This window comes from Gordonia sp. B8661-1 (assembly GCF_059427765.1).
This window is the reverse complement of record NZ_JCAHRL010000007.1, coordinates 115344-172243: the sequence shown is the minus strand read 5'-3', so window position 1 is coordinate 172243 and position 56900 is coordinate 115344. Positions and strand designations below refer to the sequence as shown.

56 protein-coding genes, 2 tRNA genes and 1 riboswitch (2 of these 59 cut by a window edge) are annotated in these 56900 nt (G+C 67.1%); of the genes, 40 read left to right on the top strand and 18 right to left on the bottom strand.

The features are described 5' to 3' along the window. From AC4JJG_RS15730 to AC4JJG_RS15685, 10 genes are all read left to right on the top strand, one after another. Positions 1-736, top strand: partial view of an alpha/beta fold hydrolase gene (locus AC4JJG_RS15730; RefSeq protein WP_495398514.1) — the 3' portion only. The gene continues 158 nt to the left of window position 1, outside the view; the window shows 736 of its 894 coding nt (coding positions 159-894); the start codon falls outside the window, past its left edge; the stop codon is at positions 734-736. Further along, complete coding sequence (locus AC4JJG_RS15725) at positions 733-2022, top strand: MFS transporter (protein ID WP_495398515.1); 1290 nt, start codon at positions 733-735, stop codon at positions 2020-2022. The genes AC4JJG_RS15730 and AC4JJG_RS15725 overlap by 4 nt, the downstream gene beginning before the upstream one ends. A gap of 16 nt (positions 2023-2038) precedes the next feature. After that, positions 2039-2230: a ferredoxin gene (locus tag AC4JJG_RS15720; protein ID WP_495398516.1), complete on the top strand. Its 192-nt coding sequence runs from the start codon at positions 2039-2041 to the stop codon at positions 2228-2230. 10 nt (positions 2231-2240) lie between these two features. After that, positions 2241-3521: an NAD(P)/FAD-dependent oxidoreductase gene (locus AC4JJG_RS15715; protein ID WP_495398517.1), complete on the top strand. Its 1281-nt coding sequence runs from the start codon at positions 2241-2243 to the stop codon at positions 3519-3521. Between the two features lie 2 nt (positions 3522-3523). Then, positions 3524-5476, top strand: coding sequence for a 2-oxoacid:acceptor oxidoreductase subunit alpha (locus AC4JJG_RS15710; protein ID WP_495399579.1), 1953 nt, complete (start codon positions 3524-3526; stop codon positions 5474-5476). Further along, positions 5476-6567 carry a 2-oxoacid:ferredoxin oxidoreductase subunit beta gene (locus AC4JJG_RS15705; protein ID WP_495398518.1) on the top strand — a complete coding sequence of 364 codons (1092 nt, stop codon included), beginning with the start codon at positions 5476-5478 and terminating at the stop codon, positions 6565-6567. The genes AC4JJG_RS15710 and AC4JJG_RS15705 overlap by 1 nt, the downstream gene beginning before the upstream one ends. Positions 6568-6623: 56 nt before the next feature. Continuing rightward, complete coding sequence (fdxA, locus tag AC4JJG_RS15700) at positions 6624-6938, top strand: ferredoxin (RefSeq protein WP_495398519.1); 315 nt, start codon at positions 6624-6626, stop codon at positions 6936-6938. Positions 6939-6973: 35 nt separating this feature from the next. Further along, a complete protein-coding gene (locus AC4JJG_RS15695) occupies positions 6974-8518 on the top strand; it encodes a long-chain-fatty-acid--CoA ligase (RefSeq protein ID WP_495398520.1) in 1545 nt (514 codons plus the stop codon). Positions 8519-8596: 78 nt separating this feature from the next. After that, the gene (locus AC4JJG_RS15690) at positions 8597-9436 is read left to right on the top strand and encodes an SDR family NAD(P)-dependent oxidoreductase (protein WP_495398521.1); all 840 of its coding nucleotides are present in this window, start codon (positions 8597-8599) and stop codon (positions 9434-9436) included. 147 nt (positions 9437-9583) lie between these two features. Further along, positions 9584-10189, top strand: a complete 606-nt coding sequence (locus AC4JJG_RS15685; RefSeq protein WP_495405788.1) for a hypothetical protein — start codon at positions 9584-9586, stop codon at positions 10187-10189. A 31-nt stretch (positions 10190-10220) separates the two neighbouring features. Here AC4JJG_RS15685 and AC4JJG_RS15680 read toward each other — a convergent pair whose 3' ends face one another. From AC4JJG_RS15680 to AC4JJG_RS15670, 3 genes are all read right to left on the bottom strand, one after another. Beyond that, positions 10221-11243 (bottom strand): Atu2307/SP_0267 family LLM class monooxygenase, encoded by a 1023-nt coding sequence (locus AC4JJG_RS15680; protein WP_495398523.1) that lies wholly within the window; start codon positions 11241-11243, stop codon positions 10221-10223. Positions 11244-11321: 78 nt separating this feature from the next. After that, a complete protein-coding gene (locus tag AC4JJG_RS15675) occupies positions 11322-13367 on the bottom strand; it encodes a CocE/NonD family hydrolase (RefSeq protein WP_495398524.1) in 2046 nt (681 codons plus the stop codon). A 114-nt stretch (positions 13368-13481) separates the two neighbouring features. Continuing rightward, positions 13482-14096, bottom strand: coding sequence for a TetR/AcrR family transcriptional regulator (locus AC4JJG_RS15670; RefSeq protein ID WP_495398525.1), 615 nt, complete (start codon positions 14094-14096; stop codon positions 13482-13484). A gap of 60 nt (positions 14097-14156) precedes the next feature. Here AC4JJG_RS15670 and AC4JJG_RS15665 point away from each other — a divergent pair, with 60 nt between their 5' ends. Then, the gene (locus AC4JJG_RS15665) at positions 14157-15104 is read left to right on the top strand and encodes an alpha/beta hydrolase (RefSeq protein ID WP_495398526.1); all 948 of its coding nucleotides are present in this window, start codon (positions 14157-14159) and stop codon (positions 15102-15104) included. A gap of 6 nt (positions 15105-15110) precedes the next feature. On the opposite strand, the gene AC4JJG_RS15660 is transcribed toward AC4JJG_RS15665, so the two are convergent. After that, positions 15111-16175 carry a magnesium transporter CorA family protein gene (locus AC4JJG_RS15660; RefSeq protein WP_495398527.1) on the bottom strand — a complete coding sequence of 355 codons (1065 nt, stop codon included), beginning with the start codon at positions 16173-16175 and terminating at the stop codon, positions 15111-15113. A gap of 41 nt (positions 16176-16216) precedes the next feature. Between AC4JJG_RS15660 and AC4JJG_RS15655 the strand changes: the two genes are divergently transcribed. Beyond that, complete coding sequence (locus tag AC4JJG_RS15655; RefSeq protein WP_495398528.1) at positions 16217-17335, top strand: acyltransferase family protein; 1119 nt, start codon at positions 16217-16219, stop codon at positions 17333-17335. A 40-nt stretch (positions 17336-17375) separates the two neighbouring features. Further along, positions 17376-18623: a hypothetical protein gene (locus AC4JJG_RS15650; protein ID WP_495398529.1), complete on the top strand. Its 1248-nt coding sequence runs from the start codon at positions 17376-17378 to the stop codon at positions 18621-18623. A 9-nt stretch (positions 18624-18632) separates the two neighbouring features. Here AC4JJG_RS15650 and AC4JJG_RS15645 read toward each other — a convergent pair whose 3' ends face one another. After that, positions 18633-19073 (bottom strand): acyl-CoA thioesterase, encoded by a 441-nt coding sequence (locus AC4JJG_RS15645; protein WP_495398530.1) that lies wholly within the window; start codon positions 19071-19073, stop codon positions 18633-18635. Positions 19074-19236: 163 nt separating this feature from the next. After that, on the bottom strand, positions 19237-19398 hold the full coding sequence (locus AC4JJG_RS15640) for a hypothetical protein (RefSeq protein ID WP_495405793.1): 162 nt from the start codon (positions 19396-19398) through the stop codon (positions 19237-19239). Here AC4JJG_RS15640 and AC4JJG_RS15635 point away from each other — a divergent pair. Further along, on the top strand, positions 19322-20218 hold the full coding sequence (locus tag AC4JJG_RS15635; protein WP_495405792.1) for an alpha/beta hydrolase: 897 nt from the start codon (positions 19322-19324) through the stop codon (positions 20216-20218). The two genes, AC4JJG_RS15640 and AC4JJG_RS15635, sit on opposite strands and share 77 nt — an antisense overlap. Here AC4JJG_RS15635 and hisC read toward each other — a convergent pair. After that, positions 20215-21279: a histidinol-phosphate transaminase gene (gene hisC / locus AC4JJG_RS15630; protein ID WP_495398532.1), complete on the bottom strand. Its 1065-nt coding sequence runs from the start codon at positions 21277-21279 to the stop codon at positions 20215-20217. The two genes, AC4JJG_RS15635 and hisC, sit on opposite strands and share 4 nt — an antisense overlap. 130 nt (positions 21280-21409) lie before the next feature. Between hisC and AC4JJG_RS15625 the strand changes: the two genes are divergently transcribed. Together AC4JJG_RS15625 and AC4JJG_RS15620 are read left to right on the top strand one after the other, a co-directional pair. Further along, positions 21410-21498 (top strand) — tRNA-Ser (locus tag AC4JJG_RS15625). Between the two features lie 44 nt (positions 21499-21542). Beyond that, positions 21543-21618 (top strand) — tRNA-Arg (locus AC4JJG_RS15620). Positions 21619-21776: 158 nt separating this feature from the next. On the opposite strand, the gene AC4JJG_RS15615 is transcribed toward AC4JJG_RS15620, so the two are convergent. From AC4JJG_RS15615 to AC4JJG_RS15605, 3 genes are read right to left on the bottom strand one after another with little or no spacing between them, the layout of a single operon-like run. After that, entirely contained in the window at positions 21777-24275 is a 2499-nt protein-coding gene (locus AC4JJG_RS15615; RefSeq protein ID WP_495399580.1) for a serine/threonine-protein kinase, read from the bottom strand. Beyond that, the gene (locus tag AC4JJG_RS15610) at positions 24275-25270 is read right to left on the bottom strand and encodes a glutamate ABC transporter substrate-binding protein (protein ID WP_495398533.1); all 996 of its coding nucleotides are present in this window, start codon (positions 25268-25270) and stop codon (positions 24275-24277) included. The genes AC4JJG_RS15615 and AC4JJG_RS15610 overlap by 1 nt, the downstream gene beginning before the upstream one ends. Beyond that, complete coding sequence (locus AC4JJG_RS15605) at positions 25267-26703, bottom strand: GlnX family signal transduction membrane protein (RefSeq protein ID WP_495398534.1); 1437 nt, start codon at positions 26701-26703, stop codon at positions 25267-25269. Before AC4JJG_RS15605 ends, AC4JJG_RS15610 begins: the two co-directional genes overlap by 4 nt. Before the next feature lie 284 nt (positions 26704-26987). Between AC4JJG_RS15605 and AC4JJG_RS15600 the strand changes: the two genes are divergently transcribed. Then, positions 26988-27467, top strand: a complete 480-nt coding sequence (locus AC4JJG_RS15600) for an NUDIX hydrolase (protein WP_495398535.1) — start codon at positions 26988-26990, stop codon at positions 27465-27467. A 9-nt stretch (positions 27468-27476) separates the two neighbouring features. Here the strand turns inward: AC4JJG_RS15600 and AC4JJG_RS15595 are convergent, their stop codons facing one another. Beyond that, entirely contained in the window at positions 27477-27842 is a 366-nt protein-coding gene (locus AC4JJG_RS15595; RefSeq protein ID WP_495398536.1) for a hypothetical protein, read from the bottom strand. A gap of 297 nt (positions 27843-28139) precedes the next feature. Here AC4JJG_RS15595 and AC4JJG_RS15590 point away from each other — a divergent pair, with 297 nt between their 5' ends. Beyond that, positions 28140-28823, top strand: coding sequence for a nitroreductase (locus AC4JJG_RS15590; protein ID WP_495398537.1), 684 nt, complete (start codon positions 28140-28142; stop codon positions 28821-28823). Here the strand turns inward: AC4JJG_RS15590 and thiE are convergent, their stop codons facing one another. Next, a complete protein-coding gene (gene thiE / locus AC4JJG_RS15585) occupies positions 28824-29498 on the bottom strand; it encodes a thiamine phosphate synthase (protein ID WP_495398538.1) in 675 nt (224 codons plus the stop codon). Positions 29499-29527: 29 nt separating this feature from the next. Next, positions 29528-29614: riboswitch (TPP riboswitch) on the top strand. 8 nt (positions 29615-29622) lie between these two features. On the opposite strand from thiE, the gene thiO reads away from it, so the two are divergent. The 6 genes from thiO to AC4JJG_RS15555 are packed head-to-tail and all read left to right on the top strand — an operon-like array spanning position 29623 to position 36001. Next, a complete protein-coding gene (gene thiO / locus AC4JJG_RS15580) occupies positions 29623-30687 on the top strand; it encodes a glycine oxidase ThiO (protein WP_495398539.1) in 1065 nt (354 codons plus the stop codon). Further along, positions 30684-30881: a sulfur carrier protein ThiS gene (gene thiS / locus AC4JJG_RS15575; RefSeq protein WP_495399581.1), complete on the top strand. Its 198-nt coding sequence runs from the start codon at positions 30684-30686 to the stop codon at positions 30879-30881. The genes thiO and thiS overlap by 4 nt, the downstream gene beginning before the upstream one ends. A 5-nt stretch (positions 30882-30886) precedes the next feature. Then, positions 30887-31648, top strand: a complete 762-nt coding sequence (locus AC4JJG_RS15570) for a thiazole synthase (protein WP_495398540.1) — start codon at positions 30887-30889, stop codon at positions 31646-31648. A gap of 32 nt (positions 31649-31680) precedes the next feature. Next, entirely contained in the window at positions 31681-32601 is a 921-nt protein-coding gene (locus AC4JJG_RS15565; protein WP_495398541.1) for an ABC transporter ATP-binding protein, read from the top strand. After that, complete coding sequence (locus tag AC4JJG_RS15560) at positions 32601-33362, top strand: ABC transporter permease (protein WP_495399582.1); 762 nt, start codon at positions 32601-32603, stop codon at positions 33360-33362. Before AC4JJG_RS15565 ends, AC4JJG_RS15560 begins: the two co-directional genes overlap by 1 nt. A gap of 29 nt (positions 33363-33391) precedes the next feature. After that, the gene (locus AC4JJG_RS15555) at positions 33392-36001 is read left to right on the top strand and encodes a helix-turn-helix transcriptional regulator (RefSeq protein WP_495398542.1); all 2610 of its coding nucleotides are present in this window, start codon (positions 33392-33394) and stop codon (positions 35999-36001) included. A gap of 4 nt (positions 36002-36005) precedes the next feature. Here AC4JJG_RS15555 and AC4JJG_RS15550 read toward each other — a convergent pair whose 3' ends face one another. Further along, positions 36006-37067: an EamA/RhaT family transporter gene (locus AC4JJG_RS15550; protein ID WP_495398543.1), complete on the bottom strand. Its 1062-nt coding sequence runs from the start codon at positions 37065-37067 to the stop codon at positions 36006-36008. Positions 37068-37259: 192 nt separating this feature from the next. Between AC4JJG_RS15550 and AC4JJG_RS15545 the strand changes: the two genes are divergently transcribed. Then, positions 37260-38435 (top strand): ATP-grasp domain-containing protein, encoded by a 1176-nt coding sequence (locus AC4JJG_RS15545; RefSeq protein WP_495398544.1) that lies wholly within the window; start codon positions 37260-37262, stop codon positions 38433-38435. 19 nt (positions 38436-38454) lie between these two features. Continuing rightward, the gene (locus AC4JJG_RS15540; RefSeq protein ID WP_495398545.1) at positions 38455-39357 is read left to right on the top strand and encodes a hypothetical protein; all 903 of its coding nucleotides are present in this window, start codon (positions 38455-38457) and stop codon (positions 39355-39357) included. 3 nt (positions 39358-39360) lie between these two features. On the opposite strand, the gene AC4JJG_RS15535 is transcribed toward AC4JJG_RS15540, so the two are convergent. Next, entirely contained in the window at positions 39361-40467 is a 1107-nt protein-coding gene (locus AC4JJG_RS15535) for a DNA adenine methylase (protein WP_495398546.1), read from the bottom strand. After that, on the bottom strand, positions 40451-41662 hold the full coding sequence (locus AC4JJG_RS15530; RefSeq protein ID WP_495398547.1) for a DUF418 domain-containing protein: 1212 nt from the start codon (positions 41660-41662) through the stop codon (positions 40451-40453). The genes AC4JJG_RS15535 and AC4JJG_RS15530 overlap by 17 nt, the downstream gene beginning before the upstream one ends. Positions 41663-41757: 95 nt before the next feature. Between AC4JJG_RS15530 and AC4JJG_RS15525 the strand changes: the two genes are divergently transcribed. The 5 genes from AC4JJG_RS15525 (at position 41758) to AC4JJG_RS15505 (ending at position 46786) form a co-directional block, all read left to right on the top strand. Beyond that, positions 41758-42339 (top strand): TetR/AcrR family transcriptional regulator, encoded by a 582-nt coding sequence (locus AC4JJG_RS15525; RefSeq protein ID WP_495398548.1) that lies wholly within the window; start codon positions 41758-41760, stop codon positions 42337-42339. A gap of 2 nt (positions 42340-42341) precedes the next feature. Continuing rightward, positions 42342-43232: a LysR family transcriptional regulator gene (locus tag AC4JJG_RS15520; RefSeq protein ID WP_495405791.1), complete on the top strand. Its 891-nt coding sequence runs from the start codon at positions 42342-42344 to the stop codon at positions 43230-43232. Next, a complete protein-coding gene (locus tag AC4JJG_RS15515; RefSeq protein ID WP_495399583.1) occupies positions 43189-44124 on the top strand; it encodes a serine hydrolase in 936 nt (311 codons plus the stop codon). Before AC4JJG_RS15520 ends, AC4JJG_RS15515 begins: the two co-directional genes overlap by 44 nt. Before the next feature lie 105 nt (positions 44125-44229). Beyond that, positions 44230-45966, top strand: coding sequence for a penicillin-binding transpeptidase domain-containing protein (locus AC4JJG_RS15510; protein WP_495398550.1), 1737 nt, complete (start codon positions 44230-44232; stop codon positions 45964-45966). A gap of 4 nt (positions 45967-45970) precedes the next feature. Beyond that, positions 45971-46786: an SDR family NAD(P)-dependent oxidoreductase gene (locus AC4JJG_RS15505; protein WP_495398551.1), complete on the top strand. Its 816-nt coding sequence runs from the start codon at positions 45971-45973 to the stop codon at positions 46784-46786. Here the strand turns inward: AC4JJG_RS15505 and AC4JJG_RS15500 are convergent, their stop codons facing one another. Genes AC4JJG_RS15500 through AC4JJG_RS15490 form a run of 3 tightly spaced genes read right to left on the bottom strand, consistent with a single transcriptional unit; the run spans position 46787 to position 48410 of the window. Beyond that, entirely contained in the window at positions 46787-47449 is a 663-nt protein-coding gene (locus AC4JJG_RS15500; protein WP_495398552.1) for a sterol desaturase family protein, read from the bottom strand. After that, positions 47446-48168: a FadR/GntR family transcriptional regulator gene (locus AC4JJG_RS15495; protein WP_495398553.1), complete on the bottom strand. Its 723-nt coding sequence runs from the start codon at positions 48166-48168 to the stop codon at positions 47446-47448. The genes AC4JJG_RS15500 and AC4JJG_RS15495 overlap by 4 nt, the downstream gene beginning before the upstream one ends. A 32-nt stretch (positions 48169-48200) precedes the next feature. Then, complete coding sequence (locus AC4JJG_RS15490; protein ID WP_495398554.1) at positions 48201-48410, bottom strand: hypothetical protein; 210 nt, start codon at positions 48408-48410, stop codon at positions 48201-48203. Positions 48411-48428: 18 nt separating this feature from the next. Between AC4JJG_RS15490 and AC4JJG_RS15485 the strand changes: the two genes are divergently transcribed. The 9 genes from AC4JJG_RS15485 to AC4JJG_RS15445 form a co-directional block, all read left to right on the top strand. After that, positions 48429-48869, top strand: a complete 441-nt coding sequence (locus AC4JJG_RS15485; RefSeq protein ID WP_495398555.1) for an RNA polymerase sigma factor — start codon at positions 48429-48431, stop codon at positions 48867-48869. Continuing rightward, complete coding sequence (locus AC4JJG_RS15480; protein ID WP_495398556.1) at positions 48866-50098, top strand: hypothetical protein; 1233 nt, start codon at positions 48866-48868, stop codon at positions 50096-50098. The genes AC4JJG_RS15485 and AC4JJG_RS15480 overlap by 4 nt, the downstream gene beginning before the upstream one ends. Before the next feature lie 85 nt (positions 50099-50183). Continuing rightward, entirely contained in the window at positions 50184-50534 is a 351-nt protein-coding gene (locus AC4JJG_RS15475) for a DUF4377 domain-containing protein (RefSeq protein ID WP_495398557.1), read from the top strand. A gap of 210 nt (positions 50535-50744) precedes the next feature. After that, entirely contained in the window at positions 50745-52004 is a 1260-nt protein-coding gene (locus AC4JJG_RS15470; RefSeq protein WP_495398558.1) for an ABC transporter substrate-binding protein, read from the top strand. Positions 52005-52125: 121 nt separating this feature from the next. After that, on the top strand, positions 52126-54093 hold the full coding sequence (locus AC4JJG_RS15465) for an ABC transporter permease (RefSeq protein WP_495398559.1): 1968 nt from the start codon (positions 52126-52128) through the stop codon (positions 54091-54093). Continuing rightward, complete coding sequence (locus AC4JJG_RS15460; RefSeq protein ID WP_495398560.1) at positions 54086-54859, top strand: ABC transporter ATP-binding protein; 774 nt, start codon at positions 54086-54088, stop codon at positions 54857-54859. Before AC4JJG_RS15465 ends, AC4JJG_RS15460 begins: the two co-directional genes overlap by 8 nt. Positions 54860-54876: 17 nt before the next feature. Continuing rightward, positions 54877-55602 carry an ABC transporter ATP-binding protein gene (locus tag AC4JJG_RS15455; RefSeq protein WP_495398561.1) on the top strand — a complete coding sequence of 242 codons (726 nt, stop codon included), beginning with the start codon at positions 54877-54879 and terminating at the stop codon, positions 55600-55602. 4 nt (positions 55603-55606) lie between these two features. Next, positions 55607-56269 (top strand): TetR/AcrR family transcriptional regulator, encoded by a 663-nt coding sequence (locus AC4JJG_RS15450; protein WP_495398562.1) that lies wholly within the window; start codon positions 55607-55609, stop codon positions 56267-56269. A 35-nt stretch (positions 56270-56304) separates the two neighbouring features. Beyond that, positions 56305-56900: the 5' portion of a DHA2 family efflux MFS transporter permease subunit gene (locus AC4JJG_RS15445; protein WP_495398563.1), read on the top strand. 856 nt of this gene lie beyond the right edge of the window; only the first 596 of its 1452 coding nucleotides appear in the window; its start codon is at positions 56305-56307; its stop codon lies beyond the right edge, outside the window.

Below are 56900 nucleotides of genomic sequence, written 5' to 3'. Positions count from 1 at the left end.
CCAGGTCATCCGCTTCGACAATCGCGACGCCGGACTCTCGACCCACCTGGACTTCACACCCAGCACCCTCCAGGTCTTCCGCGGCAATCATCCCGAGCAGTACGTGCTCTTCGACATGGCCCGGGACACCGTCGGACTCCTCGACGCGCTCGGTATCGAACGCGCACATCTCGTCGGTGTGTCGATGGGCGGCATGATCGCCCAGACGGTGGCGGCCCGCTTCGGCACGCGCGTGGCCTCGCTCACCTCGATCATGTCCACCACCGGGGCCGCGAAGATCGGCCGGCCAGCACCGTCCACGTGGTTGCACATGCTCACCGCACGACCTCCGCGTACTGCCGCCGAGGCCGCCGACGGAGCCGTGCGCGGACTGCGCCACATCGCGTCGGCCGGCTTTCCCTTCGACGAGGCCGCCGTCCGTGCGACCGCCCGACTGTCGTTCGAGCGCGATCCGGGCGCCGCCGCGGCGACGAACCGGCAGCTCGGCGCGATCCTGGCGTCCGGGGACCGCACCCGCGAACTGCGCCGGATCGCGGCGCCGACTCTGGTGATCCACGGCGACCGCGATCTCATGGTGGCGCCGTCGGGCGGGTACGCGACGGCTCGGGCGATTTCCACCGCGCGCCTGCGCATCATCCCCGGCCTGGGACACGATCTGCCGAGTGGTGTCTGGCCCGAACTGGCCACGATGATCGGCGATCATCTCGCGGCATCGAACGCCCCCGGTCGGCGATGAACGACATTCTGCAGACCGAATACCGGCCGCCCGAGGCGACCGGACGCGCCCGCGGGGCCGCTCTGGCGGTGCTGTGCGTACCGATGCTGATGATGGTGCTGGACGCCCAGATCGTGACCGTCGCGCTGCCCACCATCGCCGCCGATCTCGACGTCGATCAATCCGGCCTCGCCTGGGTACTGAATGGGTACCTCATCGCGCTGGGTGCCCTGCTTCTGCCCGCGGGACGCCTCGGCGACGTATTCGGCCGGCGGCGGATCTTCGTCACGGGACTGGTCGTATTCAGTGCGGCGACCCTCGTCTGCGGTCTGGCCACCGGGCCGGAACTGCTGGTCGGTGCGCGGATCGTGCAGGGCGCCGGTGCCGCATTCACCTCCGCGGTCATCCTCGGGCTGATCGCCGGTCTCTATCCGGAGCCCGGCGAGCGGGCCCGGGCGATCGCGCTGTACACCTGCACCTCCGCGGTCGGAGGCACGGTGGGTCTGCTGGTGGGCGGCTTGCTGGTACAGGTCTTCGGCTGGCAGGGGGTCTTCTGGGTGAATGTGCCGATCGGGATCGCCGCTGCCTTTGCCGCCTGCCGACTCGTGCCCCGTGATGGTCGAGAGTCCGACGCGACACGACCGAATGCCTTGTCGCTGGGTATCTTTCGGCAACAGCATGTTGTCACCGCCAATGTCGCACAGGCATTGACCTTCGCCGGAATGTTCGGCATCTCCTTCCTCGGCGTCCTGTACTTCCAGGACGTCCGCGGATTCGATCCGTTCCAGGTCGGTCTGGCCTATCTGCCGTCCCAGGCGCTCAACGCGCTGATCGCGTTCACGCTCGCGGGCCGTCTGGTATCCCGGCTCGGGGCGCACCGCACCCTCGCGCTCGGTTTGGTGGTGCTCGTCGCGGGGGAGGCGTTGTTCGCCCGCTCCGGAACGACCACCGACTACCTGCCCGCCATCGGAATTGCCATGTGCCTCATCGGGATCGGCATGGGGCTGGCGCTGCCCAGCCTGTCGGTCCTGGCGATGTCGGGAGCGCGGCCCGGCGACGCCGGGCTGGTCGGCGGGCTCGCGAACACGACCATGCAGGTCGGTGCGGCGGTCGGCGTCGCGGTTCTCGCCGCCGTGTCCACCGCCGGGAATCGCCGAGCGGCCGACGCCGGCTCGAGCGCACCAAACGCCCTCGTCGGCGGATTTCACGACGCCTTCGCGGTCGGCATCGCGCTGATCGTCCTTGCCCTCGCCGTCACCGTCCTCGCGGCGCGCCGACCGTCCACCGCGCTACTCCCCCAGCCCTGATCCGGAAGGAAAACCCATGAAAATCAACGTGAATCGTCCCCTGTGCGCAGGACTCGGCGTCTGCGAGTCGATGGCACCCGACTGGTTCGAGGTCGGGGCGGACGGCCTGGTCGTCGCTCCGGAGGGCGAGATCCCGGAGGACGCGCGGGCCGAGGTCGGCGAGGCCGCCGCGTCCTGCCCCAACCTCGTACTCAACACCATCGCCTGAAATGCCGTTCATGACAACACATTCGCACCCGCCCGAACACCTCGTCGTGGTCGGTGCCTCCGTCGCCGGACTCAAAGCGGTCGAGGCCGCGCGGCGCCGCGGCCATACCGGTCGAATCACGCTGATCGGCGACGAACTGCACTGTCCGTACGAGCGGCCCCCGTTGTCCAAGGCGGCGCTGGCCGCCGGGGACACCGCGGAGAGATGGTTGCCGTCGACGTATCGCACCGAATCCGACCTGCGCGGCGAACTCGGCGTCGATCTGCGACTCGGCGCCCCGGCCACCGGACTCGACACCGACCGCAATGTCCTCCGGATCGACGACCAGGAAGTGCGCTACGACGCGCTCGTGATCGCCACCGGCGCCGAGGCTTTGCCGCTGCCCGCCGGACTCCCCGGCGCCGCACTGCCCGGCGTCCATCGGCTGCGGACCGTCGAGGACGCGGTCGCCCTCCGCGCGGACCTCGCGACCGCGCGCAACCTGGTCGTCATCGGTGGCGGATTCATCGGCTCCGAGGTCGCCGCGACCGCCGCGGCTCGTGGCATCGACGTGACGATCGTGGAGGCGGACACCATCCCACTTCGCCGTGCCCTCGGCCCACTCGGGCTCGTCGTGGGCCTGTTGCTGGAGCAGCGCGGCATACGCGTGCTGCGCGGTGTGGGCGTGTCCCGCATCGAAAGCAACGAGTCCGGCGGATCGGTACGGGTCGGTGGGGTGGTGCTGGACGACGGCCGTTGGCTCTACGCCGATGTCGTGGTGGCCGGTATCGGCGCCCGCCCACGCACCGGCTGGTTGCAGGGATCGGGTCTCGACGTGTCCGACGGCGTCCTCTGTGACGAATTCCTGTGTGCCGGACCATCGAATGTGTTCGCGGCGGGCGATGTGGCCCGCTGGCCCAACGCGGCGACCGGTGGTCTGCCCATGCGGACGCAGAACTGGACCGCGGCCGCGGAGCAGGGGGCGGCGGCCGCGGCCAACGCGTTGCTCGGACCTGATCGTCGGCCCTTCGCGACGGTGCCCTACTTCTGGTCGGATCTGTCGGACATCACGCTGCAGTTGGTCGGTGCCGCCGGCCCCGACCACGTCGTCGTTGAGGGCGGTCTGGCGGATCCGCCTGCCGCAGCACTGTTTTTCGACGGCGATCACCTGTCCGGCGCGCTGCTGCTCAATCTGCCCGCCGACACGATGAAGTACCGCACCATGATCGCCCGGCGCACCTCCCGGGCGGACGCACTGGTCTTCGCCGCCGAACGCGGCGCGGCCCGGGCCGCCACCCTCAGCCGCGCGTGAACGTGCCCGCGCCCCCTCCCTACACCGCAGAAAGGCACATCGTGGCCAAACAGGTTCACCAACTCGACCGCGTCGTGATCCGCTTCGCCGGCGACTCCGGCGACGGCATGCAACTGACCGGCGACCGGTTCACCCAGGAGTCGGCCGCCTTCGGCAACGATCTCGCGACGTTCCCGAATTTCCCGGCCGAGATCCGCGCACCGCAGGGCACCCTGCCGGGGGTCTCGTCGTTCCAGGTTCACTTCGCCGACCACGACATCCTCACCGCCGGTGACGCTCCCGACGTACTCGTCGCGATGAATCCGGCCGCCCTGAAGGCGAACCTGGCCGATATGCGCCCGGGCACGACGGTCATCGTCGACGGCCACGACTTCACCCAGCGCAATCTGGACAAGGCGGGCTATGACACGAATCCGCTGACCGACGACGGCCCCGGTGCCCTCGCCGACACGCACCGGTTGACGGTGGTCGATCTGACCGCATTGACCGTCGGTGCGGTGAGCGAATTCGGATTGTCCCGCAAAGACTCCGCGCGCACGAAGAACATGTTCGCCCTGGGCTTGCTGTCGTGGATGTACGGCCGCCCCACTGAGCCGACCGTCACGTTCCTCACGAAGAAATTCGCCAACCGCACCGACATTCGCGACGCCAATATCGCGGCGTTCCGGGCGGGATGGAATTACGGCGAGACCACCGAGGCCTTCGCGGTGTCCTACGAGATCAAACCCGCCGTCATGCCGACCGGTACCTACCGAAACATCTCGGGCAACCTCGCGCTCGCCTACGGCCTGGTGACCGGCGCGGTTCAGTCCGGTCTGCCGATGTTCCTCGGCTCGTACCCGATCACCCCGGCCTCCGACATTCTCCACGAGTTGAGCAAGCAGAAGGCCTTCGGTGTCACCACTTTTCAGGCCGAGGACGAGATCGCCGGTATCGGCGCCGCGATCGGTGCGTCCTATGCCGGACATCTCGGCGTGACGACCACATCCGGACCGGGTATCGCCCTCAAAGGTGAGGCGATCGGCCTGGCGGTGATGACCGAACTCCCGCTCGTCGTCGTCAACGTCCAGCGGGGTGGCCCGTCGACGGGGCTCCCCACGAAGACCGAGCAGTCCGATCTGCTCCAGGCGATGTTCGGCCGGAACGGGGAGGCCCCCGTGCCGATCGTCGCGCCCCGCTCACCCGGCGACTGCTTCGCCGCGGCGGTGGAGGCGTGCCGGATCGCGGTCGAGTACCGCACACCGGTGATGCTGCTGTCCGACGGGTCCGTCGCCAATGGTTCGGAGCCGTGGCGGATTCCGGAGCCCGACACACTTCCGGTGATCGATCCGGGCTTCGCGCAGCCGGTCGACGGTGTGGGCTTCCTGCCGTACGCCCGTGACCCCGAGACGCTCGCCCGCCCGTGGGCGCCGCCGGGTGTCGCAGGGCTCGAACATCGCATAGGCGGTCTGGAGAAGGCCGACGGAACCGGCGCCATCTCCTACGACCCGGCCAACCATGACCACATGGTTCGTACCCGGGCGGCGAAGATCGCGGCCATTGCCCGGTCCCTCCCACCGCTCGAAGTCGATGATCCGTCGGCCGAGACAGGCCGGGGCGCAAAGGTTCTGGTCATCGGCTGGGGCTCGACGTACGGTCCCATCGGCGCCGCCTGCCGCCGTGTCCGTCGCGCCGGACTGGACGTCGCGCATGTCCACCTCCGTCACCTCAATCCGTTCCCGAGCGACCTCGGCGACGTGCTGGCACGGTACGACAAGGTACTTGTCCCCGAGATGAACCTGGGACAGCTGGCGCTCCTGCTGCGTGCGGAGTTCCTCGTCGACGCGGTCGGCTACCACCAGGTCAACGGGTTGCCGCTGAAGGCTGCCGCGCTGGCCGAGGCGATCACCGATGTCATTGCCGGCGTGGATGATTCCGTGTCGCAGCCACTCGCACTCGCCGGAGGAGAACGCTGATGTCCGTCAACCTGCCCTTTCCCGAACGCTCCGGCACCGCGATGGTCCCGCCCGCCGAGAGGCCCCAGACCGGCAAGGAATTCACCTCCGATCAGGAGGTGCGCTGGTGCCCCGGCTGCGGCGACTACGCCGTGCTGAAAGCGGTCCAGTCCTTCCTGCCGGATCTCGGCCTCCGTCGAGAGAACATCGTCTTCGTTTCCGGCATCGGCTGCTCGTCGCGGTTCCCGTATTACCTCGACACCTACGGCATGCACTCGATCCACGGACGGGCGCCGTCGATCGCGACCGGTATCGCGACGTCCCGCGACGACCTGTCGGTCTGGGTCGTCACCGGCGACGGCGACGCGCTGTCCATCGGGGGCAATCACCTCATACATGCGTTGCGCCGCAACGTGAACATGACGATCCTGTTGTTCAACAACCGGATCTACGGACTCACCAAGGGCCAGTACTCGCCGACCTCGGAAGCCGGGAAGGTCACCAAGTCCACGCCGATGGGCTCGCTCGATCACCCGTTCAACCCGGTCTCCCTCGCGCTCGGGGCCGAGGCGTCGTTCGTGGCCCGCACCATCGACTCCGATCGCACACATCTCACCGGGGTGCTCGCCGCCGCGGCCGCGCACCGCGGCACCTCACTGGTGGAGATCTACCAGAACTGCCCGATCTTCAACGACGGTGCGTTCGACGCACTCAAATCCCCGGACACCAAGGCCGACGCGATCATCCCGCTCGTCCACGGTGAGCCCATCACCTTCGGAGCCGTCCTCGACGACGGCCGCCGCGCCAAAGCCCTGGTGCGGGACAACGCGACCGGTGGCGTCACGGTCGTCCCGACCCTAAATGTGCCGGCGGGCGACATCATCGTCCACGACGCCCATAATCCGGACCCGACAATGGCTTTCGCGATCTCCCGCCTGACCGACGCCCGGTACCTCAACGCGTCACCGATCGGCATCTTCCGTCAGGTGGACCGCCCCGCCTACGACGATCAGGCCCGCGCGCAGCTCGTCGAGGCGGGTGCCGGGGAACTCGAGCGCCACGCCGCCCTCCATGACCTCATCCATGCCGGCGACACCTGGACGGTCGCCTGAACAGACGAAACCCCCACCGCCGGAACCCCATCCCCGTACCCACTCCAAGGAGACCCATGACCTACGTCATCAGCAAGACCTGCGTCGACATCAAGGACCGAGCCTGCGTCGACGAATGCCCCGTCGACTGCATCTACGAAGGCGGCCGGATGCTCTACATCCACCCCGACGAATGCGTCGATTGCGGCGCCTGTGAACCCGTCTGCCCCACCGAAGCGATCTTCTACGTCGACGACCTACCCGACGAGATGGCGAACTTCGGACCCATCAACGCAGGTTTCTTCGACGACCTCGGCTCCCCGGGCGGCGCCCGGTCCTTCGGTCCGCGGACCTTCGATCACCCCGAAATCGCCGCACTGCCCACATCTTGAGATCACCTGTACGACACCATATCCGAAGGAAAGACATGCTCAATCTCGCCACCATGCTCGACGACAGTGCCCGGCGGTTTCCCGACCGGGACGCCCTGGTCCTCGGAGACGTCCGCCTCACCTACGCGCAGGTCGACGCCATGGCGTCCCAGGTCGCGCATCTGCTGACCTCGCTGGGCATCGAACGCGGTGATCGCGTGGCACTGAGCTGCCCGAACCTGCCGTGGTTCCCGATCGTCTACTACGGCATCCTCAAGGCCGGCGGTGTGGCCGTTCCGCTCAACGTGCTGCTGAAGCGGAACGAAGTCGCCTATCACCTCAAGGATTCGGGCGCGAAGGCCTACGTCTGCTTCGAGGGCAACGACGCGCTGCCGATGGGGCAGGAGGGATATGAGGGCTTCTCGGCCACCCCCGAGTGCCGGGACATGCTCGTCATCACGGCGGATCCCGCTGGGCAGTCCGCATTTCCCGGTACGACGGCCCTGGGCGCCGCGCTGGCCGGTCAGCCGACGACCTTCAGCACGGCGGTCACCGAGCCGGGCGACACCGCCGTGGTGCTCTACACGAGCGGCACCACCGGACAGCCCAAGGGTGCCGCGCTGTCGCATTCCAATATCGTGATGAACGCGCTGACCTGTCAGCGGTTGTTCGGCACCGTCGATCACGACGTCCATCTCGTCACCCTGCCGCTGTTCCATACGTTCGGCCAGACCGTGCAGATGAACGCCGGCCTCGGGTCGGGCTCGACCCTGGTCCTCGTGCCGCGCTTCGATCCGGCGACCGCGCTGGCCACCATGGAGGCCGAGAGTGTCACGTTCTTCGCCGGTGTCCCGACGATGTACTGGGCTCTGCTCAACGCCGATCTCGATGCGGTCGACGTGGCGACGATCAGCGGCAACCTGCGGATGGCTGTCTCCGGTGGGTCGGCCCTGGCCGTGGAGACCCTCGAGCAGGTGCGCGCGACCTTCGGCATCGAGGTCCGCGAAGGCTACGGGCTTTCCGAGACCAGCCCGGTGGCGTGCTTCAATCACCCGGACCGCGAGGCGAAGCCCGGCTCCATCGGTCAGCCTGTCTGGGGCGTCGAGATGAAGCTCGTCACAGCCGATTTCACCGAGGTGGCCGACGGCGAGCCCGGTGAGATCGCGATCCGTGGACACAATGTCATGTCGCATTATCTGGGGCGTCCGGAGGCGACGGCCGAGGTGATTCAGGACGGGTGGTTCCGCTCCGGCGACATCGGCCGCCGGGACGGCGACGGCTACTACTTCATCATCGACCGGGCCAAGGACCTCATCGTGCGCGGCGGGTTCAACGTGTATCCCCGTGAGCTGGAAGAAGTCCTGATGACGCATTCGGGCGTCAGCCTCGTCGCGGTCCTCGGCATTCCGCACGAGTCGCACGGCGAGGAGGTCAAGGCGATCATCATCCGGACACCCGGCGACGAGACCACGGAGGACGAACTCATCGCCTGGTGCAAGGAACGGATGGCCGCCTACAAATACCCGCGTGCCATCCAATTCGTCGACAGTATGCCGATGACCGCCACCGGCAAGATCCTCAAGCGCGAACTGCGCGCCTGAGCGCATTTCCTCCCTCGAACTGCCCGGGCGCACAGTCCCCTCGAGTGCGCCCGGGCTCCCAATCCTCTTGGAGCACACATGAAGAACTTCCACGGCAAGGTCGCCGCCATCACCGGCGCGGCCTCCGGTATCGGCCGCGAGCTCGCCATCAATCTCGCCCAGCGCGGTGCGCTGCTGGCCCTGTCCGACGTCGACACCGCAGGGGTCGCCGAGACCGTCGAGATCTGCGAGCGCATCGGTACGCGGGCGATCGGCCGGACCGTCGACGTCGCCGATCGTGCAGCGGTGTACGAGTGGGCGGACACCACTCGCGCCGACTTCGGTCACGTCAACCTGATCGTCAACAACGCCGGTGTCGCACTGGCCACCACGGTAGAGGCGGCGCACTGGGACGACCTCGAGTGGATCATCGGGATCAACCTGTGGGGCGTCATCCACGGCACCAAAGCCTTTCTGCCGCACCTGATCGCGAGCAGTGACGGACATGTCGTGAACGTCTCCAGCGTGTTCGGGCTCATCGCCGTGCCCACCCAATCCGCATACAACGCAGCCAAATTCGGGGTGCGCGGCTTCACCGACGCACTCCGTCTGGAACTGGAGGCATCCGGCCATCCGGTGTCGGCCACCACCGTGCATCCCGGTGGGATCAAGACCAACATCGTCAAGAACGCCCGCGCCCACATCTCGGCCGGAGCGGTCGCGCAGGATCAGGAGAAGGCGCACCGCGATTTCCAGGCGTCCTCACGCACGACCCCGGAACGGGCGGCGCAGGTGATCCTCGAGGCGGTGGAGAAGGACAAGCCCCGGGTCACCATCGGCGCGGACGCGAAGCTGATCGACATCGTCTCCCGCCTGCCCCGTCCGGTCGGCAAAGCGATTCTGGACTTCAACGCCCGGCGGCAGGTCGTCGGCAATTGAGGTACCGGTTGCCATTTCGTGGCCGACGACGTACACCCTTGTAGGTACTAGTCGATAATCTGGTCGTGACCGGCGGGGGCTTCACGAATGACATGGAGGAGTCGTCCGTTGCCGTTACGAGATGTCCTGTCCGGCAGATTTGTCCGCGTGGTGATGATCGCTGTGGCGATGACGCTTTCGGTGACGGTGAGTGGGGGCATCGCGACGGCCGCCCCGCACGACCACAATCCGCTGCGCCCCGACGGCCGGTGCGTCGTCGACCCGGCGAAGCCGTCGGTGACCGTGGATTCCTTGCGGTTCCACTGCACGCCCGAACAGTCCGACGCACTCTTCCTGAGGGCGGAGCGGGGAGCGGCTCCGGTTGGCCGACAGCGCTTCTGGATATTGCCCGCGGTCACCGTCGTCGGAGAGCTGATCCCGTATCCGCTCGGCCGGGCGTGGTCGACGTCGGAGCAGATCCTCGGTGACTCGCTGACCTTCACCGATGGACCGCGCCGCCAGTGGGTGTACAAGAACTACACCATCGGCGGTCGCGACGCCGGCGGTCCGCTGGTGCCGGGCACCTCGTACGTCGACGGCAAACCGGCCTGGACGATCGACTTCTCGCGCGACTCGCTCGGAATGCCGGTGAGCTATCACGAGTTCCGGCAGATCGCACCGGGCGTGTGGCTCGGGTGGTCGTACTTCCTGCAGCAGTGGAATCCGCGGCCGGACTTACCGATTCACGGCAGCTACGTCATCAGCGCCTGGTGATCCAGGGCCGTCACCCGGTGAAGGCCGTGGGCTAGCTCAGCATGTCCTTCACCATCGGGACGACCTTCTCGCCGTAGAGCCTCACGGAGTTCAGTTGGTCGGCGTGTTCGACGTTCTGGTCGTACTTGAAGTCGAAACGGTCGACACCGAGCGTCGTGACGGTGCCCGCGATCTTCGTCGCCACCGTTTCCGGGGAGCCGAGGTACAGCGAACCGGTCTCGATCTCGCGTTCGAAGTCGCCGGTTGCCGGAGCGGGCCAGCCGCGTTCGCTGACCATCCGCGTGCGCATCGCCAGCCAGCCGGGGTAGACGAGTTCGCGTGCCCGGTCGTCGGTTTCGGCGACGAGCCCGGGGGAGTGCACGGCGATCGGCCGTGATTCGTGACCGAATTCCTGCAGGGCGCGTTTGAACAGGTCGATGTACGGGACGAACCGCTCGGCGGGCCCGCCGATGATCGCGAGGAACAGCCCGAATCCGTACCGCGCGGTGCGCACGACCGATTCGGGACTGCCGCCGACACCGACCCAGGCGCGGACGCCGTCGGCAGTGGTCGGGAAGACCCGCTGATCGCGCAGCGGCGCGCGGGTGCTGCCCTGCCAGGTGACCGGCTCCTCCGCGAGTAGTTCGGACAGCAGTGCGAGCTTCTCCTCGAACAGCACCTCGTAGTCGCTCAGGTCGTAGCCGAACAACGGGAACGACTCGGTGAACGAGCCACGGCCCGCGACGATCTCGGCACGACCGTTCGACACGGCGTCCAGTGTGGCGAACCGTTCGAAGACGCGTACCGGGTCGTCGGAGCTGAGCACCGTGACGGTGGAACCGAGACGGATGTTCTCGGTGCGTGACGCGATCGCCGCCAGCACCATCTCCGGGCTCGATACCGCGAAGTCGGGGCGATGATGCTCGCCGACACCGAAGAAGTCGAGACCCGCCTGGTCTGCGACGACCGCGTCGTCGATCAGATTGCGAATCACTTGTGGGTGGGGCAGCGGCTTGCCCCGGGAGTCGTTGGTGACGCCGCCGAAAGTGTCCAGACCGAATTCGACATGAGCCATGTTCATAGGAACGCACGGAGTGCCGATTCATTCCGGACCGTGGTCCGCTTACTGGTCTCGGACTGAGTGCGAACCGCGCTAACCGCCGATCGGGCGGTCGCTGGGCACCTGCAGCCAGCTCGGATTGTCCGGGTCCAACAGCACATGTTCGGGTTTGAGCCCGGTGTCGTGCGTGATGGGCCCGAAGCTGACCGCGCGGGGCGCGTTGAACGCATACACGCTTACCCGCAGGCGATGTCCGGGCCGAAGGACGGCATCCGTGCCGAGGAGGCCGATGTCGAGGAACTGTGCGGCTCCCGGCCGGACGGTGTCCCGATGGAAGGCATCCAGTGCGTAGATCGGGTCCACCACATCACCGTTCGGCGCGTAACCGGTCTGCGCCTTGACCATCTGGTTGCGGATCGACACGGTCATCGACCCGGTGCTGATCGGCGTCGACACACCGTTGGGTGCGACGTCGGAGACGACGGCGGCATAGAAGCCGTCCTTGGCGTCGACCTGCGTCCGAAGGTGCAAGTTGAGCGGACCGTTCACGGTCGTCGTGGTGCGGACCGCCGGCGAGGTGAATGTGAGCGCGCCGCGTTCGGCGATGCGATTGTCCTTGACGCAGAAATCGAGTGGGCTCAGGAATCCCGTCTGGTCCCGATTCGTGTCCGCCGAGCAGAGGGTGGTGATCCCTGGCGCCACAGTCCATTTCGCGGCGGTGATCGGTGCCGAACGCGCGAGCGTTCCGTCCTTCACCGAGGTCGGTGACGTACCCGACCGTCGCGGTGTGAGATAGAGACGACGATGCTCCTGCCCGGAACGGGGCATCGTCGCGGACTGCACCCAGCGCCCACTGCCGAGCGGGTGGCTCGTCGCATTCGGGTACCGGTCGACCCCGTTGTCGATTCCCTTGAGCCACTTGTCGAACCAGGCTCGCTGGAACACGCCCATGGCGGGCGGCTGATTCCGCTTGGTGCCCAGATCCCACCCGTTGGTGATGTGTTCACCCGTACTCATCACGAGCTTCTTCTTCTCAGGGCGCAGGCCCGTCAGCTGATCGAGAGCACGCCACTCCATGTTGGTGAACAGATCGTTCCAGCCGCCGGTGACGAAGGTCGGAATGCGGATCTTCGACGCGTCGGTGTAGAGCGCCTTGCGGTAGACCGAGTTCACCGTGACGATCTCGGCGGAACGGCCGCGCAGCGTCGAGGTGCTCGGGGCCGCAAGCCCTTCGAGATATTCGCGCCCGAACACCGCCGGGTTGTTGATCCGGTCGATCAGCCACCTGACGTCGAACTCGCCGCGCAGCAGCGCGGGAAGGTCGGGGACGACCTTCACGGCGTTGACGGCAAACAGCCACAGTGCGAGAAAGCCTGCGCCATAACCTGATCCGGGCGCCACGACATCGGCGACGATGTCGGTCATCGGTGCGCCGGGGAAGATGGCCTCGAGTCCCCTGGGCTGCTTCGCGGCGGCCTGCATCTGATTGATCGCCGAGTACGAGTAACCGCTCATGCCGAGCTTGCCGTTGGAATAGCCTCGGGTGCGGGCCCATTCGAGAACCTCGAGGGTGTCCTGCTGCTCGCGGTTACCGAAGACGTCCCATACTCCTTGCGACCCACCGGTACCGCGTACGTCGACGACGACCTGGGTGTAACCGCTCCGAACGAGATTCGGGTCGACGGAGAACGAACTGACCAGTCCTCCGTTCGCGACCTTGAGCAAGCGCTCCATGCCGGAGATCGGTGTGCCCGACAGGTTGAACGAGGCGAGAAAGTCCAGGAGAGGTTTCGACAGATGCGGGATGTTGGTCGCACCCACGGCGATCATCGACAGCAGTTTGCTGTACGGCGTCATATTCACGATGACCGGATTTCTGTCGGCCGTCGCCCGTCCGGCGGCATTGGCCGGGCGATAGACGTCCGCGGTGAGCACGGTCCCGTCGGACATCCGGATCTTCACACTCGGGATGACCGCGATGCCGGGATATCGCTGCTTCGCCGAGGTCTGCGTCGATGTCCAGGCGGGCGGATTGAGCGGTATCGGTGCGGCGTCGGCCGGTGGGACGACAACGACACTCAACGACATCACGGCGATCAATGAGACGATCACCCAGATGCGACGCGACCACTGACGCATTCCCGACCTCCAGTTATGTGCACGTGCCTGGAGGCGTGTCCCCCCGACCCCTGCCCGTCACGACGAAGGTCCCTCAACCCGTGCACGCCGTGATCTGGATCATGGTTACCGTCATCAGTGATCTGTGTCAAAACTGGTTCGGGGTGCAAGCGACGTCAGGGCGCCGGCGACGAATGCGGTGATCTGTGCCGCGATCGCCGAGTTGTCGAGGTCGGATCGGACCAGGAGATGAACCTGGGCGTCGATGGTGGCAATCGTGAGACCAGCGGCCGTCGCGGCATCATCCGGATGCCACCCGTCGACGACCAGGTATTCGGCGAACCGTTCCGCTATCCCCGCCAGGAACTGTTCGTATCGGGTGATGAGCGGAGCCGAATCCACGAGATGCCGAAGCAGACCGTGTGCTGATCCGTGTGTTCGGTTCGCGGCGACCGACACCGCGATCACCTCGTCGAGTACCTCCCGCCACGGGCGTGTCCCGGGTGGATTGCGTTCCAGGACGTCGCTCAACTCGCGCTCGGCATCGGCGAGGTGGCGGAGCGCGATCTCATTGACAATGGCCTGCTTGCTTCCGAAGTACTGATACACCGATCCGATCGACGTGCCTGCCAACGCGGCGATCCGGTTGGTGGTCAGCGATCGACCCTCTTTCCCGAGAAGGCGAGTAGCGGCTTCGACGATCACGTCGACGGTGAACGAGGACCGCTGCTGGCGAGGGGTTTTCCGCATGACCGGATGCTACGCAGAATGCGAGTTGTGCGGCTTTCCGATGCCGTCGAGGCTGGAGGCATGACATCGAATGCGTACTCCCGCTTCCTGCCCGAGCCGTGGCGCTCGGTCGCGCAGACGATCGAACCGGAGTCCACTCGGTGGCACTGGCAGCGGTCGTCTGCGCGGCCGCCGGGGCCGGTCGATGTCCACATCGCGCGGGCCCGCCGGCCGGATGCGCCCCTGCGCGTGATGCTCATCCACGGCGCGGGCGGGCACAGCGGACTGGTGTGGCCGCTCGCGGCGATCCTCGCGTCGGAGAACTGTGAGGTTCTCGCGCCGGACCTTCCGCTCTACGGACACACCGACGTGCGGTATCCGGGGCGGGTCCGGTATCGCGACTGGGTCGACCTCCTCCACGACCTGGTCGTCGACGAGACCGACCGGGATCCGCGGCCCCTGGTGCTGTTCGGGGCCAGCTTGGGTGGGATGCTCGCCTACGAGGTCGCGCACCGGACCGGTCGTACCGCGGCGGTCGTCGCGACATGTTTGCCGGACTTCGCCGGTGATCCCGAGGTGGCACGTCACGCCGTGCGATACGGCTGGATGGCCCGTCTCACGCCGCTACTCCGACCGCTGGTGCCCGTTGTCGGTCGAATGCGATTGCCCGTCAAAGCCTTTGCGCCCATCAACCGGATGAGCAAGAATCCGGAGCTGTCCCGGATGTGCGCCGACGATCCGCTCGGAGCAGGGGCGAGTCTGCCCCTACGGCTGATCGTCGACCTCCTCGGTCACGAGCCGCCGCCACCCGAACGCTACGCGGGCCCGCAGGTGATCCTCCTGCACCCGGATGCCGACGACTGGACCCCGGCCGAACTCTCCCTGCGGTTCGCCGATCGGATCGCAGGACCCGTGGATACCGTGCTGCTCACCGGGTGTGGACACTTCCCGATCGAACAGCCCGGACTCGACGAAGCGGAGCAACGGATACGGGAGCTGCGGGACACACTGGTCGATCCGACGAGTTGATCCGACCTACAGCCAATCCCGTCGCCGGAAGCTGACGTAGAGGAGGGCGACCAGAACGATGATCAACACCGAACTGGTGATGAATCCGGCCGTCTCGGAGAACCCGGGATAGGGGACGTTCTGACCGTAGAAGCCGGTGATCGCGGTGGGCACGGCGATGATCGCCGCCCAGGACGTGAGCTTCTTCATGACGGTGTTCAGGCGTGCGTCGGCGAGGGACAGGTTTGTCTCGAAGACCGTGGCCACCATGTCCCGCAACGATTCCGTCCACTCCGCGGCGCGCATCGCATGGTCGTAGAGGTCGGAGAAATTCGGATCGAGCTCCGCCGGTGCGTTGTTCTCGAATCTGCGTCGCTGGATGCCGGCGATCACCTCGCGCATGGGTAGCACCACGCGCCGTAACAGCACGAGATCCTTTCGCAGGTCATAGGTTTCGCGCTGCAGAGCCCGGGCGGTGCTCGGATTGTCGTCGAACAGCAGGGTTTCCAGGTTCTCCATCTTGTCGTCGAGTACCTGCACGGCGTCGAACTGGCCGTCGACGATCACGTCGAGCAGGCCGTGCAGCAGGGCGCCGACGCCGTACTGTTCGCCGCCGATGTCCTTCCACCGGCGAACGACGGTATCCATGTCGAAACCGGTGTGCATCCGTACGGTGATCAGGGCGTTCTTCTTGACGAAGATCGAAATGCGGTGCAGGTCAAAGAGCTTCGCCTTACGTCCGGCGAGGGTGTGCTTGGGGTCGACATCCACGTTCTCGACCGCTTCGGGGTCGGTGGGGGACTCTGTGCCGTTCTCCACGTCGTCGATGCTGATCGCATACACCGTCATGAAGGTGTGGTGGGCGTAGGTCACCGTCTTCACGCGTTCGGCGACGGCCACGGTGTCCTCCACCGCGAACGGACTGAGGTGCAGCGCATCGGCCAGCTTCTGGAGACTCTCCCGCGTGGGGCACTCGAGATCTGCCCAGACGAGTTGATCGGGATTGTCGATGCATCCGGCGAGCATGCCGATATGAAAGCCGTCGACCGGCTTGCCGTGTTCCCACACCTGCCCGCGAATAACTTCCGCCATGCACCTCATCGTGCCATCGGCGCCGATGGCATCATCGCAGGATGGCCGCACGGATACCGTCCCTCACCGGTATCCGGACCATCGCGGCACTCTCGGTGTGCCTGACCCACGCGGCATTCTGGACCGGCCATTACACCGACGATTTCGTCGGACGGCTCCTCGCGCGATTCGAGATCGGCGTCGCGCTGTTCTTCGTACTGTCCGGGTATCTGCTCTTCCGGCCATGGGTGACCGCGCTCGCCGACGATCGCCCGGCACCGTCGACAACCCGCTATCTCCTGCATCGCGCGCGACGCATCCTGCCCGCGTACTGGATCACTGTCATCGCCGTCTACTTCCTCTTCGGGCTGTACGAGCCGGCCGACGCCGTCGACACGGGTGGTGGCTGGTCCGGTTTCCTGCGGTCGATGACGCTGACCCAGGTCTACGGTGCGGGGTACCTGCATTCGGGACTCACCCAGATGTGGAGCCTGACGGCGGAGGTCGCCTACTACCTGGTGCTGCCGCCCCTCGCGTGGCTGCTGTGTGTCGCGCTGTGCCGTCGGCGATGGCGTCCGGACCTGCTGATCGTCGGACTCGGCGCGCTGCTGCTCGTGTCGCCGGTCTGGTCGCTGGTGATCGCGGGCAGCGACGGCATCGACCCGACCGCCCGGTTGTGGCCGCCCGCCTTCTTCGGATGGTTCGTCGGCGGCATGCTGCTGGCCGTGTGCACTCGACTGATCCGCCGGTGGCCCGCCACGCCGTCGATGATCGTCGCCCTGGCCGCGTTCCTGCTCTCGGCGACGTCGATCGCGGGCGAACCGACCATCACCCCGACGACGGCCTCGGCGACGATCGTCAAGCATCTGCTGTACCTGGTCGTGGTGATCGCCATGATCGGGCCGCTGGTCGTCGGTGACCGGCGCGACTGGTGGGCGCGCTGGTGCGGCAGCCGGCCGATGGTGTGGTTCGGTGAGATCTCCTACGAGTTCTTCCTCGTCCACGTCCTGGTGCTGGAGATCGCCATGGACGTGCTCGACTACCGGGTGTTCAGTGGGTCGATGGCCGTCGCCTTCGTGGTGACGATGGTGGTGAGCACGCCGATCGCGTGGCTGCTGCACCGGGCGACGGCACCGCTCTGGCGTCCGCGACGGCCCGAGGTGGTCGGGACGCGCAGGTAGCATCGGAGGAGCAGTTCTGGGAGGAATCGAGGCACACCCGATGGTCGACGACCGGAAGACCCGTATGGGGGAACAGACCACCAGCAGCGCACAGATCCGCGCCTGGTGTGACGAGGCGTGCCTGCCCGGGGAACGTCCCGAACTCTCCGACGTCGCCGCGATCCTGATCGGTTCGGGATTCCTGACGCCGTCCGGCCGGTCGATCGTGGTGCGCAGGATCTCCACCGGACTGCCGATCCCGGTGCTGCCCAACGGTTTCGGTGACCTTCGCCGCCTGCAGCGGGCGGTGGCGCAGATCGAACATCAGCTCGCCGGTCCGATGGTTCCCGGCGTGGTGGCCGCGGTGATGCGTAATCGCCTCAACGGCCTGGTGCGCAAGCGGGAGGAAGCCCGCAAGGTCGTGGTGACCGGCAAGGGGGTCTTCCCCGGCGGAACCCGGGCCATCCGGCGTGAGCGTCGCGAGAACACCTACCTGGAGGTCGAGGAACGGGAACGGCTCTTCGCCGGCCTGACATGCACCCCGACCCCCAACGTCAATACCTCCGGATACATGCGCCGGGCCGGTACGGTCGCCATGGATCGCATCGCGGGCGTCGTCGGACAGTTCGCCAGCCGGTCGGGATATCCGCAGGCCGGGCAGTGGGCGAGCCAGATCCTGACCCCGCCTCCGGCGGAGGAGCCCGCTCCGACCACTCCGGCACCGTCACGGGGCGCGGTCTTCGCCGACGGCTACGAGACGCTGCTCTTCCTGGCCGGTCACTACTACGACCGCATCATGCGGAACCCGGCGTGGCGTTCCGATCACTTCGAGGTCCAGCGCACCCAGGTCAACCTGCACGCCGAGCTGGCCGAGATCAGCGCCGACGTCATCGCGCTGCGTGCGGTGCGGATCGACCTCGACCGCGCCCGTCGCAACGGCGGCTTCGACCGGTCCTTCGCCGAGAGCATCGACAAGCGCGAGACCACGCTGCGACCCGTGTGGACCGAACTCATCGATCGGGTGCAGGCCCTCGGTGAGGTCGCGCATGTCGTCGAGTCCGCCGCCGTGGAACTGCGGGTGCTGGCCGAATACGACCGCGCGTCGACGATCGACGAGCGCATCGATCACTTGATCGCCCGCTCGGGTGATCGCGAGATCTCGCGCGACAATGCGATTCGCCTCAAAGAGCAGGTGCGCAGCGGTGAGGAGCAGCTGCGGCTGTATCGGGATGTGTTGCAGGGCAACATCGCCCGTATCGGTCCGGGGGCGTATACACGGCAGCTGCCGGAACGCTACGAGCGCTCCTGACCGGTCGGGTCAGCGCGTCCAGGACCGCAGATAGTCCTTCTCGGTGGCGGTGAGCCGCCGCAGGGTGTGTGCCTCCACGTCGACGACGGCCATCTGGGTGCTCGCCACGCATGCGGGTTTCGTCGACGGATCGTCGCCCGCGGCCCGGATCTCGTAGCCGATGGTGAAGTCCACCGACCGCGACGCGGTGATCCACATGCCGATCTGCAGCGGGGAATCCGAATGCCGCAGTTGCCGCTGATAGCGGATCTCGACGTGCACGATCATGGCGCTGGTGATCAGCGGTGCGTACTCCTCGCCCGCACTCATCAGCCACTGGATGCGTGCCTCCTCCATCAGCGTCACCATCCGGGCGTGATTGATGTGGCCGAACGCGTCCATGTCCGACCAGCGAACCCCCACCTGCGCGACGAAGGCGAAGCCGTCCTCGGTCAGTGATCCTGCACTCATCGTCGTTGCCTCCATCCGGGACTTTCACCCAATCGTGACCCGATCCGGTCAACCGACCGCGCTTTCGAGTTTCCGGGAAACCTACTCATCAGTACCCTGGGAGGCGTTCGAGGTCCCTGCGGGGGCGGATTCCCGGGTGGTGCAAAACAGATATGCGCATGTCTCAGTGGCGGTCGGCGGTGGCCGCGTTCGCCGTGGCGTCGTTGTGCGCTGCGGTGCCGTCGGTGGCGAATGCCGCACCCGGCCGGGTGAAGGTCGCACAGATCTCGAAGTCGGTGAAGCTCAGCCCACTGCGGACCGACGTTTGGGTGGACTCGCCGTCCATGGGCGGCAAAACGAAGGTATCCGTGCTGACCCCGCAGTATGGCGGCGGACCGCGGCCGACCGTGTACCTGCTCGACGGTGCCGACGCCGGCCAGAACGTGAGCGACTGGATCACCAAGGGCCGCGCGGGTCGATTCTTCGCCGACAAGAACGTCAACGTGGTGCTGCCTGCCGGTGGCGCGGGCAGCTTCTATACGAACTGGGTGAAGAAGGATCCGAAGCTGGGCAAGCCGCAGTGGGAGACCTTCCTGGCCAAGGAACTGCCCCCGTTGATCGATCGCCGCTTCGACGGCACCGGCCGCAACGCCATCATCGGACTGTCGATGGGTGGTCAGTCCGCGTTCACCCTCGCCATGCGTCATCCGTCGCTCTACACCGGAATCGCGTCCCTGAGCGGTTGCCCGCAGGTGTCCGGTCCGGTGAACGAAAGCTATGTGCGCACCACCGTCGCGAAGAGCGGCGGCGACGCCACCAACATGTGGGGTCCGTTCGGTTCGGCCGAGTGGGATGCCCACGATCCGAGCCAGCATCTCGACAAGCTGCGCGGGAAGAACATCTTCCTGTCGGCCGGGTCCGGAGCCGTCGGCCCGCTGGATCTGACCGCACCGAGCGACCCGGAGGACGGTCCCAAGCAGGCCGTCACCGCCGCTGGTTCGGCACTGGAGCTCGGCGCCTGGCGGTGCTCACTGGAATTCGCCGGCACGCTCCGCGCGAATCAGGTGCGCTTCACCGACGGCTTCCGGCTGATCGGTACCCACACCTGGGCGTACTGGGAGCGTGACCTGCCGGTTGCCTGGCGCACCATCGCGCGCGGCCTCTAGTTCTGCGCGGCCCACGCCTCCGCCGCCGCGAGGAACACGTCGTTCTCCGTGCGGTCGGTGACGGTCACCCGTACGCCGTCCCCCGCGAAAGGTCGCACGATGACGCCGCTCTCGGTGCAGTGCGCGCCGAAGCCCGCGGCATCGTCGCCGAGATCCAGCCACACGAAATTGGCCTGTGAATCCGGCACCCGGAAACCGAGCTCCCGCAGACGGTCGGTGACGCGGGCACGTTCGGCAACGACCGCGTCGGTGCGGGCGAGGAGTTCGTCGGCGGCATCGAGGCTGGCGATGGCCGCGCGCTGCGCGAGGGTGTTCACCGAGAACGGCACGTGGACCTTGCCGAGCGCCACGATCACCTGCGGGTCCGCGATGGCGTATCCCACGCGCAGACCGGCCAGGCCGTATGCCTTGGAGAAGGTGCGCAGCACGACGACGTTCCGGAACTCGCGGATCAGTTCGTCGGCGTCGTACGCCTGCTCCTCGGTGGGCCGGACGTACTCGAAGTACGCCTCGTCGAGCGCCACCAGCACGTCGGACGGCACGCGCTGCAGGAAGGCGCGCAGATCGTCGGCGGTGACGACGGTGCCCGTCGGGTTGTTGGGATTGCAGACGAAGATCAGCCGGGTCCGCTCGGTGATCGCATCGGCCATCGCGGGCAGGTCGAAGACCTGATCGTCGGTGAGCGGAATCTGCACGGGCGTCGCGCCCGCGACACGCGTCGCGAGCGGATACGTCTCGAACGACCGCCAGCCGAACAGCACCTCGTCGCCTGGCCCGGCCGTGATGGTGATCAGGTTCTGGCACAGGCTCACCGAGCCGCAGCCGACCTGGATGCGATCTTCGGTCACCCCGTGCTTCTTCGCCAGTTCGGCCGTCAGATCGACCATGGCGTTGTCCGGGTACCGGTTGAGGCCCGCGGCGGCCTCCGCGATGGCGTCCCGCACGCTGGGCAGCGGTCCGTCGACGACCTCGTTGCTGGCCAGCTTCACGGCACCCGGGAAGGTCTTCCCCGGCACGTAGGCGGGCAGGTCGTCGAGGTCGGGGCGGATGCGCAACGTCACCCGTCAACAGTAGGACCGTGCCCGTGACGTCGCCAAACCCGTCCGCACGCACCCGCTGTCCACGTGGTTTGCTTCCGCGGCGCGAGGGTGTGTAATCTTTCGCTTCGGCGGTTCGAAAGGACTTCCGTCAGGAGGCGTGCCAGAGCGGCCGAATGGGATTCACTGCTAATGAATTGTCTCGCTAAAACGGGACCGGAGGTTCAAATCCTCTCGCCTCCGCCGACCCGGCGGTCTCCGACCGCGGAGGTACAACTGAATAGCACGCGCCCGTAGCTCAACGGATAGAGCACTTGACTACGGATCAAGAGGTTTGGGGTTCGAATCCCTACGGGCGCACCACGGAATCCCCGCACTCACGAGTGCGGGGATTCTTTGTGTTCCAGCGCTGTACCCATGCCTGCCCACAAATTCTTCCCCGTACAGCCACACCGACTGGATTATCCAGTCGGCCACGCTCTCCGGGGAATTTTGTGTGGCGGATCTTCCTCGGACAGCCGTCAGAACAGCGAGTCCGGCCGGACGAAGTTCGCGAGGTCGACGAGTAGGAAGCGGTTGGCGCGGTTGAGGCGGGTCTGGCGGGCCAGAGCGCGGAGGGATTGCTCGGTGCCCATGCGGAGCCCGGGTTCGGTGAACGGGTAGCCGAGGATCTTGGTGGAGCCGGTGTCGACGTCGGGATGGGCGTGCACCCAGCCGAGGGCGCCGCCGAGGACGATCAGCAGCAGTCGTTGTTTGCGCGGATCACCGTCGGGGTATCGGGAGACGCGGAGCGCCGCCTCGACGACCTGTTCGCGGGTCACGTCGGCGGGGTTGCGGCCGTGGATGAGCGCGATGATCGAGGTGGCTCGCGCGGTGTTGTAGTGGCGACTGGTGGCGGGCACCTCGTCGAGTGGTTCGATGGCGCCGCGGATGTCGCCGGCCGCGACGGCCAGGCGGGCGAGCCCGAAGGCCGCGGTGACGATGCCGTGGTCGGTGAGCCACAGGTCGTGATAGTGGTGACGGGCCGAGTCGTACAGCGCCGTGATGCGTTTGCTGTGTGCGGCGGCCGAGGTGTTCTCGGTGGACAGCCAGCGGCCGATCAGTTCGGCGGTTCCGGCGACGGCCAGTTTGGGGGCGACCTCGCCCGGCATCGCACCGAGTACTTCGCTGAACCGTTCGTGGGCCAGTTCGGGTTCGTCGTTCATCAGTGCGCAGATCGCGAGATACCAGTGCAGGCGCCACGAATCCCCGTGGTGCACCGATACCTCCCGCAGCAGGTTGAGCGCGGTGTCCACGTCGTCGAGCTCCAGATGCGCGCGGGCCTCCGCCAGATCGATCTCGAGCGACGGGTGCGGATTGTCGCTGGGGGCGTCGAACAGTGAGGAGAAGCCGTCGGCGCGGGCGGCGTGGATGGAGTCGAGGGTCTGGCGGGGATCGGACAGTGCGGCCGAACTGAGCAGTCCCGCAGCCGGATCCGTCGGATCGACGAGCGGCAGGGGAAGAGCGCGCGCGATGTCCACCGGATCGTAGAACGCGGCCTGCCCGGGATCGTAGAACCCGTCGACAGGCGCCAGCATCAGATCGGTGCCGAAGGTCGAGCGCTGCGGCGTGAACACCGTGGACATCGACGGTCGCGGCACACCGGTGTGCGCGGCGACGACCTCCCGCAGCACATTCAGCACCTGCGTGGACATTTCGTCGGTGGACGCGAACCGCTCGGCGGGATCCTCGGCGGTCGCGCGCTGCAGCAGCAGATGGAACGACGGATTGTCGGCGAGGATCGGGGTGCTCGACGCGTCGGGCAGACCGTCGAGCAATCGTCCGCCGGCCTTGGGCATGTCGATGGTGAGGGCGGCCAGGGTGCGGCCGATGCTGTAGATGTCGGTGGCGATCTGCGGGCCGGTCTTCACGATCTCCGGAGCCTGGAAACCCGGTGTGCCGTACAGATGTCCGTAGCCGTTGATGGGCGACACCGCACCGAGGTCGATCAACTTCACCTCGTCGCTGCTGACCATGATGTTGTCGGGTTTGACGTCGTTGTAGACCAGGCCGACCGAATGCAGATAACCAACGGCCGGAAGGACTTCCAGCATGTAGGCCATCGCCGTCTCGATGGACATCAGCTCGGGTTTGCCCGCGTCGTCGGTGGTGAGCTGCTTCAGTGTCTGTCCGCCGACGTACTCCATCACGATGTAGCCGAAGGGCGCGTCGTAATCGGCCGCGTACTCGACGAAGTTGTAGATCTTCACGATGCCCGGGTGATTCACCGATGCCAGGAACTGGCGTTCGGCGAGCGCCACGGCCTGCGCCTCGGCGTCCGACGAGTTCAGCAAACCCTTCAGGACCACCGGACGTTCGGACACGTTGTGGTCGATGGCGAGATAGATCCATCCGAGGCCGCCGTGGGCGATGGCACCGGTGATCTCGTACTGGTCGGCGACCACCGTGCCGGGCTTCAGACCGGGGACGAAGGAGTACCGTGCACCGCAGTGCGGGCACTCTCCGGCGATCGGCCCCTTGCCGGGACCGTTGGTGCGGCCCAAGGGTTTTCCGCACTTCCAGCAGTTCCGTTTGCGCTCGGGGATGATCGGATCGGTGAGGACCGCGTCGTCGGGCTCGGTGTCGATGATCTTCGGCATCTCGACGAGGCCGCTGCCCAGTCGCCGATCGTGCACACGGGAACGCTTCGACGGTATGAGCCGCTTGCCGCGTGCGGTCGCCGCGGTCACACCGGTCTGGATCGTCGGACCGGAACGGCCCGACACCCTATCCGTCGACAGGTCGCGCAGCACCGGCGAAACCCCCTGCGTGCCCGGATCGAACTCCGCCGCCTGGGTGCCGAGATCGGGCACCGCCGCCTGGGTACCCGGATCGAAGTCCGCGGCCTGCGTCCCCACGTCGGGTACCGCGGCCTGGGTGCCCACGTCCGGATCGTCGGCGCACAGGTCTTCGCGGCTCACCGCCTGGGTGCCCGGATCGGACGGGTTGTCCTGCTTGTTGACGTCGGCCTCCATCGTCATCAGTCCCGATACGTCGGTAGTGGTGGGCCGGCGCCGGGGCCGAGGATGGTCAGCCACCGGTTGTACATCTGCTGCCATTCACCGCTCGCGCGCACCTGCGAGAGGACACCGTTCACGAATCGGACCATGTCGTCCTGTCCCTTCGGGATCCCGACCCCGTAATACTCCGCCCCCAGGCTCGGGCCGACCACCTGCACCCACGGATCCTGTTCGGCGAGCCCGGCGAGGATCGCGTCGTCGGTGGACACCGCGTCGGCCTGTCCCTGCTGCATGAGGACCAGGCAGTCGGCCCAGGTCGTGGTGGTGATCATCCGGGCTCGCGGCGCGATCGACTGGATGCGCCCGATCGACGTGGAGCCGCGGGCCGCACATACGCGTTTGTTCGCCAGGTTGTCGGGGCCTTTGATATTCGAGTCGCGGATAGCCATGATGCGTTGCGATGCAATGTAATACGGCGCTGAATAGGCGATGGTGTCGCTGCGCGAGCAGGTGATGCTCATGGTCTTCACGACGATGTCGACGGTGCGGTCCTTGAGTGCTTGGACGCGTTCGGCGGAACTGAGGACGCTGTATTCGATGCGGTCGGGTGAGCCGAAGATGGCCTTGGCGACGGCGCGTGCGATATCCACGTCGAAGCCCTGGATGTCGCCGGTGATGGGGTCGCGGAAGCTGAACAGGTTGCTGCCGATGTCGAGGCCGACGATCAACCGTCCGCGTCCGAGGATCTGCCCCATCGTGGTGGTCGGCGGCATCTTGCCCGCGTCCGGCATCGTGCCCGGCGGTCGCAGACTGGTGATGGCGTCGCAGTTCTCCGACGACGGCGCGGGCTCGCGGGGCACATCGGTTTCGACGCCGGGGGGTAGCGGACGATCGGCGGAGGCGACCGGTGGCCTGGACTCGGGGGCCGGGAACACGCAGCCGGCACACAGGGCGACGAGCACCGCGCAGAGGACTGCCGGCAGCCCGCGGCGCGCAAACGTTCTCCGGTGCGTCATCGGTACTCCCGGATGCGCGGGATGAGGCCGACGACCACGGCGGCGGCCGCGAAGAGCGTCAGCATCAGGATGCCGGTGCCGGTGAAGCCGAGGACGCGTTGCGCGGTGTTGATGTCGTCGCGGAAGGAGGTGCGGGTGTCGGTGATGGCGTCCACGAGCGCATCGTCGAGCTCGGAGTACGCGCGCGCCGTCGTGCCCGCCCCGTCGCCGACGGACAGGACACCCGCACCGGCGAAGTCGCCGGTCCGCATCTTCTCCCGGACCCGGCCGTCGAGATCGCGCCACCGGTTCAATTCATCGGTGGCGGTGCGCAGGTCCCGGTCCGAGACGGCTCCGGAGTCGCGGCGGTTCTTTTCCAGTCTGGTGAGGATCGCGTCGATCTGGTCGGTCGAGTCGGTGAAGGTCTTCTCCAGGTTGCCCTGGTCCCCGCGGCGGACCAGCGACAGGGTCTGCGCGGAACGTGCCTGCTGGGTGAGGATGCGGGCGCTGGTGAGTTCCCGGAGAGGATCGGCACCGTCGGTGCGCGCACCGTTCGTGGCGGCGACCGAGGTCAGTCCGGAGACGAGCAGCCAGATCGCACCACCGCCCACGGCCACGAATGCGCAGAGCAGACCGATGTTGAACTTCCGCCGGGTCCGGCGGGCCAGGTAGCGGTTGGCCAGCACCAGCGCGGCGATGACGAGCAGAAGTACGACGTATACGCCCCACGGAGGTACGGTCAGTGCCCGCTGCGGATCGGCGATGGCCATCGACCGTCGCTCGTACAGACGCTGCGCCGCAGGCAGAATCGTGTCCTGCATGAGTGCCGACGCCTGCCCCAGATACGACGACCCGACGGGGTTGCCGAGGCGATTGTTCACGCGAGCGGTTTCGATCAGACCGGAGTAGACCGGGATGTCGACGGCCAGGATCTGCAGATCGTCGGCGACACTCTCCCGGATCTCCTGGCTCGCTTCACGTTCGGTCCCGCCCGCCGCCGTCACGAGTGCTGCGGACGCGGTGGCCATGGCGTCGGAATAGCGCGTGCGTAGTTGCGCGGGTTCGAGACCGCCGGCGATGAACGCCGAGTTCGCGGAGGCGTCGGCGATGGACAGCGAACTGTAGAGCACCTGCGACGCCTCGGCGAGCGGCTCGGTGGTGGTGATCAGCTCACGCAGGGTCTGCGTGCGATTCTCCAGCGACGACGATGCGTACAGTCCGGTGCCGACACAGGCGATGGCCAGTGCCAGCAGCATCAGCACCAGTTTTCCGGGGCTGGTCACCGAATAATGTCGCAGGGTCGTCAACGGCGACTGGGTACGTTCGCGGGCGCCGCTCATCAGTTCACGGCGGTCGGCGAGGATCTGGCGAATGGGTGGTGACGTCGGCCCGGCTCGCATACTGCGGCCCGCGCGTGTCAACGCGCTGCGCATCGGCGAGGCCTCATGCGTCACGGCCGGAATCCCCTCGATGGTGCGGTGTCGATGGAACGAGTTGGCGGCGGCCTCGAGTGCCGGCTGATACCGGCGTCACGTTCACGGCCATACCTTCTCTGTCGTCTCGGACGGGTCACACGTTTCGTCTTCTGGGATCGTTTTCACCCTATCCCTCACCTGCGGTGTGGTGCGCGATGTAAGAGCCCGTGTCCGGTTCGTGATCTTGGGTGTTCCGCGTGCGTGAATGGTGGCCAGTCGCGGAGTCGTTGCCCTACCGTGGAGGCGCAGCGATCGGAGGCGGAGTGCGCGGAGACGGCGATGGTTGGGTCATCGACCCGGATGGTTCTCGCTATTGGGGACGGCACGGCGCGGCCGGTCTGCTGCTGCGAGCGCCACTGGCGGACGGCACGATGTCGGTGCTGCTCCAGCACCGGGCCGTGTGGTCGCATCAGGGCGGCACCTGGGCGCTGCCGGGCGGCGCGCGTGACTCCCATGAGAGTGCGGTCGACACCGCCGTCCGCGAGGCGGGCGAGGAAGCCGGCATCGGTCACGAGGAATTGCGGGTCGTCGCGACGATCGTCACGCATGAGGCGCCCAGCGGCTGGTCCTATACGACGGTGATCGCGGAGGTCGACGCACCGCTGGAGACCGTGGCCAACGGTGAGTCCGCAGAACTTCGCTGGGTGCCGGAGGCCGAGGTGATCGCACTCCCGCTGCACCCGGCCTTCGAGGGCGCGTGGCCGGGACTGCTCGCCCGTCTCACGTCGATCAGCAGCGAATGATCCGCGGGATCACTCGCTCAGACGATTGGCGCCCGCGATGAGTGCGTTGATGTTGGCCTCGTCGCCGGTGGCGCCGTTGCCGTAGGCCCAGCACTGGCGATTGTCGCGCTCGCAGAGCAGGAACGTGGTGATCGCGCCCTCGACGTTCCGCTGGTGCAGGCTGACGATCTGCACCGGTGCGCCGATCTCGTGGAGCATTGACGTCATCGCGCCGATCGGTCCGGTGGACTGGGCCTGCAACGACATGATGCGGTCGGCGTAGGCGATGGTCGCGCGGCAGGTGATTAGGTCTTCGCGGTCGGGTTCGACGGTCCAGGAACCCAGGCGGATGGAGCCGCTGGGGGCGTATTCGTCGGCGAATCCTTGCCAGGTCATGCCGGATGCCTCCTCACGAATGCCTCGGGGAAGGGCGCACCCGAACCGCGTGGCGAACGGGTCGCGGGAACTCGACGCGGATCGGCTGCCCTGTGGTGTGTCACAAGGCCAGGATGGTCGGGCTGAATGAAGTGTGTGCATCGTCTGAATGTCGTTTCGGTCGAAAAATGATGACCGACGAAAGAGCGCGCAACGACCCCGCAGCGGGGGGTCGGTCGAATCAGACCCCGCTGCGGCGGGTTACGAGCTTGCTCAGCGTGCGTGACATGATCCGACCACACTAACAGAGGAGACCCGATGACGACGACCCCGTTTGCGGCACTCGAACGGATCCTGTCCGAACGCTGGACATGCAGGCAGTTCCGGCCCGATCCGGTACCGCGCGCCGACATCGAACGTCTGTTGCGGCTCGCGCAGCGGACGCCCTCGTGGTGCAACACGCAGCCGTGGCAGGTCGTCGTTACCGAGGGCGAGGGAACCGAACGACTCCGCAAGGCTCTGCTCGAGCATGTCGACGGCGGTGGCGCGATCGGGTCCGACATCGCGTGGCCGCCCGGATACGAGGGTGTGTACCGCGACCGTCGCCGCGAGTGCGGGTTCCAGCTGTACGAGACCGCGGGGATCGCACGCGACGACCATGCCGGCCGGCTCGCCCAGATGCGCCGCAATTTCGAGCTCTTCGACGCCCCGCACGTCGCGATCGTGACGACCGCTCCGTCTCTGGGCACCTACGGTGCGGTGGATACCGGGCTCTACATCGGAACGTTCCTCCTGGCCGCGCAGGCTCTCGGGCTCGGCGCCTCGCCGCAGGCGGCGCTGGCGTCGTATTCGCCTGTGCTGCACGAACATCTCGGTATCCCGGAGGATCGCCACATCGTCGCGGGTATCTCCTTCGGTTACGCCGACACCGACGCCCCCATCAACGGGTTCCGGACCTCGCGTGCCGACCTCGACGACGTGGTGACCTTCGTCGACAAGTGATCAACCGGCGACGGCGGCGCGCAACGCCGAGGCCGCGGCGGCCGGGTCGTCGGCGGCGGTGATGGCCCGCACCACGACGATCCGTTCCGCTCCGGCGGCGACGACCTCAGGCAGCCGCTGGGGGTCGATGCCGCCGATGGCGAACCAGGGTTTGCCGGTGCCGGTCGCGGCGGCCGCCGACACCAGGCCGAGTCCGGGGGCGCTGCGTCCGGGTTTCGTGGGCGTCGGCCAGCACGGTCCGACGCAAAAGTAGTCGACCTCGCCGTCGGCCTCGGCGGCGCGCATCTGCTCCTCGTCATGCGTCGACAGGCCGATGACGACATCCGGTCCGACGATCCGGCGTGCGTCGGCCGGGGTCAGATCGCCCTGCCCGACGTGCAGGACGTCGGCCCCGGACAGTGCGGCGATGTCGGCGCGATCGTTCACCGCGAGCAGGGCGCCGTGCCGGTCGGTCACCTCGCGCAGTCGCGCCAGCAGTGCCAATTCCTCACGGGCCTCGAAGTCCTCGCTCTTGTCGCGGATCTGCACGATGTCGACGCCGCCCGCGACCGCCTGTTCGACGAAGTCCAGCAGCCGTTGCCCACCCGGATCGGCGGGATCGCGGCGCGCGTCGGTGCACAGGTAGAGCCGGGCGGTGCCGAGGCGTTCGCGGATCGGGTCTCGTGGGACGGTCACCTGCGCAACGCTAGGCTGGTTGGCGGAGACACGGGAGCCCGGGGGTACGCCGGGCTGAGAGTGCGGACGCCGCCGCTGACCGTTTGACCTGATCCGGGTAATGCCGGCGAAGGAAGGACAGCAGATGGAAACGCTCGCCGTCGTCGGAGGCGGGGTCATCGGCCTGACGTGCGCGCTGGCCGCCGTGGACGCCGGACGCGCGGTCACGGTGTTCGACGATCCGTCCGGCGACCGCGCCGGCTGGGTGGCCGCCGGGATGCTCGGCTCTCTCGGCGAAGGTCTGCCCGGCGAGGACGCACTTCTCGAACTCTCCGTGGCGTCCGTGCGCCGGTGGCCGGATCTTGTTGCGCGACTGGGAGAACCGTCGGTCATGGCGGCGACGGACTCGCTGTTCGTCGCGGCCACCGCGGCCGACGCCGCGCATTTCGCGGGCCTCGCGGAGTTCGTCTGGGCGCAGCATCCGCGGGCCCGGCACGATCTCCGCGCGGTCGGTGCGGCCGAGGCCCGGGAGCTGGAGCCGTCGCTCGGCCCGCGGGTGCACAGCGGTCATCTCGTGAACGGTGAAGGGGCCGTGGACAATCGGCTGTTGATCGACAGACTGCGCACGGCGCTGTCCGATGCCGGTGCCGAGGTCGTGGACCGCCGGATCGACGATGTCGCTGACATCGGCGCGGATCAGGTCGTGGTGGCGGCCGGTCTCGGCTCCGGCCCGCTGGTTCCCGATCTCGGCCTGTATCCGGCGAAGGGGGAGATCCTGCGACTGCGAGCAACCCGATGGTCGGTGCCGCCGCCGTCCCGGGTGATCCGCGGACGCATCGACGGACGAGCCGTCTACCTGGTGCCCCGGCATGACGGAGTGGTCGTCGGCGCAACACAATACGAGCCGTACGACGGCACGGTCGGCAGTCCGGAGGTGGGCGGTGTCGCCGATCTGCTCGCCGATGCGACCGAACTCATGCCCGGATTGCGCACCTACGAGCTCGTCGAAGCGGGTGCCGGTGCCCGCCCCTGTTCGGCCGACGGTCTGCCCGTCATTCGCCGGCTCGACGACCGGACCGTGATCGCCACCGGGCACGGGCGCAACGGAATCCTGTTGGCGCCGTACACCGCCGATGCCGTACTGGCACTCCTCGACGACCCGACCCTCGCTACCCCACCCGCCCCGCGGAAAGGAGACATCCCGTGCTGAATCTCATCGTGAACGGAGAGGCTACCCCGATGGCGCCGGGGTCGTCGGTGGCCGACCTGGTGACGGCCCTCGGCCTGCCGGACCGGGGGATCGCCATCGCCCTCGACGGCGAGGTGGTCCCGCGCGGTGGCTGGAATCGCTTGCTGGACAACGATTCGACCGTGGAGATCGTCACCGCTGTCCAGGGCGGGTGAGCACGATGACCGCATCCGACCCGCTCCGCATCGCGGACCGCACCTTCGGCTCCCGACTCATCATGGGCACCGGTGGAATCGCGAATCTCGCTGTGCTGGAACGTGCTCTGGTCGCCTCCGGAACCGAGCTCACCACCGTCGCGCTCCGTCGAGTCAGTCCGACCTCGCGCACCGGGATGATCGACCTCCTGCGCCGTCTCGACATCGCGATCCTGCCGAACACCGCGGGTTGCCACACCACGGCGGAGGCCGTGCTGACCGCGCAACTGGCGCGGGAGGCCGTCGAAACACACTGGGTGAAACTCGAGGTCGTCGCCGACGAGCGGACGCTGCTGCCCGATCCCGTCGAGTTGCTGACCGCGGCCCGGCAGCTCGTCGACGACGGATTCGCGGTCCTCGCCTACACCAACGACGATCCGGTGCTCGCCGCGCGGCTCCAGGATGCCGGGGTGGCTGCGGTGATGCCGCTCGGCTCGCCCATCGGCACCGGTCTGGGCATCGCCAATCCGCACAACATCGAGATGATCGTCGATGCCGCCCGGGTTCCGGTCGTCCTCGACGCGGGTATCGGTACCGCCAGCGATGCCGCGCTGGCGATGGAGCTGGGCTGCGACGCCGTATTGCTGGCGTCGGCCGTGACCCGCGCCGACGACCCCGAACGGATGGCCCTCGCCATGCGGCACGCGGTGCTGGCCGGGCGGGCCGCACACGGTGCTGGACGCATACCGAAACGGTTCTGGGCACGCGCGTCGTCACCGGAGCGCTGAAGAACCGGACACGGCAACGATAGGGTCGTGGCGTGATCAGAGTCGAGAATCTGACGAAGGACTTCGGACGGGTCCGCGCCGTCGACAGCCTGACCTTCGATGTGCGGCCCGGTCTGGTGACCGGCTTCCTCGGACCGAACGGTGCGGGCAAGTCCACCACGATGCGCATGATGCTCGGGCTGGACCGGCCGACGGCGGGCACCGCGACCATCAACGGCCAGGCGTACGCCGACCTCGAGAACCCGCTGCGGCAGGTCGGTGCACTCCTCGACGCCCGCTGGGTGCATCCGAACCGGAGTGCGCGGTCCCATCTGCGGTGGATGGCCGCGGCGAGCCGAATCCCCGAATCCCGGGTCGACGAGGTCCTGGAGATGGTCGGGCTCACCCAGGTCGCGAACAAACGTGCGGGCGGCTTCTCGCTGGGCATGTCCCAGCGGCTGGGACTGGCCGGCGCGTTGCTCGGTGATCCGGGCACGTTGCTGTTCGACGAGCCGGTGAACGGTCTCGACCCCGAGGGCATCGTCTGGATTCGCGGCTTCATGCGCAGCCTGGCCGCCGAGGGCCGCACCGTCCTGGTGTCCAGTCACCTGCTCACCGAGATGTCCCTGACCGCCGATCACCTGGTGGTGATCGGCCGCGGCAGGCTCATCGCCGACTGCTCGGTGGCGGAGTTCACCGCGCAGGCCGCACGGTCGGTTCGCGTGCGGAGTCCCCAACTGCCCGCCCTGCACCAGGTCCTCGCCGAGGCCGGACTGCGGGTCACGCCGGGCACCGGTCAGGACGGACAGCCGTTCCTGTCGGTCGCCGACGTCGTCACCGATCAGGTGGGTGACATCGCCGCGCGTGCGGGACTCGTCCTCCACGAATTGTCCAGCACCACCGCCTCACTGGAGGAAGTGTTCATGTCGATGACGGCCGGCGCCGTGCAGTACCGAGGGGAGGGCGGGCAGTGATTCCGTCGATCAATGCCGAGCGCATCAAACTGCTCTCCACTCGTTCGCCCTATTGGTGCGTCGGGATCGTCGTGGTTCTCGGTCTCGGTTTCGCCGCGATCGTCGGCGTGTCGACGAGATCGCTCGACGGCGCGCCGTTCACCCCCGCCGAATCGGCGTCGGCCGCACTGGTCGGGATCAACCTGTTCGGCGGCCTGGTGCTGATGATCATGGGTGTCATCGCGGTGACCAGCGAATACCGATTCGGAACCATCCGGACCACCTTTCAGGCGGTCCCCAAGCGCCCGCAGGTGCTGGTGGCGAAGGCCATTGTGTATGCGTTGCTCGGCGGTGTGGTGACGCTGTTCCTGGTGCTGCTGTGTCTGCTCATCGCAAAGGTGACCGGTGGCGACATCATGAATATCGATTTCGGGAACGGCGATGTCATCCGCCAGATCTGGGGCACTCCGCTGATCGTGATGCTCTACGTGGTGATCGCGGTGGGTGTGGGCGCCATCGTGCGGCAGACCGCGGGTGCCATCGTCATCGTCCTGCTGTGGATTCTGGCCATCGAGAACATCCTGAAGGTGTTGCCGCGCATCGGAAATCACATTGCGCCATTTCTGCCGTTCGAGAATGCGAGCAGGTTTCTGTCCGGTGACGGAACGGAAAGCGCGGTCGACTTTCACTGGAATATCTATGGTTCGCTAACTTATATAGTGATCTTTGCGATCGTGATTTTCGGCATTGGCATCCTGGTTGTGCAACGCCGCGATGCCTGACGAATTCGGCAGGGACTAGAATTCACGGTATGCCATCGAATTGGCCGCTGGTGGAGCGTGCGGAGGAATACCGAATCATCCGCGAAGCGCTCACCGGCGGAAGCGCGAGTTGCGGTGTCGTCCTGACCGGCGACTCCGGGGTGGGCAAGACGACCCTGGCTCGCCACGTGACCGCCACGCTGGAAACAGGCGTGCGCTGGGTCGCGGGTACCGAATCGGCGCGGTCCATTCCGCTCGGTGTGTTCGCCCATCTGGTCGGTCCGGCCACGTCCAGTGATCCGGTCACCTACCTGGCCGCCGCACGCGAATCGCTGCTGTCCGACGGCAAGGTGATCGTCGGCGTCGACGACGCACATCTGCTCGACGAACTGTCCGCGACCCTGCTGCATCAGTTGGCCATCGACCGGGCCGTGCACATCGTCGCGACCGTGCGCAGCGGCGAGACCGTGCCGGACGCCGTGACCTCGCTGTGGAAGGACAATCACCTCACCCGGATCACGTTGTCGCCGTTCAGCAAGGAGCAGAGTGTCGACCTGATCGAGTCGGTCCTCGGCGGCCAGCTCGAAGGATTGTCGGCGGACCTCATGTGGGAGGCGTCCGGCGGCAACGCGCTCTTCCTGCGCCATCTGGTGGAGGGTGCCCGGCAGGCCGACACGTTGCGTCAGGTGAACGGGGTCTGGCAGCTGCGCGGACAGGCCGCCATCACATCCGAGCTGGCGTCGCTGCTGGAAGGCCGTATCGAACAGCTCGACGATTCGGTGCTCAAGGTTCTCAAGTACCTGACTCTGTGTGAGCCGCTGGACCTCGACGTGATGACCGAGCTGGCCGGCGAGGAGGCCGTCGAGCAGGCCGAGATCGACGGACTCGTCCGCATTTTCCGCGACGGCCGCCGATTGTCGGTGCGCTACAACCACCCGCTGTTCGGTGGGGTCATCCGGCACCGCCTCGGTCTGGTGTCGTCGCGGCGGTTACGCGGCAAGCTGGTCACCGCGCTGCGCAACCGCGAGGTGAACAGCCCCGCCGAACGTATCCGCCTCGCGGACCTCACGCTCGAGAGCGACGTGGAACCCAACGGCGAACTCATGAGCGCCGCCGCGCGCGATGCGCTCATGCTCGCGAACGTGCCGATGGGCGAACGGTTCGCCCGCGCCGCCGTCGCCGACGGCGGTGGCCTGGACGCCGCCGAGATGCTCGCGCGATCGTTGATGTGGCAGGGCGCCGCCGAGGAGGCCGACGCGGTACTGAAGTCCTTCCGCGCCGACGACCTCAACGAGATCGAACTCATCCGTTGGGGTGGCCAGCGGTTCGGAAACCTGTTCTGGGCCTTGGGCGATGCGCACCGCGCCAACGAGGTGCTGAGCTTGATGACCGAGCGCGTCACCGACCCGAACCTGCGGCTGATCGTGCAGGGCATCGCGTCCGCGGGGGCGCTGTTCGAGAACCGGCTCGACGATGCCATCGCACTGTCGGACGAGGTGCTGACCGCGGAGAATCCCCTCCCGTGGGCAGTGGAGTGGGCGGTCTTCGGTGGCAGCCTGTCTCGTGCACTGGCCGGGCGGGGCGACGAGGTCGCCGATCTCGCGATCCGCGCGCGTGCCGCCGAGGTGTCGACCGACGGTCTGCTCCGATTCCCGACGGGCCTGGGCGAGATCCTGGCACTCACCCTCACGGGCCGTCTCGACGACGCGACCGCGGCGGCCGAGCGCTACGTGAAGTTCTCCAACGCCGGTCAGTATCTGGGCTGGGCGATGGCCGGAATCCTCAGGTCCGCAGTGGAACTCGCGCGCGGGCAGGTGCAGCAGGTGGAGCGTCGGATGGAGCAGACGCTCGCCAGTCTGGACAGCGGGCAGTCCGCGGAGTCGTGGAATTACCCGGCCCGCTTCTATCTGGTGCAGGCGCGCAGTGTGCTCGGCCGGGCCGAGCCGGCCGCGCAGGCCATGTCGGCGGCCCAGGCACGGTACGGCGATCACGTGGCAGTTTTCGGTCCACTCCTGGGCATCGCTCGTTCCTGGCAGCAGGCGTCCGCCGGCATGCTGACGGAGGCGGTCCGTACGGCGCGACAGGCAGCCGCCGACGCGCGCGCTTCGGGACAGTTCGCCGTGGAGGCGGAGGCTCTGCACACCGCCGCGCGATTCGGCGACGACGGTACCGTGGCGCGGCTGACCGAGTTGGCGGAGCAGATCGACGGGCCGCTCGCGGCACTCTACGCGCGGCACGCACGTGCCCACGCCGAGCATGACGCGGTCGAATTGGACGTCTGCGCAAGCGAATTCGAGAAGCTCGGGTACGCGCTGTCGGCCGCCGACAGCGCCGCGCAGGCCAGTGTCCTGCACGAGCGTGCGGGCAGTCGGTCGGCCACGGTCGCGTCGGCCGCCGTCGCCAACCGGCTCGCCGCCGAGGGCGGTGGCCTCCGCTCACCCGCCCTGGTGACCGCCGCGCAACCGCTTCCCCTCACCTCGCGCGAGCGGGAGGTCGCCAATCTCGTCGCGGCCGGGCTGTCGAACAAGGACATCGCCGAGCGGCTGTACCTGTCGGTGCGCACCGTCGAAGGTCACATCTACCGGGCATGCACGAAACTCGACATCACCGATCGGGCGGAGATCGCGGACATCCTCGTACGCGGTACCGCGGATTCCTGATCCGTCAGTGACGTTCGCGATCGGTGCACTGCTGATCGCGGCGGGGCAACAGGATGTCGCCGGTGATGCGTGAGTCCGCCGACGACTCCGGCTGAGTGGCCGCATCGCCGTCGACCTGCGCGGTCGGATCCTCGTCGACACGGCCGCGACGCCAGCCGCCCTTCTGCGGAGGCGCCTCACCGAAGTGATCCGGATCGCCGCTGCCGTACCAGGCCACCAGAATCGCGCCGACGACCGAACCGATGAACCCGACGATCGCCAGCCAGGCCAGTCCGGGCTCGGCGGTGTCGCCCAGGAACATGACGCCTACCAGGCTCGGTCCTGCCGTCTCGCCGACGACCAGGACGGCCGTGACTCCATTGACCGCGCCGAGTTGGAGGGCGACGGTCTGGACGAAGAACCCGACCGCACCGGCCACCGCGATGGTCCAGGCGGCCGGATCGGTCAGCAGGGTGACCAGATCGAAGGGCTGCACACCGTCGAGGATGCGGACAGCGATCGCGATGACACCGAACAGCAGACCCGCGACGGCGCCGCCGACGATCGCCGCGTGCTTGCCGAGGCGGTAGACGCCGAATAGTCCGAACGCGCACAGTCCGAGCGTCGCGATGAAGAGCTCCCAGTGGAACACCGCGCTGTTGCCGCCGCCGGTCTTGTGCGACGACGACAGCCCGAGCAGACACAGTGACAGCACCACGAGCCAGATCGCGATCCAGTCCCGCGTGTGGAGTGCGATGTTCAGCATGATGGTGCCCAGCAAGGCGGTCACCACGAGGTTCGCCGACACGATCGTCTGGGAGAGGAAGAGCGGGAGGAAGCGGGCCGCGAGTGCGCCGCCGGCGAAACCGATGACCACCAGGACCGTGCCGAGGATGAAGGCCGGGTCCGCGATCGTCGACATCGTCGACTTCATGGTGGGGCCGCCCGCGGCGTTCGTCAGATCTGCCTCGGTGCCGACCTCACGGGCCTCGGTGGCCACCCGCCGGGCGCCGAGCGCGCGGAGGACCGTGGACATGCCGTATGCGACGGCCGCCAAACACGCCGCTATGACACCGATCACAAACATCGCTCACACCTCCCCGACCCGGCCACGGCCGCCACGTCACCCGGCTTCGTCTCAGCTGTCGCGTCACCTGCGGTTACTCAACCATGTGGGTACGACAGAATTGGAACGTCCAACGCTCCCGATCGGATACGTATTCCGCATTTCTCAGGATTTGATTAGGAACACGCAAGCGGTCTCCCTACACTCTGATAAGTGGGAGCTTCGACGCGCAAGCGAGTTTTGATCACGTTCGGACGGTCCTTCCTCACCCTGAATCTGGCGCGGTTGCTGCACGCCGCGGGCCATCGGGTGACCATCACCGACAGCATCCCGATCGGCGTGAGTCGCCTGTCCAATGCGACGGCGTCGTTCCACAAGGTGCCACCGCCGACCTTCGAGCCCCGGGCGTACTGCCACGCGCTGGCGAAGATCGTCGCCGACGAGAAGATCGACATGGTCATCCCGATCCACGAGGAGACCGACATCCTGTCGATGATGGTCGACATCTTCCCGCCGGAGTGCACGCTGTTCCTGTCGGACTTCGATACCGAGAACACTCTGCACAACAAGTACGACTTCCAGAAACTGCTGTCCGACAAGCAGATTCAGACCCTGAAGTTCGCGCTGGTGGCGAATGCCGAGGATGCGGCCGCGCTGGATTTCACCACGCCGTTCGCTCTCAAGCAGTGCTACTCGCGGGGATCGCAGAAGGTGCACAAGATGCTGCCCGGCGAGAGTCTGGACTGGCTCGAGTTCGATCCGCGCAACCCCTGGATCGCCCAGGAGTGGTTGTCCGGCAAGAATTACTGCACGTATTCGGTCTGTCATGAGGGCACGATCTACGCACATGCGACATATCCGGTCGACTACGCGATCGACGGCAGTTCCTGTCTGAACTTCCGGCCCGTCGATCATCCGGGCATCAACGAATGGATCACCGAATTCGTCCGGGAGATGAACTTCACCGGGCAGATCGGTTTCGACTTCATCGATCATCCCGAACGCGGTCTGTTCACCATCGAATGCAACCCGCGCGCGACGAGCGGGATCATGATGTTCACCGACGAGGATCGGGTGGATCGGGCATTTTTCGCCGAGAACGACGAGGTGATCACACCTGGTCCCGACGTGAACAAGATGATCGCGCTCGGCATGCTGCTCTACGGATGGCGCAAGGAGTCTCGCGGCAACCGCTCGTTGAGGCAGTTCGTCCGGGACTTCCGGGCCGCGTCCGACGTCATCAAGCACAAGGGTGACGAGCGCCCGTTCATCCTGCTGCCCGTCGCGTACCTGGGCATCCTGCGTAGCTGCCTGAAGTATCGGGTGGGGCTGGCCGAGGGATTCATGCACGACCACGAATGGGACGGCTTGCGCATCTCGGAGAGCTGATTCTCCGTATAGTCAATGCGTGACTCCGCACGCAAAACGGACGAGATGGGCGCTCGGTGCCCGGCGGGTGATCGCGACGGAGTGGCGCATCATCCGGGGACGGGACCCCGACCTGGATCCGTCCGACATCACCGAGTTCTCCGGTCCGCTTCTGGTGGCCGGTCTGGTCATATTGATCGTGGGGCTGCTGCCGGTCGTCGGCACGCGGATCACCGATACCGGCGACAACGTCCTGTTCGGTCCGGTCGTGGGTTCCTTCGCGCTGGCCGCCGTGTGTACCACGACCATCACGTGGCTGGTCGCCATCGTCCTCGCCGGGATGAGTGTGCTGATCGTCTACCGGGTGAGCCCGCGTATGGCGAGTTATGCGACCGAACAGGCGGTGCGCGCGTCCTTCTCCCGCATCGTGGACATGACCGCGAAGGTCACGCTCGTGGCGTTCATCTCCGGGCTGGTGTCACTCGCCATCGGTTTGCCCCGTATGCAATCCTCCGATCAGGCGACCCCCGTGCTCGAGGGGTTGCTGACCGCCCAGGTGGCCTGCATGCTGCTGGCCCTGGTGATCGCGTTCATCGCGGAAGCCGTTCGGACGGCGGCGGATATCCTCGGTTCGCATGTGAAGGTGATCGCGTGGGTCGGCGCGCTGATCATCACCTCCGTCTCCTTCTATCTCGCGGCCACGGTGGGGCCCTTCGAGCCGGTGGCGCTGACCCGGACGCTGTTGTCGGACTGGTTGCCTGCGGAGGTCGACGGCGTCGCGCGGGCCGACATCATCCGGGATGTGGTGCCGCGCGGCACCCGCGCGTGGCTGCTGGTCTCCATTCTGCCGTTCGTGCTCGTCGTATGGACGATCACGGCGTGGCATATGGGCGCGCTCCGCCGGTTGCGTTCGGGGCTACGTCACGCTGCCGAGAAGGGGTGAGTGTCACTGTTTCTCGACGAGAAACAGATGTTCGGTGACATGGGTGTTGCGGTTGCGTAGATTGCGACTGCCGCGAAAGGTGTTGTGGCGCACCTGGAACTCGGTCACGATACCCACCGAGCCGAGAATCGCGAACATCTCCTCGGGTGAGATGAAGCCCTCGTCGTTGAAGGACACGATGAGAAAGCGGGCGTCCAGATCGTTGACCAACGACTCGATCAGGGGAGCCGACGCGGTGCGCTTGTTGTAGCGAGACCTGTTCCAGTCCACCGGTATCCCCGATATCGGACTGACCTCGGAGGGGCGTCGATAGTCGGCGATCAGGTTGAGCATGAAGTAGTTGGATGAGTACGGATGCTGGTTGTACGGCGGATCGAGGTAGGCCACGTCCATCGGGCCGATCCGTCCGGGCAGCGCATTGGCGTCGATCTGCAACGTCAGTGAACGGGCATCGTGGCGGCTGAGGACCGGCAACCGCAACCGGATCGTGCCGAGGATGCGGCTCAATGCGTGCTGCCCGGCACCGCCGAAATGTCCGAGCCCGGTGTTCTTGTCCTTGTAGAAGCCCTTGAACACGCCGGATGTGTTGGCGTGCACCGAGGCTGCCGACAGCAGGGGACCGAGCAGCAGATTCCGCAGGTCGTCGTCGAACCGGTGGATGAGGGTGGCATAGGCGTCGAGTCGCCGCGCGTTGTCGCGGGTGTAGAACACCCGCTCGCCGGGCTGTATGCGGGAATCATCCTGTGGCGCATAGAGTTCTTCGATGAATCCGTCGACCGCGTAGCCCGCGTCGACCCGGCGGTTGAGGTCGTCGACGGCGGCCCGGAGACGATCGATGTCGACGTCGGACCGGTTGGTGAGGTAGCACCGGCTCATGACCCGCGCGTAGTCCTCGAGGTCGTTGGCGACGATCAACTGCGACCGGGACTTCAGCAGTCGCGAGACGACACCGCCGCCGGAGAAGGCGTCGAGTGCGGAGAACGGCCCGCCGATCCGTTCGGCCACGGTGGCCGCCGCATGGTCGATGACGGGGAGGAGCATGCGCTTGTTGCCGAGGTATGTGAGCAACTGATCCGACAGGTATGCCGGGTCCTCACGCTCGATCGTCACCCGTACAGTGTCCAACTTTCACCTGTTCGGGGGAGGCGGGACTCTCCGAATGTCGGTCGGTGAGCCGACGCAGACGCAGGTATCCGGCGTGCCAGAGCCACTCCAGCGGCCCGCGATCGAACCGGGACAGCCAGAGGCGGGTGATCACCATCAGAAACGCGCTGATCGCCACGAACAGCGCGATCGTCGCGGGGACCAGGGTGTTCTCGTCGAGTCGTCCGGCGAGGCCGAGTCCCCATCCGTAGCAGACCGCACCTGCGATCGCGTTCTGGAGGACGTAGCAGCTCAGCGCGGTGCGGCCGATCGGAGTCAGGGCATTGCCGATCGCGCCTGGAGCGCGCCCGCGGGCATATCGGGCGGCGATCGCCGCGAGCAGGCCGAGCGCTACGACCGGCGCGAAGCCATACCGCCCCAGGATCAATCCGCCACCCCCGCCGAAACGTCCGGCGAGAACGTCCAGCGGGACCGCGACGCCGAATCCGACGATCATCAGCCACCGTCGCAGCGTGGCACCACGCGGTTCCAGGATGCCGTGCCGCAGCAGCGCCGCTCCGATCAGGAAGAGGGCGACGGACATCGGCAGGATGGCCACCACCTCGGCGCGGAACAGTGCGGAGTGCTCGATCCGGAAGGCCGCCAGTTCGACGAAGGAACCGTCGGCGTAGGGATTCGGGTTCAATGGTGACCCGGTGTCGTCCGGCGATCGGAAGCCCACCGCGCCGACGATCAGGATCAGAATGGCCACGTGAACGGTCGCGGCGACCGCGACGGCGATCCACTGGCGGCGTACCCGCCACGTGAGCAGATACGCGACGATCAGTCCGGTCACCGCGTAGCCCATGAGGACATCGAATTCGGTGAACAGCACGTAGTTCACGGCTCCGTCGACGAAGAGGAGCAGGGCGCGCCACGGGTAGGCCCCGGGCCAGCGTTCGCCGCGACGATGCGCGGAACGCTGCTGGATGGCGAGCCCGATTCCGAACATCACGGTCAGCAGCCCGAGAAATTTGCCCTGCGCCAGCTGCTGGGCGACGGCCTGCACCGGCTCCCAGAATCCGGCAGGCGGGTGGGCCTCCCGCAGGTAGCCGACCATGCCTTCCGGGTTGGTGAAGATCCAGATATTGGTGGCCAGAGTGCCGAGGATGGCCACGCCGCGCAGGACGTCGAGAGCCACAAAGCGTGTGCTGCTGGTCATTCGGGTTGTCCTCTGCTCGGACGCCAAGAACTATTAAGTAACACGGTCGTGCTAGCAACTGGGCTAAGGTAGCACACCTGGGCTACATTGGGTCAATGCCGAAACTGATCGATCGGGACGCGCGGCGGGCCGAGATAGCCGAAGCGCTCTGGCGGATCGTGTTGCGCGACGGCGTTTCGGGCATCTCGATCCGGGATGTGGCGGCCGAGGCCGGGATCTCCGCCGGATCGCTCCGTCATCTGTTCGCGTCCAAGGAGCAGATGCTGGAATTCTCGATGCGGCTGATCTACACCCGGGTCGCCGAACGGGTGTCCGCGCACCGGTCGATCCGCGATCCGCTGCGCCGTGCGGAGGCCGTGCTCGCCGAAGTGCTGCCATTCGACGACGAGCGTCGCGTGGAGATGCATGTCAATCTCGCTCTGGTCTCCGACGCCGTCGGCCACCCCGCGCTGGCCGCCGTCGCGCAGGAGGCGCACGACGGTCTGCGTGCACTGTGCCGCGGCGTGCTCGGGGACCTGGCCGATCACGGTGTGGTGACCTCCGCCGACCTCGACCTGGAGGCCATCCGCCTGCATGCCCTCATCGACGGCATGGCCGTCCACCTCCTCGTCGGCCGTACCGACCCGCCACGCACCGTGCGCCGGGTGGTGCGTCACCACCTGGAGTCGCTGACATGAGCATGGATCTCATCAGGTATCTCCGGTTCTTCGTCGCGGTCGCCGAGGAGGGACATTTCGGCGATGCCGCGGCTCGGCTGGAGATGACGCAGCCGCCTGTGTCACAAGGTCTTCGGCGTCTGGAGAAGGAATGGGGGATCGAGCTCATCCGGCGGACGTCGCGGGGAGCGGAACCGACGGCCGCCGGCCGGGAACTTCTGCCACGGGCGCGGCTGCTCATCGATGACGCCGCCCGGCTGAACGGCGAGGCACGACGACTCGCGGCGCACGCCGACGTGCTCCGCTGGGGCGCGCCGCCGCAGCTCGGTCCGCTGGGTGCCGCGGCCTGCGCCAGCCGCCTCGCGGATGCCGTGTCGCCACAACGACTGTCGACGGCACCGACGATCGGTTTGATCGGTCAGGTGGAGTCCGGAGTGCTCGACCTGGCCGTCATCGAGCATCCGGCGGTGGTCGGAAACCTGTCCGCCGGACCGATCACCCGGTTGCCCCGCTCGGTCCTGGTTCCCGCGTCCCATCCGGTGGCCCACGCAACACGACCGATGCTCCGCCAGCTCGACGATCTCACGTTCCACCATCCGCCACGTTCCTGGAATCCGCCCGGGCACGACCAGCTCCTCGACGGATTGCGGGCGTCCGGTCTGGATCCGCGAATGTCGGCGCTGGCATCCGACGACGAACTCGTGGCGGCCGTCGCATCCGGAACCGGCTTCGGATTGTCCTCCGCGGCAGCGCGATTCGTGGGGATACCGGGGATCGCGGTCGTGACGCCGGCGCCCGACGTCACCGATCTGCGTGTCCGGGTCATCCGCTCACCCGGTGAGCACGACGAGGCGGCCGAACACCTCGCCGATGCGTTGTGGAAGCTGGGACGGGAGCGACGGCATCGTGCATGACGACATCTCGGCCGGCGTCGCGGGCATCTTCGCCGACGCCGGTTGCGCGGCGTGGGTCCACGCGAGGTCGTTCGCGCCGGGCGGTCCCGAATTCGATTACGCCGCCGACACTCCGGTGGTGCTGGCATCGGTATACAAAGCTGTTCTGCTGGTGTCGCTGCATCGGTTGAGTGACCGCGGTGAGATCGACCTGTCCGAGACGGTGCGCGTGGACCCGCGAGCCAGTGTCGTCGGCCCGACCGGTCTCGCGCTCTTCAGCGACCCCGTAACCCTCAGCTGGCGTGATCTGGCCACCTCGATGATGACGGTCTCCGACAATGTCGCGGCCGACGTGATCCTCGGCCGCGTCGGGCTGGACCAACTGGCCTCTGACCTCGCGACGCTGGGGCTCGACCGGACGCGTGTGATCGGCGGAATGCGGGAGGTGCACGAGCAGATCCGCCGGGACACCGGGACCCGGACCGTCGACGAGGCCTTCGCCGCCCTGGCGGACCCGGACATCGACGGCGAGGTCACCGCATACGACGCCGCATATTCGAGCGCGGGGACGGCGCGGGACTGCACGACCCTGCTGGCGTCGATCTGGTCGGATACGGCCGCCTCCCCGGAGGCGTGCGCGCAGATCCGGTCCACGATGCGCGCACAGGTCTTCACGAGCCGGATCGCCTCGGGGTTCCCGTCCCGCTATGTGTCGGTCGCCGGGAAGACCGGCTCGCTCGCCGCTATCCGCAACGAGATCGCGGTCATCGAGTTCGCCGACGAATACCCGGTGGCCGTCGCGGTCTTCACCAAGAGCGCCCGTCCGGACCCCGCACTGCCCGAGGTGGATCGGGCGATGGGTCGGGCCGCACGTCTCATCGTGACCGGACTGCGTCGCCCGCACGACCGGTGAAGCGGGCAGCGAAGGTGCGATGAACTGGCCCGATAGCGGATCGCTATCGGTGCGACAGATGTCGCGACCTTGTCCGGGTGCGACCCGCCCTGCTTGTCTGCTGCGGTGCGACATCTGATCAGGCTCGTGCCGGGCTGTGTGCTGATTCTGTTCATCTCGACCGGGTGCTTTCTGCGTTCGGATTCTCCCGACGACGGGCTGACCCGATTCGCGTCGGCGCTGGCCCGCAAGGATGCCGCCGGAGCCGCGGGGCAGACCGGGGACACCGCAGCCGCGCAGGCCGCGATCACCTCGATGTTCGAGGGCATGGGCTCCTCGGCGCGCCTGTCGGTCTCGCCGAAGATCGTCGACGACAAGCAGGTCACCGGAACACTGGATCACCGCTGGGATCTGGGCGGCGGCCGCACGGTGGAGTATCAATCGACCGTGCGGATGCGCGAGACCGGGTCCGGGTGGCGCGTCGACTGGTCGCCCACCGTTCTGCATCCACAACTGCGGGCCGGAAACACCTTCGTGTTCAGCGACGACAAGAGCTACCGCACCCCGGTCGTCGATCGGCACGGTGTTCCGCTCATGACGTGGCAGACGATTCATGTGGTCGATCTCGACGCCGCACATCGGAACAACGTCGACCGGCTGGCGTCGGTGTTACGGCGCGTCGACCCCTCGGTGACCGGTGGCGAACCGATCCGATTGCGCGACAGGGATTTCCGCACGGTCGAGGCAGCGGTGCGGGAGATCCCCGGGGTCACCGTCAGTGAGCAGGGCGCTCTGCTGACCGCGACACGCGCATTGCGGTCACCGGCCTTCGGCAATCTTGAAAAGGAATGGCGCACAGCGGTGGACGCGACAGCCGGATGGTCGGTGAGCCTGGTCGATGCCGACGGAACGCCGACGGACGTGCTGGAACAGCGGAGTCCCGCGCCGACGGCGCCCGTCCGCACCACGATCGACCGGGACATCCAGGTGAGCGCGCAGCGTGCGGTCGACGGAACTCGCCGCGCGGCCGCGATCGTCGCGATCGAACCGTCGAGTGGCGGCATCGTGGCCGTTGCGCAGAACCGGGCCGCCGACGCCATCGGACCCATCGGCCTCACCGGGATGTATCCGCCGGGATCCACGTTCAAGACCGTCACCACGTCGGCCGCCCTCGACGCGCGGATCGTGTCCGCCGAGTCGCGGGTCAACTGTCCGGGGACGTCCACCATCGAGGGGCGAACCATACCGAACGAGGACTCCTTCGACCTCGGAACGGTCTCCCTGACAACGGCATTCGCACATTCCTGCAACACCACCATGGGTGCGCTCGCGAATCGGCTGCCCGCCGGGTCGTTACCCGCGGCCGCCCGGGCGATGGGCATCGGCGTCGACTACGTGATCCCCGGACTGACCACCGTGACGGGGCGGGTGCCACCCGCGAACAGTCCGGCTCTCCGGGTGGAGAACGGCATCGGCCAGGGCACCATCACGGCGAGTCCGTTCGGTCTGGCGGTCGCCGAGGCCAGTCTGGCTCGCGGGCGCACGGCCTCGCCGTCATTTCTGGCGGGCCAGCGCACGACCATGGATGCACCTGTTGTCACCCTGTCGCCCGAGGTGGTCGGTGACATCCGGTCGATGATGCGTCAGACCGTGACCGCAGGCACCGCGACGGCACTGCGGTCGGTGCCCGGACTGGGCGGCAAGACGGGCACCGCCGAGTACGGGGACAACTCGCGGTCGCACGGTTGGTTCGCCGGAATCGTCGGCGACCTGGCGTTCGCGACGCTGGTCGTCGACGGGGACTCCTCAGATGCCGCGATCTCGGTTACCGGAGAGTTCCTGCGGCCGTTGACTCTAGGATGACGGGGTGCGTGTTGAGGGAAATGTCTTCGTGGTCACCGGAGCCGGCAATGGGATCGGTCGTCGGGTCGCGATCGAACTCGTGGAGCGTGGCGGAATCGTCGTCGGCGCCGACCTGAACGAGGTGGGTCTCGCCGAGACCGGCGCTCTGGTGAGTGACCGTGATCGATTCTCGGCACACCGGCTCGACGTCTCGGACCGATCGGCGGTCGCGGCATTTCCCGATGTGGTGCTGGCGCGGCACGGCCGGGTCGACGGACTGTTCAACATCGCGGGCATCCCGCAGGAGTTCGAGACCGTCGGGGAGGTCACCGACGAACGCATCGAGAAGCTGATGACCGTGAACTTCTACGGCACGGTGTGGATGACGCGCGCGTTCCTGCCGCATCTGCAGGAACGCCCGAATGGTGGTGTCGTGCTGCTGACGTCGAGTCTGTCGGCTCTCGTTCCCGTGCCCGGTGCGGCGATCTACGGTGCGTCGAAGGCCGCCGTCGCACTCTTCGGTTACGGTCTGGCGCAGGATCTTCGCGGCACGAGGTCGAAGGTCACCGCCACCACCGTCATTCCCGGCACCATCTGGACCGATCTGGTCCGTGCCAGCGCCCGGCGTCTCGGCACGCCGGAGGCGCTGGCCAAAGGGTTCGCGATGGATGCGGGCAAGGCCGCCCATCGCATCATCGAGGCGACGCTCAAGGGTCGTGTACGGGTGGTGATCGGACGCGATGCCCGTGTCTACAGCGGTCTACGACGAACCGGATCACGTGTGGCCGAGCGGATTTCGTATCACCAGGTCGGTCACTTCGTGTACCGCGGCAAGCGCTGACTACGGGGCCGCGTGCAGCTTCTTGACGGTCGGTGACGTGGGGACCTCGCCCGGATCCGGGTAGGTGCGCAGCGGGCGATCGACGGTTCCGGCGGTGGTGACCGCGAACCAGTAGTGCTCGTTCTTGTAGTGGTGCAGACGGTGATTGCGCCAGGCCATGCGATACCAGCGTGATCGTGGGCGGTAGTCGCGGTGCATCAGGAAGTGCGTCCACTCATACCCGGTCAGCAGGACATAGACCGATACGAGCATCGTGAACATTGCCGGCCACGTCGGTGTCACCAGCCACGACAGTCCGACGAACATGATCATCAGCCACAGTTGGGTCTGCCAGGGGATGAAGATCAGCGGCACGTCTGTCGGATCGGCGTGATGTTCACGGTGCTTGCGTGACAGCAGTGGGTCGATTCGCAGGCCGAGCAGCGAACGTGGCCGCCAGTGGAGGACCACGATGTGAAAGACCCACTCCACCAAGGGAAGCAGTGCGAGAAGGACGCCGGGGATAACGAGCTCCCACCACGAACCGCCGCCGATGAGGATACGGGCGGTGATCGCTGCCGCCAACGCCACCGCGAGCAGATAGGGGCTCGGATAGCGCAGGAACTCGGCGAGTACGTCGCGCAGCGACCGGCTCCTGCGTCGTTGAGTATCGTTGTGGGTCATGGTGTTTCCTCCACGTCGACCAGTGCCGACATCAACGACCGATGCGTGGGCGCGAGTACCTGTTCTGCGCCCCGATGGGCCGCGTCGTCGTCCCCGCGGGAGATGGCCGAGGCGAGTTCCCGGTAGGAATCCAGTTGTCCGACTTCGTCGTCGAGGACTCCGGCGAGCAGAGTCAATGCGGGTTCGTACACCGCGCGCAGACTGTTGAACATCAGGCGGAACACGATCGAATCGGCGCCGTCGACGATCGCGTCCCAGAAATCGAGGACACCGATCTGCCACGCCACCGATTCGTCGATGGTCTCGAGACGTCGGATCGCCGACGCGAGTGCCTCCGCGGTGCCCGGGTCCTGACGCCGCGCGGCCAGCGCCGCGATGGCAGGTGCGACGGAGGTGCGGGCCTCGATGGCGCTACGGGCCACCGCGACGTCGAGCTGTCCGGCACGGACCAGGAGCCGGGGCAGCAGGTCCAGACCCGCGTGCCGCCGGATGTCCCGGACCACGGTCGCGCCACCGTGCCGTACCTGGACCAGGCCGGTCTGCGCCATCCGCTGCAGTGCTTCCCGGACGGCCGGACGGGACACACCGAAGACCTCGGCCAGCCGGCGTTCACCGGGCAGGGCCGTCCCGGCAGGCATGTCGCCCGCCAGCACGCCATCGAGTACCTGGTCGAACACCTGGTCCGCCACCGATTGCCGGACGACCGGCTCCAATGCCATGGCGGTGACGGTAGCGTCTCGACGGACACTGGTCAACTGGTCGGACCAGATCCGGTGACCGGGAAGTTCTCGTCGCAGGGCAGTAATATTCGCCCACGTTCTGTCATGACCGGTAAGGGTGCGGCGATCGACCGGGAATCGTCGCAGGCGCTGCGGAGGTGGTGGCGGTCGGTTGGCTGGGCCGAGCGGGGGTCGGCGATGCGCTTCGTGCTGCGTTCGATGACGCATTCGAGCACTGCCATGACGACATCCATCGATACATGCGGCGCCGGGCAGCGTCCTCCGACGTCGAGGATCTGGTGGCGGAGGTGTTCATGCGGTCGTGGAATCGATACCGCGCGGGCGACCTGGAACTCGACGACGCCGACTGGCGTCCATGGCTCTACGGTTTCGCGCGGAACGTGGTGTCCGAGCACTATCGCGCGCTCGCACGCAGTAGTTCGCTGACCACGGCGCTGATCGATCGGCGGACTGCCCCGGTCGCCGGCGCGGCCGACGAGTTCGTCGGCGTCGATCACATCACCGGCGCGCTGGCCCGGCTCGGGGAGGCCGATCGCGAGGTCCTGCAACTGGCCGCGTGGGAGGGTCTGAGTGGCGCCGAACTGGGCACCGCGCTCGGCTGCTCGCCCGGGACCGCCGCGGTCCGGTTGTCGCGGGCCCGGGGCCGGCTGGCCGCACTGCTGGAGGTGGGTGAACCGTGACCGACGACGAACTGATGGCGGCCCTGCGCGCCGCCAATCCGGTGGCGTCGGATTCGCCCGTCGACCCGCGGTCACGCAGGCGCGTCCGGGCCCGGCTCCGTGAGCATTCCGGGGCGGTGCCGACCGATCGGCGACATCGATGGCAGCCGCCGGTCATCGCGGCCGTCGCGGCAACCCTGGTCGCGGTGCTGGCGATCGGCATCGGTGTCCTGGCCGGGCCCGGTGCGGACCGATCCCCGCGTCCGGACGAGCTACTCGCGGCCGCCGCCGGGGCCGCCGCCGGTAATCCGGCCTGGCCCGCGGGTGCTGTCTCATCGAATGGTGTTGCCGTACAGCAGGTGCGGTTGGTGTCTCCGATTCAGGAGTCGCAATTCGGCGCGTACTCTCCGGTCACCGTCATGGACACCGCGGCATATCCGGACGGTGTCGACCGGGACTCCCGAACAGGTGATCCGATGTTCACCGACCCGGCGGCGCATCGTTTGTGGGTGGCATCCGGCAGGCCGCCGCTCACCGAGGACATCCGTGATCCGGTGCCCCGCGTGCCGCTGGAGTTCCTGATCGGGCGAGCGTCGATCCCGTTGTCCGCGTTGCTCGATGGGCCACAGACACCGCAGACCGTCGGGGCGGTGCTCGGACGGGCGGACACCGGCCTGCCGATCTTCGGCTCGGCCGTTCAGCTGCTCCTGGCGGCGGCCGTTCCACGAGCCACGGTCGCGTCCCTGTATCGGCTGATCGCGGAGCAGCCGGATCTCGCGGCCACCGTCGACGGCGATGCGGTGCGGATCCGGCAGGGTGAGTCGGGCCCGACGCTGATCTTCGACCGCCGGGACGGATCCGTGCTCGGCGCCGAGGATCTCGACCAGTACACCGTGAAGTCCGAAATCCTCTCCGCGGGAACGCTATCGGCCTGTCTTCCGTCGACGTCGGCTCGCGGGCCGGATTCCGTCGACACCGCATGTGCGGGTGGCCGGTACCGCATCGACGACCTCCGATGGTCGGGGTGGGGGAGCAGCGAGGCCACCGCCGACGGGATCGTCGACATCGCCGCCCGCCGGTACGCCGTGCGGGCGACCGCGAGTGGAGCACGGCCGGTGGGCCTCCGGCTCGCGCAGTACACCCGGCTCGACATCCGGTTCGAGTCGGTGGTGCCGGGCCTGGTCAACGGCGGGACGGGGCCCCGGTCGAGCGGCGACCGCGACTGGCTGACCTTCGGCCCGCCGCGTTGAGGAAACTCTCAGGTGTTGCGGCGTAAGAACTTTGACCTCCGGGACATGGACAGGGTGAAGTATCCGACCCCGTCAGGAGGACATCATGAAGAAGCTCGTATCCGCACCGTTCGCCGGTCTGCTCGTCGCCGTCGCCGCGTTGAGTGCGTCGGGAGCCGGCACTGCGGAGGCGGAATCGCCGATGACGCCGCAACGTATCGTCGTCGCGCCGCAGAAGATCGACTGTGTCGGCGTCGGCCCGATGAGGTGCCTGAACGTGAAGTTCGGCAAGGACACCGGGTGGCAGCCGCTGTACACCGGCATCCGGGGCTTCGATTATCGCCCCGGCTTCACCTACGTGCTCGACGTCGACGAGGTCCGTGTCGCGCAGCCGGCACAGGATCAGTCGGGGGTCTCGTACGTACTGGTGAAAGTCGTGTCAAAAGTGCGAGTCTAGTGGCCTGACCAGTAGTGTGTCCGAATTTTCCCGATTAGCTTGACACCTCTGTAAGGCTGCGGCTAATTTTCGGGTGGCACAGATCACAGTTCCGCGATCTGGCTGGTCGGGCGCAATTCCGTGTCCGGTGTCTCCCCCGTGAACCCGAAGAGATCACGCCCCATGCGGGCTGATCAGTCGTGCCCGGGCATCGTCAGAAAGGCGTAGGGAATGCGTAGGACTACAGGGCGAATCGTCGCGGCGGCAGCCGCCGTGGCGTGTGTGCTCTCGGTCGTCTCATGTAGCAGCGACGACTCGAGTGGCGGCGGCAGCACGGCCGTCGAGGAGAGTGGCGTCAAGGCGGCCGGTGATCCGATCAAGATCGGTCTGTTCAACCCGTCGAAGGGGCCTGCGCCGGTGGCGAGCGTGACCACCGGTAAGGACGCCGCGGTCACCTACATCAACAACTCGCTCGGTGGCCTCAACGGTCGGCCGATCGAGATCGTCGACTGCGGCATCGACCAGACGGCACCCGAATCGACGATCTCCTGCGCCAACCAGTTCGTCCAGGCGGGCGTCGTCGCCGCGATCGACGCGTACAACTCCGAATCACAGTCCGCCGTACCGATTCTCACGTCGGCGAGCATTCCGCTCATCGGCCAGATTCCGTTCAACACGGCCACCGGTGCCTCGCCGGCCAATCGTGTCTACTTCGGACCACCGCCGGCAGCATTCCTCATCGGGTTCCTGCAGTCCCTGAAGGCTGCCGGGAAGAAGTCGCTGACGCTGGCGAATGCCGATCTGCCGCAGGCACATCAGGTGTTCGACACGCTACTGACCCCGCTCGGCAAGCAGTTGGGTATCGACGTCAAGAGCATCTACTACCCGCCGACCGGACCGAACTTCACCGCCCTGGCGACCACGCTGGCCGATGGATCGCCCGATGCGGCAGGTCTGATGACGTCGCCGAATGACAACACATGCACCAAACTGACGCAGTCGCTGCGGTCGGTCGGATACAAGAACACCGTCTTCCTGGCCGCGTGCACCGAGTTCATCGACAAGCTGGGGGCGCAGGCCGTCGGTGCGCAGACCTATTCGCCGATGTGGCAGCCGCCCGCCAAGGAATCGGCTCCCGCGGAGGTGAAGCCGAATCTGGACATCGCCCAGAAGTACGTCGATGACGCCGGCGAGGCCCGTGGCTTCTACGCGTACGGGACCTTCGCGATCCTGGTCGACTTCGTCAACGGCCTCAACCACGCCAAGGTCACGGAGTTCACCGGACCCAAGGTGCTCGCCGGGCTGAAGGGCCTCACCGAGTTCCAGAGCTTCCTCGGTCCGAAGCTCAACTGCGGCAAGGCCACCTCACCGAACTGCACCACCGAGATGTTGCTCTTCGAGGTCACCGGTGACAAGACGACCAAGCCGGTCGGAGGCGGGTTCATCACCCCGAATCCGCAAGTGCTGAAGCTCATTCCGGGCGCCGCGTAAGCCGTCATCGCTCGGCAGTTCCACCGGGGCCGGGAGGGTCGTCGTGACCGCGACGATCCCCCGGCCCCACATCTCCACGTCCCGCCCTGGCGTCTCACGCCACGAGTGAAGGGGTTGCGCCATGGGCCAGTTCCTGCAGTTCGTCTTCCTGGGCCTGTCGACCGGCGCGGTCTACGCGGTCATGGCCTCATCTCTCGTCGGTGTCTACGCGGCCACCGGCATCATCAACTTCGCCCAGGGGGTGCTGGGACTCTGGGCCGTCTACACGGTCGCGGCCCTGCGCACCGACGGTCATCTCATCCTGCCCATCGGTTCCCTGCCGATCTTCGGTGACGACGGCGCACCCATGGTGGCGGCCATCGTGATCGGTGTCCTCTCCTCGGTCGTGTGGGCGCTGCTCGCGCATGTGCTCATCTTCCGCCCGCTACGGCATGCGCCGGTGCTCGCGCAGGTGGTGGCGTCCGTCGGTCTCATGCTCTTCCTGGCCGCGCTCGTCCAGTTGCGCTTCGACACCGAAAGCCTTCTGGCCGAGCCGATCCTGCCGGATTCGACGCTGACTCTCGCCGGTGCCGTGATCAACGTGTCGGACCTGATCCTCGCGGGTGTCGCGATCGGAGTGGCGGCCATGCTGTGGGCCTACTTCCGCCTGACGACGCTGGGTGTGGCGACCCGCGCCGGCTCCGAGGACGAACTGGCCGCGCGCCTGTCCGGGTACTCGCCCGACCGGCTGGCCGCGATCGTCTGGGCACTCACGGGCGCGGCCACCGGTCTGATCGTGATCCTCGGCGGCTTCACCATCGGCCTCAATGTCACCACGTACACGTTCTTCGTCATCCCGGCTCTCGCCGTCGCGCTCGTCGGGCGCCTGTCGTCATTCGGTATCGCCTGTGCCGCAGGACTTCTCCTCGGTTCTTTTCAGGCCGTCATCACGTGGCTGACCACCAAGGACTGGTGGCCGGAGTGGGCGCAGAACGGACTCGGCGACGCCCTGCCCTTCGTGGTCGTGGTGGTCGCACTGTTCCTGCTCGGCGGGCGCATCCCGTCGCGCGGTTCGCTCGGTGAGGTCAAGATGCCGGAAGTGCGCATCCCACGTATCCGGCCCTTGCCGACGGTGCTGATGATCGCCGCGGTCGTCGCCGCGATCCTGTTGACCTCGGGGAGTTGGCGTTTCGGCGTCGTCACGTCGATCATCCTGTCGCTCATCGCGTTGTCGCTGGTCTTGCTCACCGGCTACCTGGGGCAGATCTCCCTGGCGAGTATGGCTTTCGCCGGGACCGCGGGCTTCGCGTTGTCGAAGCTCACGGTCAACTGGGGTGTGCCGTTCCCGTTCAGCATCCTGCTCGCGGCACTCATCGCGACGGCGTTCGGCATCCTCGTCGGCATCCCGGCGCTCCGGATTCGCGGCGCTCAACTCGCGGTCGTGACTCTTGCTGCCGCACTGGCCATTCAGAGCTTCGTGTTCAACAATCCGTCGATCACCGCCTTCGAGGGCAATCTCATCGAGGACCCGTCGCTGTTCGGCCTCGACCTCGGAATCCGGGACGGCACGAACCTGGTCACCATCGAGTTCTCGCTCATGGTGCTCACCGTCGTCGCCCTCGCGACCCTGGTGGTGATGCGGTTCATGGCCGGGTCGACGGGCCGTGCCTTCCTCGCCGTCCGATCCAACGAACGAGCGGCCGCGTCCGTCGGAATCAATGTCGCCGCAACCAAACTGCTGGGCTTCGCACTGTCGGCCTTCCTGGCCGGCGTGGGCGGCTGTCTCATCGGGTACAGCCGCGGCCAGCTGTCCGCCGGTTCGTTCACGGTGATGATCGGTCTCACGGTTCTCGCGATGACCTACGTCAACGGGATCACCTCGGTGTGGGGCGCCTTCCTCGCCGGCGTCATCGGGCCGCTCGGCGTCGGCTACGTATTCCTCAACGAGACACTGGAACTCGGCGAGTACTACGAGTTGATCGCGGCCGGTCTGCTGTTGCTGATGGCCGTCCTGAATCCGGTCGGTGTGTCCGGCGCGATCGCGCATGCCGTCGAACAGATCCGGCAGCGGAGAACCGCTCCCGTGGAGAGAGAGGTCGCCCATGCCTGACACCGGGATCGCGGAGCCGTTGCTCCGGACGCGCGGATTGTCGGTGCGCTACGGCGGCGTCACCGCCAACGACACCATCGACATCGATGTCGCGGCAGGCGAGATCGTCGGTCTCATCGGCCCCAACGGCGCGGGCAAGACGACCTTCGTCGACGCCGTCACCGGCTTCACGAAGGCCACCGGTGATGTCTTCCTCGGTGATGTCTCGTTGTCGTCGGCAAGCCCGCACCGACGTCGCAACGCCGGCATGGCACGAACCTGGCAGGCGGGTGAGCTGTTCGCGGATCTGACTGTCGCGCAGAATCTTGCGGTAGCGGTGCAGCCCGTGGGCCTCCGCGCTCTGGTGCGGGACGTGATCAGCGGATCGCCACCGCCGCGGACGACGATCGACGATGCGTTGGCGATCGTGGGACTCGACGGTGTCGCCGACCGCAAGCCCGGTGAGCTGACCCTCGGGCAGCAGAAACTCGTGGGCGTTGCCCGCGCCCTCGTCGGCGGGACCAGGCTCGTCCTCCTCGACGAACCGGCGGCCGGACTGGACACCCACGAGAGCGTCGAATTCGGCGCCGAACTCCGGCGCATCGCAGCGTCCGGGGTCGGTGTCCTGCTCATCGATCACGACATGTCGCTGGTGCTCGACGTCTGCGATCGCCTGTACGTGCTCGATTTCGGGAAGGTGATCGCGGCGGGCACCCCGTCGGAGATCCGGGACGATCCGGCGGTGGTCGCCGCCTATCTGGGCAGCCCGGAGGTGGAGGCCCGGTGACAGGAGGTCAGGCAGTGATGGGAGATCAGCACGTGGATACCGCGGTCCTGGCCTGGAAGGGCGTCAGCGTCGGATACGGGGGCGTGCCCGCGGTCCGCGACTTCTCCGCGTCCGTGGCGCCCGGCGAGATCCTCGCGCTGCTCGGACCCAACGGCGCGGGGAAGACCACGACGCTGCTCGCCGCCGTGGGCGCGCTGCCGTTGATGAGCGGTTCCGTGTCGGCTCTCGGAAGTCCGATCGATTCGCGCATCGAACGCAACGCCCGTCGTGGCGTGACGCTGGTGCCCGATACGCGGGGGCTCTTCCATCGACTGTCCGTCGCCGACAATCTGCGGCTGGCCCGCCGCACGGGCGGCAATTCGCTGGAGATGGTCTACGAGTACTTCCCGAAGCTGACGACCATGCGGTCCCGGCGCTGCGGCAACCTCTCCGGAGGAGAGCAGCAGATGCTCGCGCTGGCGAAAGCCCTGCTCACCAAGCCGTCGGTGCTGTTGATCGACGAGATGAGCCTCGGGTTGTCGCCGATCGCCGTGCAGGATCTGCTCCCGCGTCTGCGTGGGATCGCCGACCGTGAGCGGATGGCCGTCGTGCTGGTCGAACAGCACATCGATCTGGCGCTCGGGATCGCGGACTCGGCGATCGTCCTGCATCACGGAAGGGTTGCGCTGGAGGGCTCCGCTGCGGAACTCCGGGCCGGGCGCGATACGGTCGAGGCGGCATACTTCGGACGGCTAAAGGAGTGAGGGCGTGGCGGAGACCGAGCGGAGGCACGTCGCGCGGTCCCGCAGCACACGGAACCGCCCGAGTGATGCCCAGTTGCTCGATGCCGCACGTTCGGTGATCGTCGAGACCGGTGCCGACGCGGCCACCATGGATCAGATCGCCGAGCGCGGCGGTACCTCCCGAGTGACTCTCTACGCTCATTTCGGCAAGCGGGACGCCCTGGTGGACACCGTCATCGACCGGGAACTCGATGCGTTCACCGACTACATGCTCGCCGCCTACGACCGCAGCGAGAACATGCCGTTCGGGGCCCGCGCCCGCTATGCGGTCGAGTCGATGTTCGAGTACGCCAGGGCCAACCCGGAGGGCTTCCGCCTGCTTCTCGGGCATCGGCAGGGAGCCGAGCAGCCGGGCCGGCAGATGCACGCCGTCCTCGAGCCCCGCGTGGCCGAGCGGCTGCGGCAGAACTACGCGAGCCGCGGTGCGACGATCGGCGCGAGCGCCGACACCCTGGCCGCAACCCTGCTGGGCATCAGCAGGCATGTCGCCTATCAGGCACTGATCGTCGACAACGCCGACGTCGACATCGCCTGCGAACTCGCGGTCACCGCGACCCTGGCGGTCCTGCGGGCGGTCACGCCCGAACAATTGGGTGCCCTGGACGATTCGTTGGCACGAAGTACTTGACTTCAAGTTAGCTTGAACTTGGAGGATCGGTCGGCATGACACCACGTTCACGACTGATCGCCGGCATCGTCGCCCTGGGCAGTCTGATGGTGATGTTCGACGTCACCGTCACCGCCATCGCATTGCCGAGCCTGTCCACCGCCTTCGAGGCCGGGTTGCCGACCGTCCAATGGGTGACCACCGCCTATACACTGACCCTCGTCGCGGTGATGCCCATTTCGGCATGGTGCATCACGAGACTCGGTGACAAGCGCGCCTACCTGCTGGCTCTCGTCGTCTTCGTAACAGGCTCCGGGCTGGCCGCTGCGGCATGGAACATCGAGAGCCTCATAGCGTTTCGCGCCCTGCAGGGGATGGGTGGCGGTTTGCTCGCGCCGATCGGCATGACGATCGTGATGCGATCTGTCGACGAAGAACATCGGGGCCGGGTGATGGCGATCTTCGGTCTGCCGCTCTTCGTCGGTCCGGTGCTCGGACCCACGCTGGGCGGGGTCATCGTCGACTCGATCGGATGGCGGGCGCTGTTCGCCATCAACCTGCCGATCGGGGCGGCGGCAATCCTGTTGGCACTGAGGTACTTTCCGTCCAGTACGGCGACGGCGCGGGCCCCGCTCGACGTTCGGGGTCTGTT

Coding starts and splice junctions, on each gene's coding strand:
- AC4JJG_RS15595 (WP_495398536.1), bottom strand. CDS start 27,842: ATGACCTGGCAAGGATTCGCCGACGAATACGCCCCCAGCGGCTCCATC.
- AC4JJG_RS15645 (WP_495398530.1), bottom strand. CDS start 19,073: ATGAGTGCAGGATCACTGACCGAGGACGGCTTCGCCTTCGTCGCGCAG.
- AC4JJG_RS15495 (WP_495398553.1), bottom strand. CDS start 48,168: ATGGCATTGGAGCCGGTCGTCCGGCAATCGGTGGCGGACCAGGTGTTC.
- AC4JJG_RS15610 (WP_495398533.1), bottom strand. CDS start 25,270: ATGACGCACCGGAGAACGTTTGCGCGCCGCGGGCTGCCGGCAGTCCTC.
- AC4JJG_RS15650 (WP_495398529.1), top strand. CDS start 17,376: ATGGTCGACGACCGGAAGACCCGTATGGGGGAACAGACCACCAGCAGC.
- AC4JJG_RS15655 (WP_495398528.1), top strand. CDS start 16,217: ATGGCCGCACGGATACCGTCCCTCACCGGTATCCGGACCATCGCGGCA.
- AC4JJG_RS15680 (WP_495398523.1), bottom strand. CDS start 11,243: ATGGCTCATGTCGAATTCGGTCTGGACACTTTCGGCGGCGTCACCAAC.
- AC4JJG_RS15715 (WP_495398517.1), top strand. CDS start 2,241: ATGACAACACATTCGCACCCGCCCGAACACCTCGTCGTGGTCGGTGCC.
- AC4JJG_RS15485 (WP_495398555.1), top strand. CDS start 48,429: ATGCGGCGCCGGGCAGCGTCCTCCGACGTCGAGGATCTGGTGGCGGAG.
- AC4JJG_RS15455 (WP_495398561.1), top strand. CDS start 54,877: ATGGGAGATCAGCACGTGGATACCGCGGTCCTGGCCTGGAAGGGCGTC.
- AC4JJG_RS15615 (WP_495399580.1), bottom strand. CDS start 24,275: ATGACGATGGAGGCCGACGTCAACAAGCAGGACAACCCGTCCGATCCG.
- AC4JJG_RS15555 (WP_495398542.1), top strand. CDS start 33,392: ATGCCATCGAATTGGCCGCTGGTGGAGCGTGCGGAGGAATACCGAATC.
- AC4JJG_RS15725 (WP_495398515.1), top strand. CDS start 733: ATGAACGACATTCTGCAGACCGAATACCGGCCGCCCGAGGCGACCGGA.
- fdxA (WP_495398519.1), top strand. CDS start 6,624: ATGACCTACGTCATCAGCAAGACCTGCGTCGACATCAAGGACCGAGCC.
- AC4JJG_RS15675 (WP_495398524.1), bottom strand. CDS start 13,367: ATGCGTCAGTGGTCGCGTCGCATCTGGGTGATCGTCTCATTGATCGCC.
- AC4JJG_RS15525 (WP_495398548.1), top strand. CDS start 41,758: ATGCCGAAACTGATCGATCGGGACGCGCGGCGGGCCGAGATAGCCGAA.
- AC4JJG_RS15500 (WP_495398552.1), bottom strand. CDS start 47,449: ATGACCCACAACGATACTCAACGACGCAGGAGCCGGTCGCTGCGCGAC.
- AC4JJG_RS15550 (WP_495398543.1), bottom strand. CDS start 37,067: ATGTTTGTGATCGGTGTCATAGCGGCGTGTTTGGCGGCCGTCGCATAC.
- AC4JJG_RS15720 (WP_495398516.1), top strand. CDS start 2,039: ATGAAAATCAACGTGAATCGTCCCCTGTGCGCAGGACTCGGCGTCTGC.
- AC4JJG_RS15475 (WP_495398557.1), top strand. CDS start 50,184: ATGAAGAAGCTCGTATCCGCACCGTTCGCCGGTCTGCTCGTCGCCGTC.
- AC4JJG_RS15515 (WP_495399583.1), top strand. CDS start 43,189: ATGCGTTGTGGAAGCTGGGACGGGAGCGACGGCATCGTGCATGACGAC.
- AC4JJG_RS15695 (WP_495398520.1), top strand. CDS start 6,974: ATGCTCAATCTCGCCACCATGCTCGACGACAGTGCCCGGCGGTTTCCC.
- AC4JJG_RS15570 (WP_495398540.1), top strand. CDS start 30,887: ATGACCGCATCCGACCCGCTCCGCATCGCGGACCGCACCTTCGGCTCC.
- AC4JJG_RS15590 (WP_495398537.1), top strand. CDS start 28,140: ATGACGACGACCCCGTTTGCGGCACTCGAACGGATCCTGTCCGAACGC.
- AC4JJG_RS15640 (WP_495405793.1), bottom strand. CDS start 19,398: ATGGACGGCGAGTCCACCCAAACGTCGGTCCGCAGTGGGCTGAGCTTC.
- AC4JJG_RS15530 (WP_495398547.1), bottom strand. CDS start 41,662: ATGACCAGCAGCACACGCTTTGTGGCTCTCGACGTCCTGCGCGGCGTG.
- AC4JJG_RS15690 (WP_495398521.1), top strand. CDS start 8,597: ATGAAGAACTTCCACGGCAAGGTCGCCGCCATCACCGGCGCGGCCTCC.
- AC4JJG_RS15470 (WP_495398558.1), top strand. CDS start 50,745: ATGCGTAGGACTACAGGGCGAATCGTCGCGGCGGCAGCCGCCGTGGCG.
- AC4JJG_RS15465 (WP_495398559.1), top strand. CDS start 52,126: ATGGGCCAGTTCCTGCAGTTCGTCTTCCTGGGCCTGTCGACCGGCGCG.
- AC4JJG_RS15460 (WP_495398560.1), top strand. CDS start 54,086: ATGCCTGACACCGGGATCGCGGAGCCGTTGCTCCGGACGCGCGGATTG.
- AC4JJG_RS15520 (WP_495405791.1), top strand. CDS start 42,342: ATGGATCTCATCAGGTATCTCCGGTTCTTCGTCGCGGTCGCCGAGGAG.
- thiO (WP_495398539.1), top strand. CDS start 29,623: ATGGAAACGCTCGCCGTCGTCGGAGGCGGGGTCATCGGCCTGACGTGC.
- AC4JJG_RS15490 (WP_495398554.1), bottom strand. CDS start 48,410: ATGGCAGTGCTCGAATGCGTCATCGAACGCAGCACGAAGCGCATCGCC.
- AC4JJG_RS15660 (WP_495398527.1), bottom strand. CDS start 16,175: ATGGCGGAAGTTATTCGCGGGCAGGTGTGGGAACACGGCAAGCCGGTC.
- AC4JJG_RS15665 (WP_495398526.1), top strand. CDS start 14,157: ATGACATCGAATGCGTACTCCCGCTTCCTGCCCGAGCCGTGGCGCTCG.
- AC4JJG_RS15705 (WP_495398518.1), top strand. CDS start 5,476: ATGTCCGTCAACCTGCCCTTTCCCGAACGCTCCGGCACCGCGATGGTC.
- AC4JJG_RS15670 (WP_495398525.1), bottom strand. CDS start 14,096: ATGCGGAAAACCCCTCGCCAGCAGCGGTCCTCGTTCACCGTCGACGTG.